The following is a 57,671-nucleotide window of genomic DNA, read 5'->3' as shown; positions in this document are numbered from 1 at the left end:
GTCGTGGTTCACCCGACCCACGGGCATTACAGCGATACCCTGCTCAATGCGGCCGCGGGGTACTATGCCCGGCAGGGGAGGGATGCGGTGTGCCGCGTCGTGGGGAGGCTTGACCGCGAGACCTCGGGAGTTCTGGTGCTTGCCGTGAACCGGGCGGCCTCCGGCAGGCTCGCGGCACAGCGACTTGCGGGGAGCTTCCGGAGAACCTACCTTGCGCTGGCGGAGGGAGCGGTCGGTGAAGAGGGGACGGAGGGAACCATAGACCGGCCGCTCGAAGCCGATCCGTCCTCACTGTTCCGTCAGCAGACGGCCCCGCCGGGAGGAGGCAGGAGGGCGGTCACACACTATCATGTCGAGAAAGTGCTTCTGCCGCCGGACAACAGATGCTCGAGGCCGGTGCTGTCGCTTCTGCGGCTCCACATCGATACCGGGAGGACGCATCAGATCCGGGTTCATATGATGTCGGAGGGTCATCCGCTCTATGGGGACACACTTTACGGAGGAACAGGGCCGAAACAGGGCGGGCCCGGCCGGGCGCTGCTCCATGCGTCGGAGGCGGAGTTCATTCAGCCCTTTACGGGAGAGAGGCTGCGGTTTTCGGCGCCGCTTCCGGAGGATTTCCGGCGGGCAATGCAAAATTAATGCATATCAGAAATATTTTTGTTACGCAAAGATTCCTGATGTAGCAGATCATTTCGGTGTTAAAACTATTAACCTGTATGATATGATGCGTGAAATAGGCATACAAATCAAATAGATATCCTAAACCTTGTCAGTGAAGGATGTTGGCAATCGGCCTCCGCTTAAATCCGGGCATCATCCCAGTGATTAGGAAATCGGCCAACCTGAGAATGAGGTTGGCTTTTTAATGTGAGGCAGGAGGAGACGCATGAAAGGAACAGAAGAGAGCCGCTATGTGCATCTTACGCACGATGATTTCGGGCCGCTGTTTGACCGGGATTCCCGGACGCTGATTCTCGGGAGCTTTCCCTCGGTAAAATCCCGTGAGCAGAGGTTTTATTACGGACATCCGCAGAACCGCTTCTGGAGAATCCTCAGTGCGCTGTTTCAGGAGGAGATGCCGGAGCCGGACGATATTCCGGCAAAACGCTCGCTCGCCCTGCGGCATGGCATCGCTCTCTGGGATGTCATCGAGGAGTGCGATATCGTCGGCTCGGCAGACAGCACAATCCGCAATGTAAAAACGACCGACCTCGCGGTGATACTGGATCACAGCAGGGTCGATCGTATTTTTGTCAATGGGGGAACGGCATTCCGCGTCTATGAGAGATATACTCTGCCGCGGATCGGCCGCCCCGCGGAGAAGCTCCCCTCCTCCAGCCCGGCCAACGCGGCGTGGAGTCTGGGAAAGCTCATTGAGGCATGGTCGGTAATTCGACCGTCGTGCTGACAGGGCGTCTGCCGGTGAGCGCGGCGCTCCTTTCATCCGGCTGTGAGAAGCCCGCATAGACGGTAAAGCGCTGTCCCCGGATCGCTCTCTCGCCATTTTCGTTCACGCTGGTAAAGGAGCGGGCGGGAATGTGCAGAGTGACGGTCCGGGTTTCATTTTTTCCGAGCGGCAGCCGGCGGAAGCCGCACAGACAGGGGTGAGGCACGGCGCAGGGCGAGGTCTCGTCCCGGATATAGAGCTGCAGAACGTCTTCGGTTGCCGTCCCCTCGTTGTGCACCTGCACCGTGACATCCGCGCCGTCAAAGCGCCCGTCTGCTCCGGCGGTGGCCGCCTCGTTCCCGCCTGCGGCGTCTGTGCTTTCGTCTGCGGGAGCGGTGCAGAGCGCCGCGGAAACCGCATCCGCACGGCAGTCGCCGTAGGTCAGCCCGTAGCCGAAAGGATAGAGCGGCGTGCCGCCGTAGTAGCGGTAGGTTCTCCCTTTCATCGAGTAGTCCTCAAAGTCCGGAAGATCCTCCGCACTGCGATAGAATGTCACGGGGAGCTTTCCGGAGGGCGAGACGCTTCCGAGGAGAATATCCGCGAGAACTCTGCCTCCCCGCGCGCCGGGATACCATGCCTGCAGAACGGCGTCGGCCTGCTCCTCCGGGAGAGAGAGATCGAGCGCGGAGCCAGACATGTTGACAAGAACGGTCTTTTTGCCGAGGGCATGTGCCTCGCGCAGAACCGCTTTCATCATCTCAAGCTGGAACGGCGGAATGCTGAGATCCTTTTTATCGCCGGAAAAATACGCGTTGCCGTCGTCTCCCTCTTCGCCCTCAAGGGTTTCATCGAGGCCGATGACGAGAATGACAACGTCTGATTCGGCGGTGACGGTGAGCGCCTCCGCCAGCCGGTCGGCGGATTCCGGACGCGAGAGCGGCTCGACGTTATCATTTTCCAGATCGCAGCCCTGCGAGTACAGAACGCGGATATCTCCCGGATCGCCGCGGTGATAGCCGAGAGCGTCCTGCAGTCCCTCCAGCACGGTGATATAGCGGGAGGCGGTTCCGTGGTAATTGCCGATGAGCGCCGTGCGGGAATCGGCGTTGGGGCCGATCACGCCGACGGTGCGGAGCTCCCTGATATCCAGAGGAAGAACGCCGTTGTTCCGGAGCAGTACGATGCCCTCTGCCGCGGCGCGGTCCGAGAGCTGCAGATGCTCGGGACATTCGACGCGTGAATACGGGATCGCGTCGTACTCGGTGTGATCAAAGAGACCGAGCAGGAAGCGTGTGGTAAAGAGCCGGACGCAGGAGCGGGTGATCTCCTCCTCGGAGACGAGACCCTGCTTCACGGCGCCGAGGAGCTTCTGATAGACGCAGCCGCAGTTCACGTCCGTGCCGTTTCGTATTGCCAGCGCAGCGGATTCCTCCGGTGTGGAGGTGACGTGATGATGCTCGTGAAAATCGCGGATCGCCCAGCAGTCGGAAACGAAATGCCCCTCAAAGCCCCATTTGCCGCGCAGGATCTCCTGCAGGGCGGGGCTCCCGCAGCATACCTCGCCGTTGGTGCGGTTGTAGGCCCCCATGACGGCCTCGACGCCGCCCTCCCGGACGCAGGCTTCGAATGCGGGAAGATAAGTTTCTTCCATATCTTTTTTGGATGCGACGGCATTGAACTCATGGCGCACCGCCTCCGGACCGGAGTGAACGGCAAAGTGCTTGGCGCAGGCGGCCGCTTTCATATATTCGCCGTCCCCCTGCAGACCCTTTACAAAAGCGACGCCGAGGGAGCCCGTGAGGAAAGGATCCTCGCCGTAGGTCTCATGTCCCCGTCCCCAGCGGGGATCGCGGAAAATATTGACGTTGGGGGACCAGAAAGTCAGTCCCTTGTAGATGTCCCGGTCGCCCCGGCGCGACTGGGCGTTGTACTTGGCCCGCCCCTCCTCGGCGACGGCGTCTCCGATTTTGTGCATCAGATCTTCGTCAAAGGCGGCGGCGAGGCCGATCGCCTGCGGGAAGACCGTGGCGGTGCCGGCTCTTGCCACGCCGTGCAGGCCCTCGTTCCACCAGTTATATTCCGGTATTCCCAGACGCTCGATCGCTGGGGAATCGTAGCGGAGCTGGGAGGCCTTTTCCTCCAGCGTCATTTCCGCGACGAGAGCCGCGGCTCTTTTTACCGCTTCTTTTCGATCCATATGTGCCATTTGATGCTCCGTTCTGCAGGACTGAACCTGCGGTGCAAGTGTCGTAGAATATAGTATAATACAGGAAACAGAAATGCGCGGGCGGCGTGGCTGCCCGGACGTCGCAGATCGCATCGGCGAATCTGAAATTCGTCTCGCGGAAAAGGGGAAAGTATGATAAAGGCAGAAAGAATCCGCGAATTTCACCGCAATATGACGGATAATACACCGGTTCAGTATCGGCAGTCGGACGTACAGGATTACGCGGGGAGAACCGTGCAGGGATCTCTGGAGCAGGTGGATTATCTCCCGGGATCCCATTTCCGGATCTGGTACAACTGCCAGATGGAGGGTTATGCGCAGCACCATCATGCGGCGATGGAAATGATACGCTGTTTGGAAAACGGTTATACTGTGACAGCCGGCGGCAGAACCTTTAATCTGTCTGTCGGCGATATCTTGCTGATTCCCTCGCATATGCTGCACCGTCTTCTCGGAAACCGGGAGGGGGCGCGCTTCGTTATGCTTTTCGATCCGGAACCGCTGGCTCTGTTTCTGGACTACGCGAGTATTCAGCCGAGGTTCACGCAGGCGCTGTTCATCACACAGACCGGGTGCCCGGAGCTGTATGCGAAAGTCAGCCGCTGCCTTGATAAAATCGTGGATTACTATTTCCAACAGGAAAACATGTGGGAAATGTTCGCCTACGCGGAGATCACCCGAATGTATGCTTCGATCGGGCGGGACTATTTCCTGCGGACGAATAATTTCTCTGTCGGAGGAGACGCGCACAACCTGAATAATTACAGCCGCTTTGCGCAGCTTCTGTCCTATATCGACGAGCATTATGCCGAGGATATCTCTCTCGATCAGGCGGCGGAGCGCGTCGGCCTCTCCCGCTTTCATTTTTCAAGGCTCTTCCGGGAGTATACGGGCACGACCTTTACCGATCATCTGATGAATAAGCGGATCCATGCGGCGCAGGAGCTGCTCTCGGAAAATCTCTCCGTCACGGAGGTGGCCTATAAGGCGGGTTTTCACAATCTGGCGACGTTCAGCCGCAGCTTCAAGAAATGCACCGGCCTCTCGCCAAGACGGTACCGCTCCTATGCAGAGCGGTACCGCGGAGGAGAGTTTCAGACATGAGCCTCAGCTGCGAGTTCAGTTACGTATTACGAATGCGCCCTGGCCCATGCGCTTCAGCCCTTGACGCTGCCCAGAGCGACGCCGGCGATGATGTACTTCGACAGGAGCAGGTAAACAATGATCAGCGGGAGGGCCGTCAGCGTCAGACCCAGATATACCGCGCCGTACTCCGTCTTGTAAATGTCGCCGCGCAGCAGTGAAATCATGATCGGCAGCGTGTAGCGCTTCTGATCCGTGAGCAGTACCAGCGGTGTGAACAGGTTGTTCCAGCTCGACACAAAGGTGAAGATGGCCTGCGTTGCGATGGCCGGCTTCATGATCGGCAGCGCGATGTGGTTAAAGGTGTAGAGCTCCTTTGCGCCGTCGATGCGGGCCGACTGCACGATCTCCATGGAGAGCGCCGGCTTCATATACTGACGCATGAAGAAGACCATGGCCGGCGAGGCGATTGCGGGCAGAATCAGCATCAGCAGCCGGTTGGTCATGTGAAGCTTGTAGACCATCTGGTAGAAGCCGATCATCGTGATCTGCGCCGGAATCATCATAACCGCGAGAATGAAGCGGAAGAACGAGTCGCGGAGCTTCCATTCATAGACCACCAGCGAATAGGCGGTCATGGTGGAGAAATAGGTGGCCAGCGCCGTGGTGAACACCGAGACGATCAGGGAGTTCATGAAGCCCACGGCGGGATGGAAGCTCTTGCCGAGCAGGATCTTCATATTTTTCAGCAGATAGACCGAGGGGATGACCGACACGGCGTGCTGCTGAATCTGCGTTGTGGAGCGCGTCGCGTTCACAATCATGATGATAAAGGGCATTACGCTGAGAATGGCGAGGAGGACGGAGATAATGAAAATAGCAGTCTTCGCGCCGTAATGATTTGCGTTTTTCATCTTGCCGTCTCCTTTCCGGCGGCTCTCCGCCTTTTCTTTTCTTCCCTGACCTGTCTCCGGATCTCCCGGTTCAGCTTCGCTTCATCCTTATCCCGCAGCACAAAGAACAGAACTGCCGAGAGCACGACGATGATCGCGAACATGATCATGGAGGTGGCGGCGGCCCGGTTGTACATGTATGCGCCGCTGAACGCCTGATTGTAAATGAACACGCCGGTTGTGATTGTAGCGTTGTCCGGCCCTCCCATGAGGAACAGCTTGGGGATATCGAACATATTCAGTCCGCCGATCAGACTTGTGACAAGCGTAAAGAGGAGGATGGTCCGGATATTCGGCAGTGTGACAAGCCAGAATGTCTGCCAGCCGTTTGCGCCGTCCACCTCGGCGGCCTCGAAGATCTCCGGGCTGATGCCGAGCACGCCGGAAATCAGAATAATCATGGTATAGCCGTACCACATCCACGTCTGAATGAAGATGACGACGCCCCGTGCAATATCCTTTTTGATGAGGAAATTATACGGCTCGCTGAGAATGTGGAAGCGGGTCAGGAGGTCGTTGACAGGCCCCATCGGGTAGCCGAACAGTGCGTTGAAAAGGATCGCAATGGTGGCTGCCGTGATGATATTGGGCATGTAGAACAGAACCTTGAAAGCGCCCTCGCCGGGAATCTTGAAGCGCCGGTCCGTGAACCATGCGGTGAGAAGCAGGGCGAGAGCAAGCTGCGGAATGAAGTTGCACACCCACATGAGGACCGTGTTCTTAAAGGAAAGTTGAAAGGTGGGACTGGTGAGTATCGTCCGGAAATTCAGGAACAGATCCTCCGTGAGAAAACGGAACGAGGTCTTCCCGATGCCCTTGAGATCCGTGAAGCCGATGACGGCGGTGTAGAGTGTCGGATACAGGGAGAAAATGCAGTAGGCGATGACGAAAGGCAGGCTGAACAGATAGCCGTATTTCGCATAGCTGTTGTGCTTTTTTTTCTTTTTCATGTATTTCTCCAGCGCAGAGCGGTTTCTGCAGGCCGCTGCCATACCGAACTGCGAAAACGTCTGCCGTTCAGATACAGCGAACGGTGTTGTCAGGAACAAAGGAGGCGGCAGGGCAGCCTGAAAGACTGTCCTGCCGGGTATGAAACAAGATTTTATCAGCAGCGGAGCAGATGTCCCTTGCCGTAAAACCCGATCTTACTGTGCGGCCTCAATGCCGAGGTTGTCGGCAACGGCCTGCCTGAAGTCTGCAATCGCCGCGTCGCGATCCTTTTCACCGGCCGCATATGCGCGGACCTGATCTCTCCATGCGGTGTTGATGGACTCGTCGTACTGCGTGAGGTTCTTGCCGTTTGCATACTGGTTCGCAGGGACGAAGTAATCGAACATATTCTCTCCGCCGAGGAAATCCAGAGAACCGTCGGACATCGCCATGACGGTGCCGGAGCCGACGGAATCCTTGGTGCCGCCCTCGCCGTTCAGCGTGCCGTTGGCCCACTTGTACTGCAGGCCGTCCTCGGTGCAGTCAAGCGTGATCCACTCGATGATCTGACGAACCGCATCGATTTTGGCCGTATCCATGTTCTTGTTGGCGACGATCCATGTGCCGCCCCAGAAGAAGCCGATCGGGGAATCGCAGACTGCCCAGTCGCCGTAGGTTCCCTCGCCGACAGCCTCGCCGCCGCAGTTGGGAGCCAGCGTGTAGTTGATCAGCCATGCCGGTCCGAAGAAGCCGAATACCGGCTTGCTGCCCTCGCCCTTCATATCGGCGAACCACGCATCCTGCCAGTCCTGCGTCTGGTTGGACCAGCCGTTGTCGGTGAGATCCTTGGAGATGTCGAGGAATGCCTCGCGCTTGGGATCGATCTGGAGCTGACCCGCATCGTTCAGCCAGCCGGTATCGGAGCTGTTCTCCACCGCATGCCAGATGTCGCCGTCGCCGGAAACGATGGCAGCGCCGGAATCCGCAAGCGTCTTTGCAGCCTCCCAGAACTTGTTCCATGAGCCGGAGCCACCGCCGATGATCTTGGAGATCTCTGCGGGATCGTCGGTTCCGAACACATCCTTGGCGATAGAGCGGCGATAGATGAATGCGCCGCCGGTCGCCTGATAGCCGAGAGCGTCGATCTCTCCGTCGGTATTGGAGCCGATGTCGACGGTGTACTGCGCGATGTCGGCCTCTTTGACCCTGGCGTCGATGTCGATGCCGAGATCCTTATAAGGCATCGCAAAATCCTGCATGTCGCCCTTGGTGTATTTCAGAACAAATGCGGACTCGGCGCAGTAAATATCGGGCTGCTCTGCGCCGCCGGCCTGCAGGGCCTGATCCAGAGCGGGCTGATATGCGCCGTCCGTTGTCGCGATGATCGTCGAATTGACCTTGTAAGGGAAGTCCGGATGATCCTTGAGGAAATGATCGACCATGCCCGGAACTTCATCCGTGAAAGTCCAGAGATTGATCGTGCCGGCGCCGCCGCCTGATGCAGGAGCCGCTTCTGCGGTCTCTTCCTCTGCGGAAGTCTCCGCGTCAGCCTCCTCAGCGGCAGTCCCGGTTTCCGAAGCGACGTTATCAGCCGCCGGTGCGGGAGCTGTTCCGCCGCAGGCGCTCAGGACAGAGGCTGCCATCGCACCGGTCAGTAATACAGCGAATGCTTTCTTTTTCATGTTATCCTCCATAATGATACAGAAATCGCGGCCACGTTTCTTTTGTTTCTGCGACACTCTCATTAAAGCACCTTAAACGTTTTAAGTTTTGACATATATTGCTTTCAATTTGACATATGTTGCCTTAATGCACATAAAATAAAACATAATCAAATAAATATTGTACAAAATATACAAAAAGACAAGGCGAAAATTGGAAGCAAAACGGAAAGAAACGAATGCAGATGACAAAAAAGTCTGTATCCGCGGGCATCGGCACTGCGGCCGCCGGGGAATACAGACGGAATGAGAGCGCACCGCAGAAGCCTGCGGCTACATGGTGTAGCAGACAAGGCTGGCGATGATGATGCCCAGAACCGCGCCGCACAGAACCTGCAGAGGCGAGTGGCCGACAAATTCCTTGAGCTCATCGGCGTCGGTGAAAACCTTGTACATGTTGGAGAACTGGCGGCGCATTTCATTGATGATTTTGGCCTGTTCGCCGGTTTCGCGCCGGACGCCCATGGCGTCGTACATGACAATGAATGCGAGAAAGAACGTGATGGCAAATTCAAAACTGCCGAAGCCGCGGGTAAAGGCGGAGGCGGTGCAGAGCGCACACACCGTCGCGGAGTGCGAGCTCGGCATACCGCCGCTGCCGAAAATGCGGTCGGTACGGAATTCCCGGTTGATGGCGGTGTAGATGGCGACCTTGAGGAGCTGGGCCATGCACCAGCCGGCGGCCGGAGCGACAAAAAAGGGATTATGGAGCAAAGTGGTCAGAGTGTAGCCGGGCATGATGTCTCCTGTCCGAAAGGATGAAAGAAAGACGGCGTTACCTTGCGCAGCCGGATTCTTTCATATAAAGATCCAGCGCCTCGTGCCAGTCGGCGAATACGTGATCCGTCGTCAGGCGGAGCATATAGTTGTCGAGTATGGAATACGCGGGGCGGGGCGCGGCGCCGGGATTGAGCGCCATGTATTCTTCGGTGGTGACCGGGACGATCCGGGTGGTCTTCCCGGCTTTTTTCATGATTTCGGCGGCAAAATCAGACCAGCAGGTCATTCCCTCGCAGGTTCCGTGAAAGAGCCCGTAATTGTCAGTGGGGAGCAGAACGCGGATGGCCTCTGCCAGCTCGCGGGCGCTGGTCGGAGAGCCGAACTGATCGTTCACGACAGTGAGCGTGTCATGCGTTTCCGCAAGCTTCAGCATGGTCCGGACAAAATTTTTCCCTTCTCCGTAGAGCCACGCCGTGCGGATGATGAAATAGCGGCGGCAGAACTCGCGCACGAAGTTTTCCCCCGCGAGCTTCGTGGATCCGTAAATGCTCACGGGACCGGTCGGGGCAAATTCATTCAGCGGCTCCTTAGAGGTTCCGGGAAAGACGTAATCGGTGGAAATGTGAATGAGCCGCGCTCCGGTGTCGGAGGCGGCGATGGCGAGATTGCGGGGGCCAATGGCATTGATGCGGCAGCAGAGATCCACGTTTTTTTCCGCGGCATCGACGGCCGTGTAGGCGGCGCAGTTGATGATGGCAAAGGGACGGATCTCCCGGACAAAGGCCAGCACCTCGCCGACATTTGTGATATCGAGCGTGCGGTCGACGCAGACGAAAGGAGAAGCCGCGATATCGGTATTGATGAGATGATAGGAGGGGTCATTTCCCAGCAGGCGGTTGATGGCGATTCCGAGCTGTCCGCCGCAGCCTGTCACAATGATATTTTTCATGAATGTCCAGCCTCACGGAATTTTTATCAGTTCTTATATCAAAGGTCAGAAAACAACAGTGTTCTCAAAACTGCCTCTTATCATACATCGCGGAGATGATTTTCTCAACCGCCGCAGGGAGGAGAGGCACCCGCGGCAGGGAACTGCCCTCCCTGCCGAACCGGCACAGTACGGAGCGGCCGGAACGCGAGGGAGCTACCATCTTCTCCGGTATTCCAGCGGCGTCATTCCCTCCGCTTCCCGGAAGACCCGGATGAAATAACCGGCCTCCTGAAAGCCGCAGTCCGCCGCAATGGCCGAGACGGAGCGGTCGGAAAAGCGCAGAAGCGATTTCGCGTGGGAGAGGCGAATGGCGGAGAGCTCGCGGAACAGCGGCGTGCCGTAATGCTTGCGAAATTCCCGCGAAAGATAATATTTGCTGAGGTAAAACCGCCCGGCGAGACGGTCGAGATCGAGCCTTTCGGCGTAGTGCTCCTCGAGGTAGGCGTGAACGGCGCGGAGCTTTTCCGAAACCGTCGTGTCGCCGGAGGCGCCGTCCTGCGTTTCCACGCAGCAGGCCGTGACGATGTCCGTAATATATTTATGAGAAAGAAGCTCCATCATGGCCGGCTTTTCCTTGTGGAGGCGGAAGAGGCGGTCCAGCGTATCGGTGAACGGCAGGAGGTTTCCGGGGTGAAATATCGGCGAGCGCCCCTGCTCGAGAAAATTTGCGTAGGCGGCCGCGGCGTCCGGACCGTTGTAATGGATCCAGAAGAGACTCCACGGATCGTCGGCGCTGCTCTCGTGGGAATATTCTCCCGAGCAGTCGATCCAGACGCAGTCCCCCGCAGCGATGGCATGTGCAGTCTGCCCGATGGAAACCCGGCCGCGGCCTGAGAGAACAATGAAAAACAGGAAAGACCGGAGATTCTGTCTGCGGCTGACGTGCGGCTCAAGGCTTTGAAGCGTCCCGATCTCCTGCACATGATAGTAGTGCGCTCTGGCGTAGGGGGACGGGGTCTCGAGGATGCGGTCGGAGGAGGACTTCATGGGGAAAACCTTTCTGCAATATTATCCTATTATCACGCAATATAGTTTCTTGAAACCCGATATATTGAGGGGTATACTTTGGCAGAAACCTGCAAAATAATATTACTATCTTTTATATAAGGAGACAACATGGGAGACATGAAGCGGGCGCTTATCACCGGGGTTACGGGGCAGGACGGCTCCTATCTCGCGGAGTTTCTGCTGGAGAAAGGATATGACGTTCACGGCACGATCCGCCGTTCCTCCACGGATTTCAGGGAGAGGATCGCGCACCTCGAGGGGCGGCCTCACTTTCATCTTCATTATGCCGATCTGTCGGATACCTCGAGCCTTGTCGGTGTGGTCGGGAGAGTGCGCCCGGACGAGATATACAATCTGGCGGCCCAGAGCCATGTGCAGGTGAGCTTCGATGTGCCGGAGTACACGGCGGGCATCGACGCGGTGGGCGTTCTCCGTATTCTTGAGGCGGTGCAGAGCTGCGGACTGGCGGAGAGCTGCCGCATCTATCAGGCGTCCACGTCCGAGCTTTACGGCAAGGTGGAGGAGGTTCCGCAGAGCGAGACAACGCCGTTTCACCCGTACAGCCCGTATGCCGTCGCCAAGCTTTATGGCTACTGGATTATCCGGGAATACCGCGAGGCCTACCATATGTTCTGCTGCTCGGGCATCCTCTTCAACCACGAGTCCGAGCGCCGGGGGGAGACCTTTGTGACCCGGAAGATCACGCTGGCGGCGGCCCGCATCGCGCAGGGCAAGCAGGACAGGCTGTATCTGGGGAATCTTTCAAGTCTCCGGGACTGGGGTTATGCGAAAGACTATGTCGAGTGCATGTGGCTGATTCTTCAGCATGAAACGCCGGAGGATTTTGTCATCGCGACCGGTGTGCAGCACAGCGTCCGGGAATTTGCGGAGCTGGCATTCCGCTGCGCCGGGATTGAGCTCGAATTCCGCGGAGAGGGAATGGAGGAAAAGGGCTATGACAGGGCGACGGGCCGGGTTCTTATTGAGGTGAGTCCTGATTTCTACCGTCCGACCGACGTGGTGAATCTCCTCGGCGATCCCACGAGGGCGCGCACCGAGCTTGGCTGGAATCCGCAGAAGACGAGCTTTGAGGAGCTGGTCAGGCTCATGGTGGAGTCCGATATGCAAAAGGTGGCGCTGGAACGAGCCAGCGAGCGGGTCCGCTCCAATCTGGAGGAGTATCTGGAGAAAGGATTGATTAAATAATGGAAAAAGATGCAAAAATTTATGTCGCGGGGCACCGGGGAATGGTGGGCTCCGCCATCGTCCGGGAGCTCGGCAGGCAGGGCTACGGCAATATCGTCACGCGGACGCACGCGGAGCTCGATCTGACGCGGCAGGAGGCCGTCGAGGCGTTTTTTGCGGCAGAGAAGCCGGAGTATGTGTTTCTTGCGGCGGCAAGGGTGGGAGGAATTGCCGCCAACGAGTCGGCGCTGGCAGACTTCATGTATGACAACATGATCCTTGAAATGAACGTGATCCATGCGGCGTGGAAGAACGGCGTGAAGAAGCTGGAGTTTCTCGGGTCGTCGTGCATCTATCCGAGGATGGCGCCGCAGCCGATGAAAGAGAGTGCGCTCCTTACCGGAGAGCTGGAAAAAACGAACGAAGCCTATGCGCTGGCAAAAATTTCCGGGCTCAAATACTGTGAGTTTCTGAACCGCCAGTACGGCACGGACTATATCAGTGTCATGCCGACCAATCTGTACGGGCCGAACGACAATTATCATCCGGAGCACAGTCATGTGCTGCCGGCGTTGATCCGGCGCTTCCACGAGGCGAAAGAGCAGGGAGCGGAGAGTGTGGTCTGCTGGGGGGACGGCAGCCCGCTGCGCGAATTTCTGTATGTCGACGATCTCGCAGAGCTGTGCGTGTTTCTGATGAACCATTACAGCGGGAACGAGACGGTGAACGCGGGGACGGGGAAAGAGCTGACGATCCGCGAGCTGACGGAGCTGACGGCGGGGATCGTGGGCTATACGGGGAAAATTCTCTGGGACAGCACGCGGCCGAACGGAACGCCGCGCAAGCTTCTTGATGTTTCCAAGGCGGCGGCGCTCGGATGGACGTATCACACGGAGCTGGAGGACGGAATACGTCTGACTTATGAGGATTTTCTGCGAAATCCGGCAAGGGCGGAACGGTAAGTGCGTGTAAGGCCTGCGGCCTTACACGCTGCAGCGCCCCCGCGGAGCGCAAAGCTGACTTGGGATTCGGAGGAGGGAGAGGATGCACATTATTTTACTGTCCGGCGGTTCGGGGAAACGGCTCTGGCCGCTCTCCAATGATATCCGCAGCAAGCAGTTCATCAAGATATTCCGGCGGGAGGACGGCAGCTATGAATCCATGGTGCAGCAGATGTACCGTGAGATTCTGGCGGCGGATCCGGAGGCGTCGGTGTCGATCGCAACCTCGAAGTCGCAGGTTTCCGTCATCCATAATCAGCTCGGGGAGAACGTCGGGATCTCCGTCGAGCCCTGCCGGAGGGACACGTTTCCGGCTATCGCGCTGGCGACCCTGTATCTGCGTGATGTACGGGGCGTCGGCGGGGACGAGGCGGTGGTGGTCTGCCCCTGTGACCCGTATGTGGACAGGGAGTATTTCCGCGCGCTGAAGCGTCTGGGGAGCCTCGCGGAGCAGGGCGCGGCGAACCTGTGTCTTCTGGGAATGGAGCCGACCTATCCCAGCGAGAAGTACGGCTACATCGTTCCGGAAACGGGGGAGGCGGTCAGCCGGGTGTCGTCGTTCAAGGAAAAGCCGGACCGCGAGACGGCGGAGCGGTATATTGCGAGAGGCGGCCTCTGGAACGGCGGCGTCTTTGCGTACAAGCTGGACTATATGGTCAAAAAGGCGCATGAGCTCCTTGATTTTACGGACTATCAGGATCTGTTCCGGCGCTATGAGACGCTGGAGCGCATCAGCTTTGACTACGCGGTCGCGGAGAAAGAGCCGGATATTGCGGTGATGCGTTTTTCCGGACAGTGGAAAGATCTGGGAACATGGAATACGCTGACGGAGGCCATGGAGGAGCCGGTGCTGGGGAACGCGGTGCTCGGCGACGGCTGTGAAAACGTGCATGTGATCAACGAGCTCAGCATACCGATTCTGTGCATGGGACTGAAAAACGCAGTGGTTTCGGCAAGCCCGCAGGGCATACTGGTTTCAGATAAGGGACAGTCCAGCTATATCAGAAAATATGTCGAGAACATCGATGACCGCGTGATGTTCGCGGAGAAAAGCTGGGGGACATACCGCGTCGTGAATGTGGAGAGCGACAGCGTGATGGTCATGAACACGCTGAATGCGGGCGCTCACATGAGCTATCACAGCCACGAAAAGCGCACCGAAATACTCACTGTCATTTCCGGTACGGGGCGGATCGTCGTTGAGGATGCGGAGCGCTGTGTCGGCGCGGGCGACGTCGTCACGGTGCATCCGGGAGAACGGCATACGATTGCGGCGGATACGGAGCTCAAGCTCTTCGAGCTGCAGCTCGGGGAGGAAATTGCGGCGAACGATAAGATGAAATATCCGTATTCGTTCTGCGCGGCCGCGGGAGAAAATCCGCCGGAGAGGACATAAGTGTGAAAAATCACGCTGATGCGCTGATTTGCTCTGTGAGCGAAAAGTGCTGTTATGTAGTGGGACGGCACGAGACGCGAAGCGGCTCGACACACTACGCGCCTGCGCGGATTTTACGGCGCGTGCCTTGCCGGGGAACGCTCGGCGTATAACTGGACGGACATTACGCGGCTCGTGGATCGCGCGGGAGGGCGCAGTCGGAGGATGAGTACAGACTGGCGCGTTATGCGCAGATCATCATCACCGTTACCGTATAAGTTCCTGTCCCCCGCTCCGCCGTCAGTCCCCCGCGCTTCCTGCCGGGCTGTAACTGATTCGCACATCGATGTCCTGACTGTAATTTCCGAACGATCTGCCGAAGATCGTGAGCCCTCCGACGTGCGCGGCGCAGTCGGGAACCGCCATGCGGAATTTGATGGGACTGTGATGGTTCAGCTCCAGATCGTCGATGCAGACATCGGAGATCCTGAGTCCGTCGATGAAGCTGCCGTTCCGGTTGACGACGAGGAGCTTCAGCAGTCCGTACTGATTCCAGTTCGGATACCACCAGTCCGGCGTAAAGAGCCCGTGTACGTCGCCGAAATCGCCGGGGGAGGTCCATATGCCGATGAATTTACCGTTCAGGTAGAAATGGATATCGGAGGGCCAGACGTTGTTGACGCCGGGAGCCTCGCTCCCCAGCTCGGCAGAGAGCATGATCTGGTCGATTTTCTGCGAGGCCGGTATGAAATTCGGGATGACGTATTCGATATAGCCCTTGGTGAACCAGACGATATCCGCGTTGTAGCGGTCGGGATGCGCAAAATAGCGGGCATCGTCGACCTCGCCGATGAGGGAGACGCCGGAGGCCAGGCCGCAGGTGGGGTAAACCTCGTAATCGGTGTAGTGTCCGACGCGGATCTGGGTGCGGTAGACGTTTTTGTCGCCGCTGCGCTCTCCCTTGAGGTCGACCAGGATGGAATCGAGGTGGACGGAGCACATTTTCTGATTGCCGTGCCTCCCGTTTTCCATCGATACTGTGACGATGCCGCAGTCCTCCAGCTTTTTGATATGGCCGGTCAGTGCGCCGCTTGTGATGTGCAGATGCCCTGCGAGCTCATTCATATTCATGCTGTCGTTTTCCAGCAGTATCTTGATGATTTCGAGCCGGACCTCGGAGCCGAGAGCCTTGAATACGTCGAGACCGTCGTCCAGAGTGGTGATGTGCATCATAGCGGGTTCCCCCGAAGGATATTTTATCGGTTTTTAATCAATCATACACATCGAAAATTATCACGCATATCTGCGGTCAAGTCAAACAGAACCCGACAGTGCATCGTTATTCCCGCGGGCGGCGGGCAGAGTAAGGACGAGTCAGGCCATTTAACTTTAGAATAAATTAAAATAAAACAATATTATCTAAAATAAATGATTGACAGTGCATCGAGGCAATTGTATATTATTCTCATAAAGCGCTAAGAAAAATAAGTGCGTTTTGCATAAAGTTATTCAAAATATACAAAAAGCCGCGACAATATTTTTACAGTATCAACAAATAATTTAGCAAAAACAAAATATTACATAGCGATGCGGATTCCGCAGAGCGACAGCAAACAAAAAGGAGGGCAGAGAGATCATGAAAAAGAGAGTTCTCGGCGCGGTTCTCAGTGCGGCGGTGGCGGCAGCGATGCTGGCCGGCTGCGGCGAGACCAATGCGCCGGTAGGCTCGACCGGTGCCGCGGAGGGAGAAACCGTGGCTGCGGAGGAAGCGGAGGAAACGGCAGAGGAGGAGCCCGCCGAGGCGGAGCCGACGGCGGTCACGACCGTGGGGCCCGATTCCGGAACGAAGATGGAGATGTGGTCCTTCGTCGAAGCTCACAATACATTCTATGCGGGGATGCTCGAAAAATGGAACGAGGAGAATCCGGACAGACAGATCCAGATCACGTTCACGACCTATCCCTACGGCGATATGCACCAAAAGCTGATCATGTCCCTGCAGACGGGGACCGGGGCGCCGGATCTGTGCGATGTCGAGATGGGACAGGTTCCGAATGTCTATGAGGGGATTGACACATGGCTGTATCCGCTGGACGGTGCCATGGCTCCCTATGCGGCGGACATGCTGACTTCCCGGCTGGATGCCTACAAGGGCTCGGACGGCAAACAGTACGGCGCTCCGTTCCATGTCGGCGCGACGGTCATGTATTGGAATATGGAAAGGCTGGAGGCGGCCGGCATCACAAAAGAGGAAGTCGACGCGGTTGAGACATGGGATGACTACACGGCGCTCGGCGAAAAATATATGGAAGCGATCGGCAGCCCGGACGACCGGTTTTTTACCAGCGTGGATACGGGCGGAACGGACTGGCTGTGGATCGCCATGGCGGAATACGGAGAGGACTGGACCGGAGGTTATGACGCGAAGGCCAATGTGCAGCTTGAATCGGTCAGGAATATGCTGACCATGCAGCAGAACTGGCTCAAGAGCGGTATCGCGGAGGTTTCTCCGGACGGTCATGTCGATCTGGAGGCGGGCTACCAGAATATCCTTGACGGGAACATTGTCTCTTTCCCGAAAGCGATGTGGTTCATGAGCCGCTTTATCAATTATATGGCGGATGAAAAGGGAAAGTGGTATATCACGAAGTGCCCGGTGTTTGAGGCCGGACAGAAGTGCTCTGTCGGCATCGGCGGAACCGGCACGGTCGTGACGCAGCAGTCGGAGGATCCGGCGCTCGCGGCGGATTTCCTCTGCTACGCGAAGATGTCGCCGGAGGGCGAGACCATGATCTGGAAGGATCTCGGCTTTGATGTCTGCAATACTTCGCTCTGGAGCGACGCCTCGTTTGCTCACGACGATACCAATCAGTACAATCAGTTTTTCCGGAATTATCCGTACGATGTGCTGGAGGAGATCAAGGATCAGATTGGCATGATTATGACGGTGAAGATCAGCCCGACCATCAACGAGTATGTCTGCACCACGACGCTCAATGAGGTTCTTGAGGACGGCATGGACGTCGACGAGGCTCTGCAGGAGCTGCAGGATGCGGTCGATATGGAGCAGTAGGCAGCAGGCTTTGAAAGGGACAGCAGCGCAGGGAGCTGTGGCCTGCGGGGGAGCGCCGCGCGGCAGCCGCAATGCCGGCGGCGCTCTTTTCTCTTTAACGGCGGATGCGGAGAGGAATGGGGGATATGAAATTCAAGAAATTTCTTTATTCTCAGAAAACGGCGCCTTATGTTTTTGCGCTGCCATTTATTCTGAGCTTTGTTATTTTCTGGATCTATCCGCTGATCAGCGCGATCGTCATGAGTTTTCAGGATATCGGAGCTGTGACTGCGGACTGGGTCGGACTGAAAAACTACGCCAAGCTCCTGAAGGACAATGTATTTCATACGGCGGTCATCAACAGCTTTGAATACATGCTGTTCACCTGCGCACTGCTGATTCCTTTCCCGATGCTGTTTGCGGTTCTGATGGACAGTAACATCGTCAAAGCCAAGGGCGTGTGGAAGGCCATGCTCTATGTCCCGGCGCTGACCTCGGTCGTCATCTCGGGTACGCTCTTCCGTCTGATGTTCTCCGAGTACCGGACAGGGCAGATGAATGTGGTGCTGAGCATCCTCGGCATGGCTCCGGTCAAGTGGCTCAAGATCAAGTGGACCTCCGAAATCGCGCTGCTTCTGCTCTGCTGCTGGCGCTGGACGGGCGTCAACATGCTCTATTTTCTCTCCGGGCTTAAATCCATTGACAAGGAGCTCTATGAATCGGCGGAGATCGACGGCGCGAGCTTTGGAGCAAAGCTTCGATACATCACACTGCCGCTCCTGCGGCCCACAACGATCTATGTGCTGACCATCAGCATCTATGCGGGGCTTGCGATGTTTCTCGAGAGCTTTATGCTGTGGGCGGGCAACAGCTCGCCGCACAACATTGGCCTTACCATCGTCGGCTACCTATATAAGCGGGGCATTGAGAAAAACGATATGGGATATGCCTGCGCCGTCGGCGTGGTCCTCATGGTGCTCGGCCTGGCGATCAATTTCGTTCAGCTTGGCTTAAACGGAAGCTTTCAGAAGGAGGACAGGTGAGATGGCGGTCAGGGCTTCTTCTAAGGACAGACGCGGAATGAGGGCGAGGCGGCTCGTCGGCTCCGTCCTTGCCACGGGCTGGTTTGTGTTTCTTTCACTGGTGGTGTTCTTTCCGATTTTTGCCGGAGCGGTCGCGTCATTTCGCCCCGGCGTGGAGCTGATCCGGCGCGGACTGTCTGTTAATCTGGATGTCTCCACGATGAACCTCAACAATTACAATTATCTGTTCAGCGGAAACGCCGATTCCCGAAAGTACTGGATGTGGTTTCGGAACAGCATGTATCTGACGATCGTCACCGTGGTGCTGACGCTCCTGATCTGCTATTTTGTGGCCTACGGGATCACGATGTATGAATTCCGCCTGAAAAGGGTGCTGTTTTTCCTTGTCATTGCAACGATGATGGTTCCCTTTGAAATTTTGATGCTCCCTCTCTATCGGGAGATCATCAGCATGAGGCTGATCAATACGACGGCGGGAGTGATTCTGCCGGGGCTCTGCGGCGCTTCCACCATTTTTTTCTTCCATCAGTATATGTCTTCGCTTCCCAGGGAGCTTCTGGATGCGGGACGGATCGACGGAGCGAACGAGTACCGTATCTGCGTGGGGATCATGTTGCCGATCACGAAGCCGGCATTCTCGGCGATGGCGATCCTCTGTGCGATGGGAGCATGGAACAATATGCTGTGGCCGCTTCTGATTTACCGCAGTGCGGACCGGTTTACACTGACCATCGGACTGAACACGCTGCTTACGCCCTACGGGAATAATTATGATATGCTCATAGCCGGTTCCATGCTGGCGATCCTGCCGATTCTGGCGGTGTTTCTGCTGTTCCAGCGGTATATCATTGACGGGATGACGGCGGGAGCGGTCAAGGGCTGACGGCGCGGTGCTTACAAATTCAGAAGCGGATAGAGAAAAAACAAGGAGAAAATCAATATGGCTGACAAGGCAAAAATGATCGTCGATCCCTCTTTCCGGATCGCGGAGATCGACAGGCGCATGTACGGCTCGTTCATCGAGCATCTGGGGCGGGCGGTCTACACCGGCATCTATCAGCCCGGGCATCCCGCGGCGGACGAGGACGGCTTCCGGAGAGACGTCATGGAGCTTGTCCGGGAGCTCGGCGTTCCGATTGTGCGCTATCCCGGCGGGAATTTTGTCTCGAATTTCTTCTGGGAGGATTCTGTAGGTCCGAAGGAAAGCCGCAGACCCCGTCTCGACCTTGCGTGGAGAACGCTGGAGAGCAATCAGTTCGGCATCGATGAATTTCAGAAGTGGTGCCGCAGGACGGATTCCGAGGTCATGATGGCGGTCAACCTCGGGACGCGCGGCACGGCGGACGCGCTGAATCTGCTGGAGTACTGCAATCTGGATACGGGAACCGCCTACGCGAGAATGCGCCGCGAAAACGGGCATCCGGAGCCTTACAGGATCCGGACGTGGTGCATGGGAAATGAGATGGACGGCCCGTGGCAGGTGGGGCACAAGCCAGCGGCGGAGTACGGACGGCTTGCGGCGGAGACGGCCAAGGCGATGAAGCTGATGGACGATTCGCTGGAATTCGTGATCTGCGGCTCCTCCAACATCATGATGCCGACATTCCCGGAGTGGGAGCGCATCACGCTGGAGGAGGCCTATGATTACATCGACTATGTGTCTCTTCACCAGTATTACGGCAATGATGAGGGCGACACGGCCGACTTTCTTGCCAATACGCTTGACCTCGAGACCTTTATCCACACGATCGAGTGTACGATCGACTATGTCAGGGCGAAGCGCCGCTCGAAGAAGCAGGTGAATCTGAGCTTTGACGAATGGAACGTCTGGTATCATTCCATGCAGAAAGACAATGAGAAGATGACCAGAGAGCCCTGGGATCTGCATCCGCCGCTTCTCGAGGATCATTATACCTTTGAGGACGCGCTGCTGGTCGGTCTGATCCTTATTACGTTCCTCCGCCATGCGGATCGGATCCGCATTGCCTGCCTTGCGCAGCTTGTGAACGTGATTGCGCCGATCATGACCGAGGAAAACGGGAACGCGTGGAGACAGACGATTTTCTATCCGTTCCTGCAGGTCTCGAAATATGGCCGCGGCTACGCGCTGGAGTGTCCTCTCACGAGCGGGAAGCACGATACGTCGAAACACACGGATGTCACGGACATTGACGCGACGGCGGTCTATAACGAGGAAAAGGGCGAGGTCACGATTTTTGCCGTGAACCGCAGCATGACGGAAACGGTGGACTTTTCGGCGGATCTGCGCGCATTCGGGGACGGGCTTGTGCTGGATGAACACACGGAGATGGCCGGCTTCCCGGTGGATGCGGTCAACAGTGCCGAAAATGACAGGGCGGTCGCGCCGAAGAAAACGGCGGAGCACAGCTTTGAAAACGGCGAGCTCACGGCGCAGCTCCGTCCGCTTTCATGGAATGTGATCCATTTCAGCGGTTATTCGGCGGATGTCGCGAGGGCTTCCCACCTTCCGTGCGGGCAGTCCTGATGATTCCGCGCGGCGCGGAGCTCCACATAACAGCCGCAGGCGCGGCACATGCCGTCCATGAGAAGATCGCATTCCCGGCAGAGGGACAAGCGGCTCTGATACTGCGCGTCGCCGGCTCTTTGCTGCTCCGGAATGCGTTCGATCAGGGCTAGGAGGCGGGTGTGGAGCGAACCGTTTCCGTTTTCTGCCGCGTCGGCCAGTTCATAGGTCAGACACCGGTAGCAGATGCGGTTGCTGTCAGCAGTGTTCATGAAAATAAAATCCTCCGCGCCGAAGCGCTCCGGCGGGACACGCCGTAAAACGTTCAAGGCGGTTTGGCGGCCGCGCTTTCTTTGTCAGTCGGATATTGCGAAAATCGGTGATTTCGGTTGCAATTCGGGGCAGTTATGATATGTTGGAGCCACAGAGATTATAAACTATTTCAGGGTGAATAGTGTGAAAAATCACGCTGATGCGCTGATTTTTACACGGCGATATGTGCCGAAGTCCAAATGGCTCCTGATCGCAGCCGCAAAACTGCCTGCGCGGATTTTGCGGCGCGTGCCTCTCCGGGGGCACTTCGGCATAGAGGATAAAATGATTTGCACGGGGTCGCGCAGGGGATAAACTCTCTTGCTTTGCCCAAAGGGGGCTGCATTGAAACGTCTTGTCATCAACACGCTGGAGAAAAAATCCAAAATTCACAAGGAGCTTCAGGGGCATTTCTCGGAGCATCTGGGCCGCTGCATTTATGAGGGGCTGTATGTCGGAGAGAACAATACGGAGATCCCGAATGTCAACGGAATGCGATCGGATGTCGTGGAGGCGCTGAAAGCGATCCGCATCCCGGTTCTACGCTGGCCGGGCGGCTGCTTTGCCGACGAGTATCACTGGCAGGACGGGATCGGTCCGAAAGAAAGCCGCAAGCGGATGATCAACACGCACTGGGGCGGCGTGGTCGAGGACAACAGCTTCGGAACACATGAGTTTATGGAGCTCTGCGATCAGCTTGGCTGCGAGGCCTATATCAATGCCAATGTCGGCAGCGGCTCTGTCCGGGAGATGAGCGAATGGGTGGAGTATATGACCTTTGAGGGGCTCTCTCCGATGTCTCAGCTCCGGGAAAAAAACGGCCGGAAAGAGGCATGGCATCCGGCCTTTCTCGGTGTCGGCAATGAGAACTGGGGCTGCGGCGGCAACATGACGCCGGAGTATTACGCGAACGAGTTCCGCCAGTATTCGACCTACTGCCGAACCTATGATCCGGGCTTTCCTCTCTATAAGATCGCCTGCGGCCCGAACGCCGGCGATTATCAATGGATGGAGCGGCTCTGCCGGGTACTGTCCCCGCTGGAGGCCAGTCTCCGCTCCGGACTGCTGCGCGGCATTTCTCTGCATTATTACACCGTCCCCGGAGACTTTGAACACAAGAAGTCAGCCACGGATTTTGATGTGGAGACCTATTATGAGACGCTCCATAAGGCCTATTACATGGAGGAGCTGATCCGTCGTCACGGGACGATCATGGATCAGTTTGACCCCGAAAAGAAGATCGGGCTCATCATCGATGAGTGGGGGAGCTGGTATGAGGTGGAGCCCGGTACAAATCCCGGCTTCCTCTATCAGCAGAACACCATGCGCGATGCGATGATTGCGGGCATTACGCTCAATATTTTCAATCAGTACAGCGACCGCGTCCGCATGGCGAATATCGCGCAGCTCGTCAATGTGCTGCAGTCGGTGATTCTGACGGACGGCCGCCGCATGATCAAGACACCGACTTACCATGTGTTTGATCTGTTCAAGGAGCATCAGGAAAATACGCTGCTCGGCAGCTATCTCGAGAACGAAATGATCGGCGCCGGGGAGTGGCGCATACCCGAGCTGTCCCAGTCGGCGTCGCAGTCGGCGGACGGTTCGCTGGTGATCACGCTGGTCAACGTCTCGGACAGCCGCGATGAGGAGATCAGAATTCTGCCGGTGGAATATCGGGCATCCTCCGCGTCGGGGCGCATCGTGAGCGGTGAGATTCACGAGAAGAACAGCTTTGAGGACACGGACGCGGTCTGCGTCCGGGCGATGGATGAAACGCAGCTTGTCCTGTATCCGGACGGCGCCGCGGCGGTGAAGCTCCCGGCGTGCTCGGCGGCGGAGATTATTCTTCGGAAATAAGCTCGGGGAGAAAGCCATGCGCGTACTTGCCATAGAATCAAGTACATCTTCGGCCAAGGCGCTGATTTTTGATTCGGACAAAGGGATCGTTTCCGCCTGCGAGGAGCCCTATCCTACATCTGTCTCGGAAAATGGCAGAAGCGATCCCCGGGGAGTTCTGGAATACAGCTGCAGAGCGGCGGCGCAGGCGCTCGGAGCGCTCTGTGCCGGAGGGAAAAAGCCGGAAATCGACGCCGTTTCGCTCTGCGGGGTCTGGCAGGGCCTCTGTGTGCTGTCCGGGGATATGGAGCCCTGTTCGCCGGTGTACTCATGGAATTTTACCGGGGCGGCGCCTCTGTGTGCGCGGCTCCGGCGGGATCGTGAGCGAACGGAATGGCTTTACCGGCGCACCGGCTGCATGCCGCATTCCGGCTATCCCCGCCATGTCATCCAGTATCTGAGGCAGGAGGGGGCGGAGCTCTCGGATAAGCGGTTTATCACGCAGGGAGCCTACAATTTTTATCGTCTTACGGGCTGCTATGAGGAGACCGCTTGCATGCAGTCCGGCGGAGGCCTCGTGTCGCTCACATCCGGGGACTATGATGCGGAGATTCTCGATTGGCTGGGGATCCGTAGAGAACAGCTGGGGCAGCTTACGGGGTATCGCAGTCCCCGTCCGCTGAGCGCTGCGGGGGCGGGGCTGCTGGGGCTTCCGGCGGGAACTCCCGTCGTGCCGGCCCATGCGGACGGCGCGCTCAATCAAATCGGAAATTATGCGGCGGGCGGGGGCGTGATGACGCTCTCCGTCGGAACCAGCGGCGCGCTTCGCCTCGCGGCGGATCAGCCGGCGCTTTCGGACAATCATGCGCTCTGGTGCTACCGCGGCGCCGACGCGTATCTCACCGGTGCGGCGACGTCGGGGGCGGGCAACTGCATCGGCTGGTTCCGGGATAAAATGGCGGCGGGCTGTTCCTACGGGGAGCTGGAGGATGCGGCGGACGAGCTCACGGAGCTCCCTGTCTTTCTTCCGTTTCTTTACGGGGAGAGAAGCCCCGGCTGGCGGGATGACCGGCGCGGCGCGTTCCGGGAGCTTCTGCCGCAGCACGGGCTTCGGGAAATGTATAAAGCGGTGCAGATGGGCGTTCTGTTCCATCTGAAGCAGTGCTTCGACGTGCTAAGAGAGAGCTGCGGTACTCCGTCGGAGATCATCGTCTCCGGCGGCATCACCAAATCGGAGGTCTGGCTCCGGATGCTGGCAGACATCTTCGAGCAGGACATTCTCGTGTCCGATTTTCCTCATGCTTCGATGCTCGGCGCCGCGGCGCTGGGGCTTGCGGCGGGCGGGGTGATCGGCGATCCCGCGGATTTTGCGTGGGGAAAGGACCGGCTGATTCTGATCCGGAGCCGGGAGGAAAAACAGCCGTTTTACTGCAGCCATTATCGAAAATACATGGATGCCTATGGGGAGAGCGCGGGAGGCTGACCGGTTTGTAATGCAGTGACAGGACAGTCTTTTGACGAAAATAGTTTGTTAAAAACCGGAATCCGTCCGTGGCGGCGGGCTCCGGTTTTTATTTTCTGATGCCTTGATTAATCGGCTTCAATCAACTATTATCCGGAATGCTGTAACCTTGCGAAATCGTTCTGCGTCTATTGTTACAGAGGCGAATGGCAGGAGATAACGGAAATGGCAGAGGAAATGCCGGACGAAGCTTTTCCTGAGCTGCTTTCCGTTCTTTTCGATATCTCACAGGTGTAGTGTGATACGTTTTTTTGAATACCTGGGTGAGAACCGGATCATGAAAGCGAACGATGACCGCCGGCTCACTGTAACAGTCGAGGGACCGGCAACACTCCAGGGCTTTGGCTCCACCGCTTGTCGATGACTGAAGCTGATTACCCGCTTTGTCTCTCAGAGACCGGAACAGCTTCTGCAATTCTTAACAATTTATAAAATGTGGAAGAAAGGCTTGCACATTTGTTATATATGATATATAACAGACAATGAAGAGAGGGAATGAAGAAAGAAATCAGGGAACCTGCTCTTCGGAAATATAAGAAGCAGATGTTGTCCGGGCAAACGGCCCGGGACAGGAAAGGAGAGATCAATATGTTGATGCCGATGCTTTGGAATGGAAATAATGGAGTGATGGACTGGACCGATCCTTTTGATGCGATGGATCGTGCGCTGAGCAGCTTCTGGGGTGATTCTCTCGAGACGACCAAATCCATGAAGACCGATGTGATCGAGGAGAACGGGAATTACCGTCTGGAGGCCGAGCTTCCGGGCTTTCAGAAAGAAGACATTCATGTTGACATGAAGAACGGGAATCTTACGATCTCGGCGGCGCATGAGGAGAACAATGACGAAAAAGACGGGAACGGCAGATACATCCGCCGCGAGCGCCGCTATGCTTCGTATCAGCGGAGCTTCCGTGTGGGAGAGAATCTCCAGCCGGAGGATATCGAGGCGAAGTACGAGAACGGCGTTCTGACACTGGTGATTCCGAAAAAGGAGAGTCTCCCGCAGCAGGAGGAGGTAAAGCGGATCGAAGTGAAGTGAGGCGGCAGAGCCGCAGCTGTCCGCGTGCAGAACAAATGCGGAAAGGGGTGTCCCCGGACGCCCCGGATATGATATATTTTCATAAGGAATGATACAGAGCCCCGCGGGAGTGCGCCGCTGCGGAAAAGTCCGCAGCGCAAGGGCATGGCGCTTCCGCGGGGTATTTGTGTTATTCTGCAAAGGCCATCTTGCAGAGTGAGCGCTCCGGCGGGCACCCTGTCGCCTATTACGGCGAGATTCTGAAAGCATATATTATGGAGGACTGAGAAACCATGGCGACAGGAAGAATACGGTTTTACGCACAGACACAGGGCGGACAGACAGAGATCAGCTACGTGATACCCAACGATATTCCGGCGATGGTGACGGAGGGGAACCGGAGCTTTGACCGCCCGATGAAGGCGCTTTATCTCCTGCACGGATATTCCGGGAACGATGCGGACTGGGAGTACAACGGCATCGCAGAGGAGCTGGCTCTCCGCTATAATCTGGCCGTGTTTATGCTGACGGCGGGCAATAATTTCTATCTGGACAGGGAGGCCACGGGCCGTCAGTACAGCAGCTTTGCCGGAAAAGAGGCCGTTGAATACACAAGAAGACTGTTCGGCCTTTCCGGGAGGAGAGAGGATACGCTGATCGGCGGACTTTCCATGGGTGGGTTCGGCGCGCTCCATACGGCGCTTGCCTTTCCGGAGACGTTCGGGGGAGCGGTGGCCCTGTCCTCGGCGCTGATTATCCATGCCATTGCGGGGATGAAGCCCGGCACGGCGGATGCTGTGGCAAACTATGCCTATTACCGCGAGGTGTTCGGGGATCTCGGCGCGGTCGGGACATCGGATGCGAACCCGGAAGTGCTGTACCGGCGCTGCGCGGCGGAAAACCGGCCGATCCCGCCAATTTACATGGCGGTGGGGACGGAGGACTTTCTTTATGAAAACAATCAGGAGTTCCGCCGGTTTCTGGAGGAGGCCGGTGCGGACTTCTGCTATGAGGAGGGGCCGGGAATCCACGACTGGAAATTCTGGAATCAATATATTCTGAACGGTGTGGAGTGGATCCTGAAGCGCACGGAGGAGGCATAAAATTGGTCAAGACGGGAAAAGAGCCGGTTCTGGAGCTGGATGTGCGTCTGGACGGCTTCCATGAGGTGCACGGAAAACGGGGAGAGGCCTGCATGATTCCGTTCCACGGGACCGCGGACGGCCCTCTGTTTCAAGGAAGCATTCTGCCGGGCGGCGTGGATACGCAGACGCAAAGGAAAGGAGAGGCGCGCTTTCTCTCTGCCCGTTACATTCTGGAGGGGGTGGATGCGGACGGCGGGAGCTGCCGCATATTCATTGAGAATAACGGTGCGATAGGACCGGACGGCATCACGACGCGTCCGAGGATCTTTACGGACAGCGCCGTGCTGTCATGGCTGGAGGACGCGGCGCTTTGCGGGACCGTAGAGTCGAACGGCGAAAAAAGAGTGCGGATCTGTTTTTACCGGACGGAGGAAGCCTGACCGGGGCTCCGCAAAGAAAGTGCCCGGCGCCGGAGTCGAAAGCGGCATCCTGACGTAAGGCTCACATTAGCAGCCGCAGACGGGTGTCCAGCGTGCGCAGAACGAGGCGGGTGGCCCTGCCGCTCACCTCGCCGTCCGTGTGAACCCACAGGGAACAGGGGGAGGAAAGCTCAATGCGCCTCCCCCTGTCTGCGTGGACGACATCGTAGCGAAGATGATTCCCCTTGTAAGCGGTGGGAAAAATTCGGAAAAAGGCCATGTTGTTCTTCGGGTCGGCGAAGCAGGTATCGAGGATGCCATCCTGCGCGTCGGCCTGCGGACAGAACTGAAAACCGCCGCCCTCAAAGCGGTGATTCATCACCGCGGCCAGAAGCAGCCGGTTGTAATGGATCGGCTCCCTGTCATCGTAGAGAGCGTCCAGCCCGGCGTTCCGATAGGTAAAGATCAGCTTTATGGCGCCCATGATATAGCTGAGCTTTCCCAGATGCAGAATATTGAGAAATTTTTTCAGCGGGGAATGCGTCACATAGGCGCAGATCGCCGCGTCAAATCCCATGCCGCAGCTGATGAGAAAACGGCGGCGGATATAATCCCCGTGCTGTACTGTGCCGCGGGGGAGCGGCTGCATGTCGCAGACGCCGAAGAGCTCGGCTTCGCCGATATCGGAGCGGCGGCAGACCTTGCCCTCAAGAATGCGGCGGGCAACGGCGACAGGGTCTTTCGGGAGCTCCAGATCCCGTGCGAGGTCGTTGCCGGAGCCTGCCGGGATGAGTCCGACCTTTACCCTCGACAGATCGGCGATGCCGTTCAGCGCCTCATTTAAGGAACCGTCGCCTCCCACAAGGACAAGCTCCGGCTCGTCGGCTTCGTTTTCCGGAGCGCTGGCTGTCAGTTCATGGCAGATTTCGGAGATGCCGCGTTCCGGCGTGGACAGGTGCACCTCATAGCGCCGGCCGCTCGATGCGAAGACGGGCTCGAGCCTTGCCCACAGCTTGCGGGTTCTGCCGGATGCGCCGTTCGGATTGATGATGATATGCAGCATAGGGACCTCAATGTCTCGGGATTTTTGCGGGGTGGATGCGGCAAGGGAGCGAAAGTGACGCTCTCTGATGGAATTATAGCATGCCGCTTCCGTGCAGGGCGTGTTTGTGCCGGATTATTCCGGACGGACGGATCGTGTGAGAAATCACGCGGATGCGCTGATTTTGGTTTTCTATCATATTCTGCATCCGCTGTTCAATAAATCTGGAAGCTATCCTTATTTTTCCCGCTCAGCAGTTTTATCCACTTTCTCTGCCTATGGGCATAAAAGCAATTCGCCCACATCCATATGAAGATTGTTTTCCATCCGGCATCTACATCAACCATATCCGTATATCTGCACTTGTTCCCCGGTAATTCTTCGAGAATAATCTCATGATTCCACACAGGAACATGTTCATTTCTTTCATGAGTATAGATTCCCTCATCCGGTCCGAATCGGATCACATGGATCGTATGAGTTCCAAATGGGATAATGCCAAACAGCCTGAACGTAAAACGTGAAGTACTTCCAACCTCCCATGACATACTGTCGACGCCATCCACCGGCGTAAATGTTGCATACGGATATGCAATATATTGAAGTGTTTTTAGCTTCAACAGCCTTGCAAACACTCTCTTTTTGCTCGCTGGGAATATGCTTGTCTTTTTAACCGTTTTCATAAAGTGCTCTTTCTTTACAACCGTTTCCACATGGAGGATTAACGCGAAGATCCCGCCTGCTCGAGCGGAGCGATGGAACGGCGGATTTTGAGATAACCGTTGATCTGAATGGAGACGGGGTAGTTATCCGGATCCCGTATCAACTTAAGCAGACGCTCCGTGGCCAGCTACCCCATATAATGACGGGGAATGTGAATGGTTGTGAGCGGAGGTTCCATGTAGCCTGCCATCGGAATATCATCAAAGCCGATGATGGAAATATCCTCGGGTATGTGGTAGCCTTTCTGCCGGAAGGCCCCGATGGCAATCATATCGTTGTCGGCAAAGTAACTGGGGGCAATTTCTTCTCTGCTGTCCAAGATTTCCAGCATGTCTCTTTCCGCGGCCTCAATTGTGTTGGCAGAGAGGTCGTGCACTATGGATTTTGTCTTTGACATCAGATTGTAGCGCAGGGCGGTATAGAAGCCCTGTGCGCGACGCTCAAAGTCCCATGTGCGGATGCTGGAGCGGAGATAGCCGGGTTGCACCGCTCTTTTGTTGATGAGATAATTTGTGGCCTGAAAGGCAGCGTCCTCATTATTGATCTGAATAAAGTCGATTTTGGAGCTGGGAAAGTAATTGTCCAGCACGACGGTTGGAATTCCACAGAAAGTGCTGACCATGGTGATCCGGTATCCCGCGTTTGCACCGGCGAACTCGATGCCGTTGAAAGTGGAGCGGAAAAAACCGGTGTCGAAATTGAGATGAGAGGAATAATAGATGACGTAGATCGTGCCGTCGCCCTTGCGGCGGCACGCCATAGAGGACAGATTCATTCCGTGATCGAGAGCGGTCTTTTTTACAAGACTCCGGGTTTTGGCACTGACACCGGGGCGGTCATTGAGAGTGAAAGAGACGGCGGCCTCGGAGAGGCCGAGCAGCTTTGCAAGTTCTTTGGAGGTCATAGGCAAAAGGCTTTCCGGCAGACGCGCCGGGCGGCAGAGGGCGTGTGTCTCCCGATTTGTGCTGCGCCTTGAACAAAAGTAATAATATACAGAATAATTATAGCATGAATTTTGTGCAAAATGGAATGAATTAAGCAGGATTAAGTAAATAGAGGAAAAATTAGGCGTGTAAATTAAGTGAATGGATGATATAGTCAGCTTACAGTGGACTGTTGCATTTCATAATAATTCCGCCGATATGCGGGAACGGAGGAAAAATGGCAGATATCAAAGCGCTGATAGCACAGATGACATTGGAGGAAAAGGCCGGGCTCTGCTCCGGAGCGGACTTCTGGCACACCAAGGCGGTGGAGCGTCTGGAGATTCCGTCGGTTATGGTAAGCGACGGGCCGCACGGCCTGCGCAAGCAGGCGGAGGGCGGCGACCATCTGGGGATCAATGACAGTATTGTCTCCGTGTGCTTCCCGGCGGGCTGTGCGACGGCGGCCTCCTTTGACCGGGCGCTTGTAAGGGAGATGGGCGGCACCATCGGCAATGAATGTCAGGCGGAAAAGGTTTCCGTCGTTCTGGGACCGGCGGTGAATATCAAGCGCTCCCCCCTCTGCGGACGGAATTTTGAGTATCTGTCCGAGGACCCGTATCTTGCGGGCGAGATGGCGGCGAGCTATATCAGCGGCGTGCAGGAGAAGCATGTCGGAACCTCGATCAAGCATTTTGCGCTGAACAATCAGGAGCATGAGCGCATGAGCGGCTCCTCCGAGGCCGATGAGAGAACCATCCGGGAAATCTATCTTCCCGCGTTTGAGACGGCGGTGAAGAAGTCCCAGCCCAAAACCATCATGAATTCCTATAATCGGATCAACGGGGTGTTCGCGGCGGAGAACCACCGTCTTCTGACGGAGATTCTGCGGGACGAATGGGGCTTTGAGGGCTATGTGGTCTCGGACTGGGGCGCGACGAATGACCGCGTGAAAGGGATGGAGGCCGGAGAGGATCTGGAAATGCCCGGCGGAAACTTTGCGAACGACGCGCTGATCGTGCGCGCGGTCCGCGAGGGACGGCTCCCGGAGAGCACGCTGGACGAGGCGGTCCGCAGGATACTGACGGTCGTGTATGATTATGCGGAGAATGTCTCCCCGGACGCGGTATTTGACAGAGAGAGGGACCACGCGAAAGCGGTGGATATCGCGGCGCAGTGCATGGTTCTGCTGAAAAATGAGAACGGGGTTCTTCCGCTCTCCGCGCATGCGGCAGGTTGCGGGAACCCGGACGGGCCGATCCTCTTTGTCGGCGAGTTTGCGGAGAAACCCCGCTTCCAAGGTGGCGGAAGCTCCCATATCAACTGCTATCAGATCACGGACGCTCTGCGCGAGGCAAGAAAGCGGACGGATGTTCAGTACGCAAAGGGCTTCCCCGCAGACGGCGACGTCAGCCGCGAGGAGGATTTTGCGGAGGCGGAGGCGCTTGCGAAAGGGGCGTCGCGGGTCGTGGTCTTTGCGGGACTTCCGGATTCGTTTGAATCGGAGGGCTACGACCGCAGCAGCATGAAGCTGCCGGCCTGTCAGGATGCGCTGATCGAAAGGCTGGCCGCGGTGAATCCGAATCTTATCGTCGTGCTTCATAACGGATCGCCGGTGGAGATGCCGTGGGCGGACAGGGTGAGCGCGATTCTCGAGGCATATCTTGGCGGCGAGGGGAGCGGCGAGGCTGTCGTGCGCATCCTGTTTGGCGAGGAGAATCCCTCCGGCAAGCTCGCGGAAACGTTCCCTCTCCGTCTTGAGGATACACCCTGCTATCTGAATTTCCCCGGAAAGGGAGGCAAAGTGTTTTACCGCGAGGGCGTCTTTGTGGGCTACCGCTACTACGACAGCCGGCGGATGGAGGTACTGTTCCCGTTCGGACACGGGCTGTCCTACACCAGTTTCCGGATCGGCGCGCCGGTGCTGTCCGCCTCGGATATACGGGATACGGACACGGTGCGCGTGACGGTCGAGGTGACAAATACGGGAACGGTCTTCGGACGCGAGGTTGTGCAGCTCTATGTGCGCGATCTCACGGGGACGGAAATTCGCCCGGACAAGGAGCTCAAGGGCTTTGCGAAAATCGCGCTTGCGCCGGGCGAGACCGGGACGGTGAGCATGGAGCTCGACAAGCGCTCATTCGCGTTTTACAGTGAGGAAATCGGAGACTGGTATGCGCCGACCGGAGAATATGAAATTCTTGTCGGAAATTCGTCGAGAAATATTGCGGGAACGGCAAAGCTCCATGTGACGAGCACCAATGCGCCCCGTTTTGCGGTGCATGCGAACACCATGCTGGGCGAGCTGATGCAGCATCCGGAGACGGCGGAGATCCTGAAAACGACGCTTCTTTCGCACATGGCGCTCCTCGCCCCGCAGGAAAAGGACGAGAACGGCAGGGATCAGGCGGTTTCCGAGGATATGGGAATGGCGATGATGCGCTATATGCCGATCCGCGCGCTTCGGAGCTTCGGCTCTCTGACGGATGAGAACGTGGAGGAAATTGTCGCGGCGCTGAACCGGGCGCTGGGGAACTGAGCACGGACGGGCGGCGGATCGTTCCGCGGCATCTGTCCTGAATGGGAATGAGGAAACAAATACTGCCTCCCCCGGCTGTGTCATGCCGGAGGGAGGCAGTGTCCGTTCCGAGGATATCGTACCGCCCTCGCGGTATCTGCTTCCGCCAGACCGTCGTGTCATCCGGCCGTGCCAGCTCCCGTTACAAAGCGCCGCTGAGGCTACCGTTGAAGTGCCTTCGGCGTGCTTCGGTCTTTCACAGCTTCAGGAACCATGTAAGCGGCGCCTGCGGGCTGGTATGCGGCGCAATGATTTTTTCCATCCAGACCATATTGTACCAGCGGCCGAATTTATAACCGCAGCGCAGGTGCTCGCCGATCAGGCGGTAGCCGAGGTGACTGTGAAATTCGATGCTGTTTCGTGTAAGATATTTATCGGGCGCTTCGGGGCTGGCGATGCAGGCGTACAGGTTGGTGATCCCCATGCGTGCGAGCGCGTCCTCGAGAGCGGTGTAGAGCGCTCTGCCGGCTCCGGTCCGGCGGGCCACCGGGTCCACATAGATGGAGGTCTCCACGGCATAGTCGTAGGCCGGCCGGTTTTTGAATACACCGGCGCAGCAGTAGCCGATCACGCGCCCGTTTTCTTCCGCGACAAGAAAGGGGTAACGGAGGAGCGTGCTCTCGATCCGACGCCGGAATTCTTCCGGCGAGGGAACCTCGTATTCAAAGGAAACGGCGGTGTCTCTCACATACGGAGCATAGATTTCCAGAAGCCGCGGCGCGTCGCCGGGGACAGCGGTCCGGACGGACAGCAGGGAGGCGCGGGCATCCGGCGGGGCGGGAGCCTCTGCCTGCGCCCCGCCGGCGGGCGAAGACAGCTCCAGACGCATGGCGACATGGGGGATGCCGGCTTCGGAAAATTCCCCGGAGCATCGGATAAAGCCGAGCTTTTCATAAAAACCGGCCGTATGAAGCTGTGCGCCGAGGCGAAGCTCGTGGATTCCGGGCTGTGTTCCGGCGGTCCGGATGGCCGTCTGCATGAGTGCGGTGCCGAGTCCCTCGCCCTTTCGGACGGCGAGCACGCGGCCGATCCGAAGCGCCGAGGAGACTTCCGGGTCGGGGAACATACGGAGATAGCAGGCCACGGTTCCGTTTTCCTGCATGCGGAATATGTGGAGGCTGCTGTAATCGAGCCCGTCGGCATCCGGATACAGTATTTTTTCTTCTCCGACAAAGATCTGCGCCCGGGCCCGGAAGATTTCATACAGCTCGGCGGCGGTCAGCTCCTGAAACGCTTTGATACGGAACGGGAACATGGCATAATTCTCCTTGGGGTATACGGGAAGACAATGACAATATAGATAATATCGGAAATATCTTACCGCGGGGTGCAGGAGCGGTCAAACGGGACAGAATGCAACCGCCGGTTGACAGATTGCAAGGCCTGCATGGTAGCGCGCAACCGCCGTATTTCTTATGCTGATATCGCAAACGAGGACAGCGGGCGGCGGCGCAGAGAGACTGACGGAGGCGCCGTCCGGAAACGGCGGGATGGAAAAGCAGAGATGGAAAACAGGGATCCCGGGAAAGGACGACGTATGATTCTGGCAGATAAAATTATGGAGCTTCGCAAAAAGGAGGGCTGGTCGCAGGAACAGCTCGCGGAGAAGCTGGGCGTGAGCCGCCAGTCGGTTTCCAAATGGGAGAGCGTGCAGGCGATGCCCGACATGAATAAGCTGCTGCAGCTTTCGGATCTGTTTGCGGTATCGACGGATTATCTTCTGCGGGAGGATATGGGGGAGGAGCTGAAAGCGCTCCCTGCGGTGAATGAAACGGTTGTAAATGAACAGGGAGAAAAGCTGACCTATGTTTCGCTGGAGGAGGCCAACGAGTATCTTGCGCTGAACGGGCGGAATGCCGGCTGGATTGCGGTTGGCGTGGCGATGTGCATCGTGTCTCCGATTCTTCTTATCTTTCTGTCCGCGGCCGGAGAGGCGGGATATCTCCCGATCACGGAGGATCAAGGCGGAATATTGGGACTGATTCCTCTGATTCTTCTCATTGCGGGAGCGGTCGCGATTTTTGTGGCGGTGTCGCTTCGGAGCAGACGCTTTGAATATCTGGGCAAGGAGCAGCTGGATACCGCCTACGGTGTGAAAGGAATGACGAAAGAGGCGCGGAGCAGCTATGAATCCGAGCATACCCGCGATATGGTCGCAGGGATCGTGCTGTGCATTTTTGCGGTGGTTCCGGCACTGATCGGCGGCTTTTTCGAGGAGGGAGCCATCGGGAAAGAAAATAATTTCGCCATGGCGCTGGGCGTGTGTCTGCTCCTTGCGATGGTGGCGGCAGGCGTTTTCCTGATTGTCCGCACCAGCGTGATATGGGACGGTTTCCAGACGCTCCTTGAGGAGGGAGACTATACCCGCAGGCATAAGCTGGCGCAGGAAAAGATCGGCAGAATATACTGGCCGATCGTCACCGCTGTGTATCTGCTGGTCAGCTTTCTGACTATGCGCTGGGATATCACGTGGGTCATATGGCCGGTCGCCGGGGTTCTGTCCGGAATTTTCGGATGAGTCTCTGCCTTATTTCAGATTGATGAGAACCAGCCCGATGAGGCAGACGGCGATGCCGGCGATTTTATTCCAGTTGAGTGCCTCGTGGTAGAGGAGGCGCCCCACAAGGATGAGGGCCGCGGCAACAAAGGCGCTCTGGACAATATTGAGCATACTGACCTGCCACCCGTTCCGGTAGGCGAAGAGCATGCCGACATCCAGTCCCACGACGATGCCGAGCAGAAACGGAGCCCAGTTCAGCTTTGCGTATTCGTGCAGGAGATCCGCATCCCGGTGCAGAGCAAAGTAGAGAGTCGCGGAGACGACGGCTCCCACAAGATACGTGATCGTCATGGAGGCCAGAGGATCCATCCCGGAGGGGAGGGCCTTGGCGCAGATCTGGTAAATGACATTGGAGAGAATAACGAGAGCAACGGGCCAGAGATAAGCAAGCATGAAAGCGGTCCTCATAAATGTGTCAGCACAGTGTCAGTCGGAGCTGGGGATCAATCCAGCTTTCCTGCGCGGCGTGGTGTATGATGTCGTCCGGCCCGATAGACCCAATCAGCAGCGGCGATTCCGGGTCGTGCAGAGCCATGTTTCTTCGGACCACGTCCCGGTCGGCGTTCGCATAGCAGTACCGGCACAGGTGGCCGCAGCTGTTGTACTGCCCGATGTCTCCGGTGAGATAGCAGGCGCATTCCTTTCGGTTCTTCGGATTCGGCGGAACATTCAGATTCCGGCCGATGGCCTGCTCAAAGATGCGGACGGTCATGCAGCCGCCGCAGTCCGCGCCCCGCGCGGCGAGCTCCGGGCTCTCCCCGCAGGGGCGGACCGTCATGCCGTATGCCGCGGCGATACGGACAAATTCTGCGGTCAGCCGGTGCTGCTCGGCAGGCGGAATCGCCGTCGCCTCGGGATAATTGTTCTTCACTTTCCGGAAAAGATCGATGAAGCTGATGACGCAGGTCTTCGTGCTGCCGGCAAGTGCGCGGGCCATCTCGCCAAAATCCCGAATGTGATGCTCGGGAGTGTAGGTTTTATCGAGCAGAATGGGATCATAGCGCCATGCGACAGAATCCGCGCCGACGAGCTGTGACAGACGCAGAAAGCTGTCGATCACTTCCTCTTTCGGAGGAACGTTCGGCTCGATTTCGCGCCCGTAGGGAGTGATGGTGACGAACCAGTACTGACCGTAGGGCGAAAGGAGCTCCATGCGGCCCCGGCGCAGCATGGGCGCAGGATTTTTTGTGCAGAAGCCGATCAGATCCACAACGGAGGGGTTCAGCTCGTAGCGGGTGACGGAGAGCGGATTATACGGATTGCGCACGAGAACAAAGCCCTCCCGCAGGCGGTTCGCGAACCAATCCGCGTAAAAGGCGGGAATATCTGTTCTCATTCCGGTCTGAATGATCATATCCGTCTCCATGCCGAAGCGCTTCTTTTTGCGCGGGGGCGCGCCGCTGCCCGGCTCCCATTATCTTACCATCGGACGGCGCGGTTTTCATGCTATAATTATTTCGTCTGCAGCCGGTGCTGCAGGCGATTTTTATCGTTGACAGGTAAGAAAGGAAGCTCCGGGCGGCGCCCGGCGCAGAGTACGGAATCCGGGGAGCACGGCAATGACTGTTCCGGGATCGAGAACATCATTGAATAGCACCGGACTGGAATCCGGGGGGCGCCGGCGGCAGGGCCGCAGGAGGAAAGGCAGGGACATATGCGTTTTATTCAGGATCTTCGCGAGGGCGACAGCGTCCATGATATTTATCTGTGCAAAAAGAAGCAGGAGCTCAAAACCAAGGCGGGCAAGGCCTACGACAGCCTGACGCTGCAGGACAAAACTGGGACGCTTGACGCCAAGATCTGGGAGCCGGGCAACATGGGAATCGGTGAGTTCGACAATCTTGATTATATTGATGTCACGGGCAGCATCACCAGCTTTCAGGGCAATCTGCAGCTCAATGTCACCCGTGTGCGGCGCTGCCGCGAGGGGGAGTACGATCCGGCCAATTACCTCCCGGTTTCCAGCAAGTCGATCGATGAGATGTATGCGGAACTGACGCATTATATTGAAACCATCCATACGGAGCCGATGCAGAAGCTCCTCCGGGCGTTTTTTACCGAGGATCAGGCTTTTGCCGCGGCGTTCCGCAGCTCTTCGGCGGCCAAGATGATCCACCACGGCTTTGTGGGGGGACTCCTCGAGCACACCCTCGGAGTCACGAATCTCTGCCATTATTACTGCAAGGCCTATCCGATACTGAAGCGTGATCTGCTCGTTCCGGCGGCCATGCTTCATGATATCGGAAAGATTCGCGAGCTCTCGGCCTTTCCGAAGAATGATTATACCGACGAGGGGCAGTTCATCGGCCACCTTGTGATCGGGGTGGAGATGGTGGATGAAAAGCTGCGGGATATTCCGGATTTTCCGTCGCTGCTTGCCATGGAGCTGCGCCACTGCATTCTGGCCCATCATGGGGAGCTCGAGTACGGCTCTCCGAAAAAGCCTGCTCTGGCGGAGGCATCGGCCCTGCATTTTGCGGATAATACCGACGCGCGGATGGAGATGTTCAAGGAAATTCTGAGTGGCAGCAGTGTGAACGGCTGGCTCGGGTATCAGAACTCGCTGGAAAGCAATATCCGCAGGACGGAGCTGTGAGGATATGTCTGGAAAAAGAAAAAATACGCCGGTGCAGAAAGACGATATTCTCCATTTGACGATTGAAGACATCGGAAATGACGGCGAGGGAATCGGCCACGTTGTGCTGCCAGCGCAGTCTGGCAATGCGCAGCCCGGCGGGATGCAGTCTGGCGGCGCGCGGTTCGCTTCGGCAGAAAGTGAAAGCGCGGGTGCGGAACAGGGGAAACGCTACACTGTTTTTGTAAAGGATGCGGTGGTCGGGGATACGGTTACCGCTGCCGTTATGAAAGCTGCGCCGGGCTATGCGTATGCAAGGCTTCTGTCCGTCGACTGCCCCTCTCCGGATCGCGTCGAGGCAAGCTGCCCGATTGCCAGACAGTGCGGCGGATGTCAGCTCCAGACGCTTCGCTATGAAAAACAGCTTGCATTCAAGCAGAAAAAGGTGCGCGGGAATCTGCTCCGGCTCGGAAGTTTTGCACCCGCGCTTCTCGACCGTGTGATGCGGCCGATTGTGGGAATGGAGGAGCCGTTCCGTTATCGCAATAAGGCGCAGGTGCCGCTGGGGACGGACCGCAGCGGAAAGCCTGTCGCAGGCTTCTACGCAGGCCGGACGCACAGCATTGTCCCGATGACGGACTGCCTGCTCGGGGATGTGGGGAACGACAGAATTTTGCGGGCGGTGCTCGATTATATGCAGGAGGAACAGGTTCCGGCCTATGACGAAAAATCCGGCAGAGGCCTGTTGCGCCACGTTCTGATCCGAACCGGCCTGTACAGCCGTGAGATCATGGTCTGCCTTGTCGTCAACGGGAAAACGCTGCCCGCCGAGGAGCGTCTGGTGGAGCGGCTCCGCACCTTGCCCGGCGTTGCGGGAATATCCCTGAACTGCAATGAAGCCCGCGGCAACGTGATTCTCGGGAAAACGCTGCGCGTCATCTGGGGGGCGGAGGCGATCCGCGATTCACTGCGGGTGTTTGCGGTGGAGGATATGGGCGCGGAAAGCCGTGAGGGCCTGACGGAGAGGGAAGAAGCGGGAGACGGCGCCGGTTCTGATATTGGTTCCGGCGCCGGTTTGGCTTCTGGAGTGCGCTTTGTTTCGACTGGGGAACGTGTGGATTTCAGAATCTCGCCGCTCTCCTTTTATCAGGTGAATCCGAAACAGACGGAGAAGCTGTACAGTCTTGTTCTGGATTTTGCCGGGCTCACCGGAAAGGAAACGGTCTGGGATCTTTATTGCGGGATCGGCACGATCTCGCTTTTTCTTGCGCGCAGAGCGGGGAAAGTCTACGGGGTGGAGGTGATTCCCGAGGCGATCCGCGATGCAAGAGAAAACGCGCGCCTTAACGGAATATGCAATGTGCAGTTTGAGGTGGGGCGCGCGGAGGAGGTTCTGCCGCGCTACGTGGAGCGTCACCGGGAGGAATACCGCGAGCATCCGGTGGATGTCATTGTGGTCGATCCGCCGCGAAGGGGACTGGACGATGTGACGATTGCGACCTGCCTTGCGATGGCCCCGAAGCGCATCGTATATGTGAGCTGCGACAGCGCGACGCTTGCCCGCGATCTGGCGAAGCTGACGAGGGGGCAGAGGAGCAGGGACGGGGAGGAGTACCGGTATGAGCTCGAGAGAGTGCAGGCGGTGGACCAGTTCGGGCAGACGGTGCATGTTGAGACGGTAGTACTGCTTTCCCACAAGGCTCCGGACAGTCATATCAACGTAAAAGTGGAGTTCGGCGAGGGAAAAGGAAAGGTACCGCTTGATAAAATAGCAGAGAGGGCAGAAAAGTACAAAGCAAAAGAAAAGGTTACATATAAGATGATATAGGAGTACATAGAAGAAAAATACGGATTCAAGGTGCATAGCACTTATATAATAAAGGTGAAAAGAGCCTGATTTTTGCACTGGAGATGCGCCGTCGCGTAAAGGAACAGCTGAAGAAGCTGGGTGACATGGAGTCCTTTCATGTGAACTTCTCATACATTAATAACACGACTTTTGAAGGACACTACATTTCAGTGCTTGAGTAGGGCGGTGGAAAGTTGATTCCTGAGGGCGTGTGCAATTCTAGACTGGTATATGCGACAGTCTGTGGAAATCAGGAATGATCGGCTAGTTCCTTTTATTGAGCCAGATGTTCCCCGGAAACGGCAAATTCGATCGTACTGGTTTCGATTCTGACCGTGAATACAGAGAAGCTCCCCATACTGCGTTCAGTTTCCTGAAGGCGAATGGTAATCGGATAGGCGGCACTATCATCAAGGTAGATGAACTGGCGAACACTTTGCAGGTGTACTTGGACTCTGGAGCGAAAAGAGTATTGTTGCCGATAACCTCCATCGGGCTCTTGGTACTGTCCCGAATGATCTGGTTGGAGGATTTAATTTGATTTTCAATAACAGCGCTGAAGATGCGGTGTATAAAGCACTGGGAGTGGAGTAAGGAGAATATACATGTGGAATGATATAGAAACGTCAACAGATTATCTGCATTTTTCTGTTGTTTCGCAGGCAGTCGCGGACATGATTGTTGAATCGGGAAAGAGCCCAATATCTATAGGAGTTTCAGGAAGTTGGGGCTCAGGAAAATCATCGATGGTAAAGATGATCGGCCAGGATTTGAAGAACCGCGATGAGACAGACGAAAACTATATTTTTTTAGAGTTCAATGCTTGGCTTTATCAAGGATATGATGATGCCAGAGCAGCTCTGTTACAATCAGTTTCCAAAAAGCTGTCTTCCGAAATGAAAAAGAGAAAGATCCCTGAAGGAGATGGAGCTTGGGATAAACTGAAAAAGTTCACCAAAAGGATAAGCTGGTTTCAGGTTTCTAAATTAGTGCTTCCTCTTATCGCCAGTTTTATTCCCGGAGTTAATGCGGTAGGTGCAATCGGAGGTCTTGTCTCCGCCATTTCCAACAGTATAGGTAATCCAGAGGAAGCTTCGGCAAACAGCGAGGCTGTCAACAATGCGTTTGAGAAATTTGCTCCTGAAATGAAGGAACTCTTAAAAGATGAAGCGGCAAAGCCAGCAACTGAGCAGATTGAAGGACTCCGCAAGGAATTCCAAGAGCTCTTAGAAAAGCTCAATGTAAAATTAGTAGTGCTGGTTGACGATCTGGACAGATGTCTGCCGGAAACTGCTGTTTCAACACTTGAGGCTATGAGACTTTTGCTGTTTGTCGATAGAACTGCTTTTATCATTGCAGCAGATGAACAGATGATACGGAACGGCGTCCGAGCGCATTTTGGAGACGTTGAATTATCCGAAGGCTTAATCACAAGCTATTTCGATAAGCTGATACAGGTGCCGATTACTGTGCCGCGTTTGGGTGTTGCTGAAATCAAAGTATACATTGTCCTTCTGTATATCGAGGCAGATATCAGAAAGCACAATCTGGATGAAAAGATGCTTACTGACGCCCAGAAGAAGTTGAATGACTTGCTTTCTGGCGCATGGCAAACTCCCGTAACTAAGGAGGCTATCGAAAAAGCTTTGGAAAAAATCACTTTAGAGGGGCTTTCAGGTTATGTTTCTTTGGCAGATCAGTTAGCTGGTATTCTTGCGACGGCAGACAACATTAAGGGAAATCCAAGGTTAATAAAGAGGTTCATGAACTCACTGGAAATCCGCAAGAAAGTAGCAACATTTAACGGTATTACAGTTGATCCAGGGCTTCTTATCAAGATGCTACTCTTTGAAAGATGTGCTTCAGCCGGGGCTTTTGATTACTTGTCTCAGCAAGTCTTACAAGATGAGGATGGAAAACCGAACTTCATAAAAGAATTGGAAGATAGTTTGGTAACCGGCAATGAATACAATGCTCCTGACACTAATTGGGAGACGGATTTCATCAAGAAATGGTTGTTGTTGTCACCTGCTTTAGGCGAAATGGATTTGCGTCCATTGATTTATTTGAGCAAAGACAGATCAATGCCTTTTGCTGCATATGATGAGTTGTCTCCTGAAGGAAAGAAAATCTTAGAAGCTTTAAAGGTGGTGAAGAATGGACCGCTAAACCAGGGGCTAATAGATAAGATCAAGGGAATCGGAGAGATGGAATCCACACTGCTACTGAATCAAATTGCGCGAATCGGCAGGGGTAATCAGTGGAAAGTGGACACAGTGTGTGCGGCAATCCATATTACGGAGGCTTATCCTTCTATAGGAGATAGGTTGGCGTTAGCATTAGGTGAAATTCCATCGAAATCTGTTAAACCTGCGATCGTGGGACGAATCAAAGATAAGGATTGGGCAAAAGGATTGCTTGAAAAATGGGTTAACGATTCAGAAACACCAGAATCGGTTAAGAATTCTATAACGCCTAAGAAATCGAGGAAATAAGCATGGGGACTTCCGCTTCAAGTAAAGGACCAGGAGCAGGCGTTTCTTTTGATCCGCCATGGCTAGATGATATTGATGTTCCTGGACAAGATAACCAGAATAACAATGTGAATCCAGCTATAGGAATTGCTCCGAAAGCGCGGTTTGGAAGTGCGCGAAAAAGCATGGGAGAATATGTCCGTTCCGGTAGTAAAGATTCTGCGAGGAGATCGCTAGGGCATTATTCAAAAACTGGAATGGGTGGGGCACAAAATGTTGCCCGCAGAATGCGCACATCAACAAAAACCGCATCAAACTTCTTCAACACTTTCCGTTCTCTCAGAGATGATACTACTTTTTCTTTAGGAAAAGAGATATCGGAGCTCAAGAATCGCGGAGCAGATGCATCTGAAATAATTGATGCCATAGTGGGTCATGTATGTCCAAAAGGCGGAAGTGTTGATGAGGTATCCTGCCGTGATTCAGGAACATCCGCATTAAGTGAGTTTATGGATCAAAATCCAGATGCTGATTTCAGCAATTTGAGCGACGATCAGATTTGGTCATTAACGGCAATATATCTTGGTAATGAGGCTTTTAACAGAATACAGATGGATATTGGGCAAGCCTTTGAAAAGCAGGATGTTCCTTATGTTGACCGTGTGAATAGGTTGAATGATATGCGAGATTATATTCAATCGGAAATTGCAACACAGATGGATGCATTGAGAAAAACGACGGATCAAAATGTGGACATGAATCAACTCTTTCAAGATACGATAAAAAATACATTCGAAGTATTCGAGGTTGAAGTATGAGTAAAGTCATTTGTTATCCGCGCTGTTGTAAACCCTCAGCTTACGATGATAGCGCATTATATTTTGAAATGTTCTCTACGCCCGAAGAAAATCGTACGAACGTAGGGCATGTTGGGTTGCAAATCCTTAAAGAGATGCGTAGATCCCAAATACATCCGTTAGTGCCCGCGTTTGATTTTCTAATGATAGCTTTGGGTGTAGTTTCTGCGGACAAGGCTGTATTAAGAAGCGAATGTGCTGATGGATGGACGCGGCAAATTGAGATGACAGTATATGTTCATGAGTTCGATAAATGGCTACAAGAGAAAAAACAACTTGAAGAGATGCTCCGCTTTCTAACGGGGGATTTCTGGACTATACATTTTGAAAAGCTTGATGCACCAATATGCCCCAAAAAGGATTATCCATTGAGAAGCAATGATTGCGTCTGTTTGCTCTCAGGAGGAATGGATAGCCTTGTAGGTGCCATTGATCTTCATGAGGAAGGACGAAATCCGCTATTCCTTTCCCAGATCGTTAGAGGAGATGCAGAGCACCAGCGCGCTTATGCTGCGGCTGTTGGGGAAGATAATCTATGTCAATGGAGCAATAGTGTAAAAAAGCATGGAAGGACAGAAAACTCCACAAGGGCGCGATCAATAATCTTTTTTGCTTATGCTCTTCTGGCATCATGTGGCATTGATTATAACGAAGATGGAAGAAAAGAAATATTTGTTCCGGAAAACGGTTATATAAGCCTTAATATCCCGCTTGATCATATACGGATTGGTAGTCTTAGCACAAAAACAACGCATCCCGTATACATGAGAATGCTTCAGAATATTTGGAATGATCTTGATCTTAAAGTGGATCTCGTTCTTCCATATAGATTCAAAACAAAAGGAGAAGTTCTCACCGGTTGTAAAAATCAGGATTTGATGAGAACCCTCATTTTCGGCTCAACAAGTTGCGGTAAATATCAGAGACATGGATTGCGACATTGTGGCGAGTGCGTTCCTTGTTTAGTAAGAAGAGCGGCATTCTTAAAGGCTGGCCTAAAGGATGACACGGAGAATGGTTATTGCGTTGAGTCCCTGAAAGGATCTACTTCTCAAGATGTTTCTGCGGCAGCAATGGCGTGTATAGAAGTTCAAAATCATGGGATTGAGAGATTCGTTAAGTCAGCTTTGTCATTTAGTGAGGCTCCTGAAAGAAAAGAGTATTTTGGCGTTGTAAGTCGTGGTTTAGACGAGATACGGACTCTTTTGATGGAGCATAATGTATTATGATCGATTTTCACTGTCATTTAGATTTGTATGAAGATCCTATGAAAGTATTTGACGAGGTTAAGGGAAGGAAAACGGAAGTACTTGCAGTCACTACCAGTCCCAGAGCGTTTGTCAAAACTTCACAGTACTTTAAGGGATCAAATAATGTAAGAGTAGCACTTGGATTTCATCCAGAACTAGTAAAACAGCGTTTCTCGGAAAAAGAATTATTTTTTGAACAGATGAAGTCAGCTCGATTCCTGGGGGAAATAGGCATAGACGGGTCCCAGAGAGCGAGACAATCAATTTCTGAGCAGATAGAGTTCTTTGATGAAGTGCTTCATACTGCTGCTGTTTATGGAGGGAAGGTCTTAAGCATCCATTCCAGGGGAGCCGTAAAAGAAGTGCTGCAAATTCTTGGAAAACATGAAGGAAAGTATGTTGCAGTACTTCATTGGTTTACTGGAAGCGCTAAAGATGCGGAAAAAGCAGTCGAACTTGGCTGTTGGTTCAGTGTTAATCCCAATATGTGTTTTACTGCTACGGGGAAAAAGGTGATCGGCTGCATACCACTTGATAGGATGCTTCCAGAAACGGATGCTCCATTCACACAAAAAGATGGTGTGCCATATATGCCGTGGGATACAACAGTTACTTCATATTTTGCAAAAGAGAATAGCATTGGGATTGATGACATGAATGAATTGTTTCATAGAAATCTACAAGCTTTAATCAATACAAAGTAAGAATGTATTGACATGCAAGGAAATTATAAGGGCATAACTCTCTTCGACAGCACCTGATTCAAGGAAGCCTTCATGGAATCACGGAAGCGTCTGACGCCTAAAGATAGCAGAAGTAAAGAGAGTTTAGGGGCTTCCTATGTAGGACGCCCCTAATGCAGTAGAAGAACTAAAACAACCGAGAAAGCATCCGACAGAGAAAAGCGTGGAAGCGAGATGCGTTTAAATACTTTGAGATAATATAATTGATACAACAAATCATCAGAAAGAGTAGGTTAGAGATATGGGAAATATATCACAACGATTTATATATAATTTGTCCGCTGCTGCACCCTTATGTTTTATCTTTGCCTTGGTTTGGTATTGGCAAAAAAAGACTAGGGATATTTCATGTATTGCAATATGTATAGGAATCGTTCTTGTTATACTGTTTATTGTATCCTTTGCTTATGGAAAAAGGCATTTTGCCCCCATAAAAATAAGAATAAATGATATAGCCCCTTATGATAGTTGGGTTATTGTGTATATAATCACATATATGTTTCCATTTGCAAGTCTGGCAATTAAGGATATTAATTTAATAATTTGCGTTATTATAGCTGGTATGTTGATTATGGCAGCACCATGTGTTAATACAGCAATTCCCAATCCGATATTATTTTTACGAGGATATCATTTTTATCAAGTGAGCGGTGAGCATGGGATATCGGGAAGCGTTTTAATTAGTAATAGAAAACTTAGAAAAGCGAAAGATGTGAAAACAGTTAATAGGATTTTTGACTATTTGCTTTTGGATGCAGAGAGGAGATAAATATAGCATGTTTGAGGATTGTTCAATAATAATTATTGCAAACGGAAGTCATTTAGATGAATTGTATAGACTTGAAGTTGATGCAGACACACAAAAGGAAGTTTGCTTATCACTTGATAGTGCAGTAAATGATTTGATTTCTGAAAAAACAAAAATTTCATTCGATGGCAGTTATAAACCAAATAATGACGAGTTTTTAGTTATTAAAAATTTTCATCTTTCAGATGAAATTAAAGATGCAATAAGAGATCCATTAGGCGTGCCTGCATATCAAAAAGAAAACGGTGAGTTTTATGAAATTAAAGCAATATTTGTTGGAAAGAGGACGGAAACGGAGGATACTGAAAGATTTCAAGTTGCCTTTCAGCGCTTTCGTAAAGAACAATATATCACTACAAATTGGGTAAATTTATTTTTCACTAGAGATACATTTAGAAGAGAAAAGAACTTTGGAATAAGTATTTCTGATACGGCGGATTGTTATTATACAGAAGGAGAATTGCAATTTTCCTCTTTCTATTTTGCAAGGCAGATTTTTGATTTGAGTGAATATTATAGATCTGCAACGGATCAAGAAGTTCAAGCATTTGCAACAAGTGACAAATTATCTTTCGAAGATACAGAGGCATTTAAGAATACGGCTAATACTTGGATAAGGAGAAAAATAGCTATGATTAATGATTCTGATGTGCTTGTAAATTATAAAGCATCAGAAATAAAAAAATTGGCTAAAGACGCCGGGATAAGGATTGCGGTTGAAAACAAGAAAGTTGTTATTCCAAATGATAAAGAACAGATAAAGGTTATTCTCGGCTTTTTGGATGAGGAGGCATATAAGGGACCGTTTTCGCAAAATACGTTCCTTGCTAATTCAAAAAGAAAGGTTAATAAATAATTTGTAAAAGAAGGGATAGTTTACAAGATGAATGTATTTTTTATAAAGAAATCAAAACTTCTAATTTCAGCAAGAAATAAAGTTTATTAAACTGCCAACTTTGCAATGGTTAAAGCTTATTGGAATATTGGAAAATCAATCATTGGAGAACAAAATGGTAACGAAAAGGCGGATCACGGAACAGGTTTATTGAAAGAATTTTCAAAACAAATGACTCAAGATTTTGGGAAAGGATTTACCGTTGCAAGCTTGAGAAATATGCGGCAGTTTTATTTAACGTTTCCAAACGGCTACGCACTGCGTAGCGAATTGAGTTGGATGTATTATCGACTTTTGATGTGATCTGAAAAGCAAATTACATGAGAATTTTATTTGGAGGAAACTGTAAAGTCTCAATGGAGTACCAGACAACTTGATCGTCAGATAAATTCTTTCTTTTTTGAAAGGTTATTGTCCAGTAAAATAAAGAACAAGTTGCAGAGGAAGTAAAGACATTATAGCTAGCGAAAAAACAGAAGATGTTATTCGTGAACCATATGTGTTGGAATTTCTTGAACTGACATAATGACGATTTTTATGAAAGTGATTTAGAGCAAGCGTTAATTACGTATTTGCAGAAGTTCCTTTTTGAACTTGGCAGAGGTTTTTCCTTTGTCGCAAGGCAGAAAAGAATAACGTTTGATGAACGTCACTAGTTATATTTTGTGGGAAAAGGGATGCACTAGCAGTATTAGTACTGTATAAATGTTGTCTGTTTTTCCGCCATTTTGTGGGGATATGTTTTAGTTCGATACTTATGTTGAGACGGTAGTAATGCTTTCCCACAAGGCTCCGGACAGTCATATCAACGTAAAAGTGAAGTTTGGCGAGGGAAAAGGAAAGGTGCCGCTTGATAAAATAGCGGAGAGGGCAGAAAAGTACAAACCAAAAGAAAAGGTTACATATAAGAAAATAAAGGAGTACATAGAAGAAAAATACGGATTCAAGGTACACACCGCTTACATAGCAGAAGTGAAAAGAGCGTTTGGCCTGCCCATGTATGATGCTCCCAATGCAGTTGAGAAATTAAAGAATCGTAAGGCACATCCGACAAAAGATAAGGTAAGGGCCATCACAGACGCATTAATTCATTTTGAACTTATCAGCAAGAAAGAAGCATCAGCAGTAAAAATCGCACATTTGTCTGGTGTCTGATGTTCACGGTACAATGGACCTGAAAAGGAGGTTGATGAGCATGTTGTGGAAGAAGAAAGAAAAACACTATCTTTATCTTACATACGAAGAGCTGCGCATCGTCATGGCCAGCCTGGTCCATTGTAAAAACAAGCTGATCCGTGAGGGCAGATACACAGACTGCATCGACGAAATGATCGTGAAGGTATCCCGTCTGATGTGAGTTACTACAATTACATATCGTTCCTTTGGGAGCCGCTTATTCTGACAAAGAGTAGGCGGCTTTTTCTATTTCCCTACATAGCCGTCTGCTGCCGCAGGCGGCTCAATCTTTGAAAGGAGGAAAAACCCCAATGGTAAAGACAAAGGTCATTTCCGTGGCGAATCAGAAAGGCGGTGTCGGCAAAAGTACGTCCGTGTACTGTATCGGGGCCGGTTTGGTCGCCGCCGGGCATAAAGCCCTGCTTGTCGATGTGGACCCGCAGGGCGATCTTACCAAAATGCTAGGCCAGCGTAAGCCCCATGAGCTGTCGCTGACCCTGGCAAACAAGATAAATGATATTGTCGCCGGAATGGATGCACCGGTACACCCGGAAGTCATGCACCATGCGGAGGGCTTTGATTTCGTCCCGGCCAACCGCACGCTCTCCGCCGTAGAGGTGGGACTGGTCAATGTGATGAGCCGGGAAACGGTGCTGCGGCAGTATCTGGACAGTGTCAAACAGGATTACGACTATGTTCTGCTGGATTGCCGTCCCTCTCTTGGCATGCTGGTCATCAACGCTCTGTCTGCTTCTGACTATGTTTTGATTCCCGTGCAGGCGGACTATCTTGCGGCGGAGGATATGACGGAACTGATCGGGACTGTGCAGAGCATTAATCGGCAGATCAACCCTAAATTGAAAGTGGGCGGCGTGTTCCTGACGATGGCGAATGAGACAAACTTCCGCAGAGACATCGTAAAGTCTGTCCGGGAGAACTTCGGGAGGCATCTGTCCGTGTTGCAGACTGTTATCCCCTCTACGGTGCGGCTTGCAGAGATCAGTACCGCGGACAAGAGCATCTTTTTGCATGAACCAAAGGGAAAAGCGGCAGATGCCTACCGCAGTCTGGTAAAGGAGGTGATGAGCATTGGAGAAAAAGAGCGCAGCCGATCTTCTGACCTCGGTCGATGAACTGTTTACCACGCAGGCGGAACGGGATGAGGCAAAACGGGAAACGGTAAAGAAGATTCCCATCTCCGAGATCAGCGACTTTCCAAACCACCCCTTTAAGGTGCGGATGGACGAAGCCATGCAGGAGATGACAGAGAGCGTGAAACAGTATGGGGTGCTGGTTCCCGCTATGGTACGTCCAAAGCCGGAGGGCGGCTATGAGATGGTTGCCGGGCACCGGCGCAAGCTGGCGGCAGAGCTGGCACAGCAAACGGAGCTTCCCTGTCTTGTGCGAGATCTTACCGGTGACGAAGCCATTCTTCTGATGATTGACAGCAACCTGCAGCGGGAAAAGATACTGCCATCGGAAAAAGCCTTTGCCTACAAAATGAAACTGGAGGCGATGAAACGGCAACAAGGAGAACGTACAGACTTAACTTCTGTCCCAGTGGGACAGAAGTCGGGATTAACATCAAGAGAGATACTTGCAGATAATTCGCCGGATAGCAATACACAAATTCAACGTTACATTCGTCTGACAAACCTTATCCCTCCGCTGTTGGACATGGTGGATGAGGGCAAGATTGCCATGCGCCCTGCCGTGGAGTTGTCCTACCTGTCCGAAAGCGAACAGATGGCTTTACAAGAAACAATGGAAATGGAGGACTGCACGCCCTCTTATGCTCAGGCGATCAAATTGCGGAGATTTTCGGAGGAGGGAAAGCTGAACGGAGATGTGATTCTGTCCATCATACAGGAAGAAAAACCAAACCAGAAAGAACAGGTAAAGATCCCAAAAGAGCGTATCAGCAAATTTTTTGCACCGGGGACGCCCGTACAAAAGATTGAAGATACCATCGTCAAGGCACTGGAACTTTATCGTAAGCGTCAGAGGGATATGGAACGGTAACTCTCCGCCAAGGGGGACGTATTCCCTGCTATGGGAGACCGTTTGTGTTTCATTCCCCCTCTCCACACCTCACCCCCTGTTACCAGCTGTACCAGCTGAAAAAAGAAATATGATCCATGCCTCCTGCCGGAGAGTTCCGGCACGGAGGATTTTCTTTTTCAGCAGGTAAGCGATATTGGCAGAGCCAAAGAAATCTCACGGAAAGGAGGCGATCAGGATGAATGCGAAAACCATAATCGGAATCGCGCTTGTTGCTGTGATTATCGGCGTGCTGGCATTTCTGAAAATCAAAGGCAGACGCAAGTAATCTTCCACAGGGCGGCATGTTTGGCTGCCCTGTACATAGAAAAATATGAGGAAGGAGATTTCCACAAATGAAACGGGAACGGTTTGAAGAGCGGCTTCTACGTATCTTTGCAGAAGCCGGATATCAGCCAAGTCAGCTTCTGGATATCACACCGGAGGAAATGGTGGAGATACCGGGGATCACGGTGCCCAATATCCGGACGGTTCTGGCTGTTCAGAACAAGGCACTGGATGAAGCTTATGGCGACCATAAAAAGGTGGTGGGTGCGCGTATTCTCTCAGAGATTTCGGAGGCAATGGCAAAAGAAGGAAAACGAGGGCAAAGAGGAAACGGGGTAAGATGCGATGAAGAAAGAAAAGCATATCATCTGGAGCAATTACTTTCTGGACTATGACGACTGGAAGGATGACCTGGAGGAGCAATATCCGGATTTGTCCGAGGATGAGCGCATCTCCCTGATGTATGAAATCAACAATGACTACCTGGAAGATGAGCGCATGAACCTCAACATCCAGTTGGACCGCCCGATTTTAGTGATCGGAGATCTGGGATTATGGGATGGCCGCCACAGCGGATACAAGGAGATCGAGAGTGGGAACATCCGGGACTGCCTGTACGCCGATACGGATTACAGCACCTGGTACGTAGATCAGCTGGGCGACCTGCGATGCGACGCCATTCATCACGACGGCACCAACCACTATCTCTACCGTGCCTATAAAGATGGCATAAGTGATTCCCAGATCGACCTGTTGAAAGAGAAACTGTATGACGGAACGGCGACCCGCGCCGATAACACAAGAGTGACCCGCAGGCTGGGCGATGACATTGCCAGAGTCTACGGGCTTTCTCTTCCCTGGCAGCGGCAGAGCACGGAATTGCAAAGGTAGAAGGAGGCGTAAGCGATGGCAAGAAGGTATGAGCTGATTACGGAGCTGTATCAGCGTATGCAGGAAGCAGTGACCGCTCCGCAGGAATGGCAAAGATTTCTTTCGACCGCCTGCCGGAACTATAAGCTTCCCTTTGATGAACAGCTCCTGCTTTTCGCCCAGCGTCCGGATGCCACTGCTGTACTGGAGATCGAGCGATGGAACAGGCAGTTTGGGCGCTGGGTCAACCGCGGCGCGACGGGAATCGCGGTCTTTGACCGGAACGCTCTCGGACGGTCGCGGCTGAAATACTACTTTGACATCTCTGACACCCATCCGGGACGGTTTGCCAGGCGGGTCCCGCTCTGGCAGATGCGTCCAGAACATGAAGCGGAGATCACGGAGGCACTGGAAAACAACTTTGGGGAGCTGACGGATAAGAGCGGCTTTGCCGAAGCCCTGCTATCCGCAGCCAGGAACGTCGTAGAGGACAATCTTCCGGATTATCTCTCAGAACTGAAATACTACAAGGAAAACAGCCTGCTGGAAGAACTGGACGATTTCAACCTGGAAGTGATTTACCGCGATCTTGTCCGAAACAGCGTAGGCTATATGCTCCTTTTCCGGTGCGATATTGATCCAGCTTTGTACTTTACCGATGATGATTTCCGGGGTGTGATTGATTTCAATACCTCACAAGTCTTAAATGCCCTGGGTGTAGCCACCGGCGACATCGGACAGATGTGTCTTTCGGAGATCGCCCGCACCGTTACGTCGCTGGAGCGGCAGACAAGTTTGAATCGCACAGTGGCGAAGCTTCCGGAGGACGCTTATCCTATAAGCGAAAGCAAGACCAATATACAGGAAAGGAGCGAGGCACATGAACGGGATCACATACAGAATGCAGGACGGCTACCGGATACCGAACCTGCTTCCCCCGCAGGAGATAGAGGTGACGATTGGGAAATACGGCCTGCTGCGCAGGAGGTTCCTGCAGGAACACCGCAGGGTGATGTTTACCAACCTGCTGACCAGCGGCAGGCTGACGGAGCACCTGCTGGAGATCGAGCAGACAGCCAGGAGCCGGGTGGAGCAGATCACGGAGCAGCTGGCGAAAGCCGAGGGCGTGACGGAGCAGCTGAAGGCCGCCAACCAGATGAAGTGGGTGGGGCTGATGAACAGCATCCGGCAGGCCGCGGAGGAGACCGTGCTGATGGAGCTGATCTACAGCTAAACGAAGAAACACCGGAGGAAAACGCGGGAACTGGGGCCCCCAAAAAGCAAATGCTTTTTGGGGAAAGGAGAAGCAAGGGAGCGGAGCGAGAAAGGGAATCCGATGTGGATTCCGTTGCGAGCGGTGCGGACTTTGCGACGACGCGGCTTCCCGCGTTTTTGGATGAGGAGCTGATCTTCGCCATCCTTGCCAACTCGGATGACGACCTGAAATACAAGAAGGCGCAGATCGAGATGTATTTTGCTGCACACCCCGATACCGAGGAACGGACAGAGTATCTGAAAAGCGCCTATCCGGACCGCTATACGGCGCTGCTTGTGGGAGCATCCCGCAGGCGTGTGGGCTATAAAGCACAGGAGAACGGCCTTCTTATTTGGGAGGGCTCTTATCTATCCCGCAGCAGGGAAAGCGTCTTTTCCTGGCAGATCGTGGCAGATTGGACCGCCCAGATCATCGACAAAGGCGACTATCACCTGAACAGGGACAGCAAGGGGCTGAAAACACAAGAGACCCGGCAGCTGTCCCTCTTTGATTTCGCAGAATTTACCGCACCGGAGCAGATGGCACCGGCAGAACCCGTAGCCTATGGGCTCCGCTATCCCCAGCAGGTGATCGATGAGGCTCTTTGTATCGGAGCCAACGACCGTAACAGCCGCCTGATCATCCGCGCCCACTTCATGAAGAACAAGCCCCTTGCGGAGAACGCCCGTTTTCTCATGGAGCATTACGGAGAGAACGGCGCTGGCTTTTACTTGAATGACCGTCCGTATGCCATCTGGTACAACACCGAGGGAATTCGCCTCTCCTCCGGGGACAGCACACAGGGAAATGCCTCCATGCTGATCTCCTGGGAAGACGCGGCTAAGCGTATCCGGGAACTGTTGGACGCCGGACGCTACATGCCTCAGGCAGAACTTGACCGGGTAACAGACTATGAATATCAGGAGGTGGCAAACAGCCTTTGGTATCTCCGTCAGGACTTTGCGGAGGAAGCACGGGAACAGGCCTTGCTTTCGCAAATCAACGGTATCTATACGTCAGGCGGCGGTTTTCTGGAGCAGACGGCACAGATCAAGGAGCTGCTGAAACAGCCGGAGACTTTGCAGGTGCTTGTGGAGGAGTTACAGGACTTCATCTCCGCTTACGAGGGAAACCGCGATCTTCTGCGTTTCCACTTTCACCGCCCGAAACGAATACTGGAACGGCTGACCGACCTGCAGCGTGAGCCAGTCCGCTTTACCGCCGCCGAGGATTACGATCCCCAGCGGCGCTTCTTTATCTCCTTGGACGAGATCGACGGGCTCTTACGGGGCGGCAATTCCCATTACAGGCTGGGCGTTTACTCCTTTTATCTGGAACACCCGGATATGAACGAGCGGGCAAAATATCTGGCGAACTATCACGGCGACAGCGGTCAGCATGGCGGCAACGACAACATCACCTATGGCAGCAAGGGCCTTTCCTTTAGCCACGGCAGCATCACAGCGCCCTATGCCAAGCTGGACTGGAGCTGGAACAAGGCCGCGCAGCGTATTGCAAGCTTGATTGAGAGCGGCAGTTTTCTGTCCGAGGAAGACCGGGCTGCCATGCCGGATTATGAGCGGCGGGTACTTTCGACCATTATCCTCCGCGCTTTTTATGATCTTCCGGAGGAGCACCCCCGTCCGTTCAGCGGCAACCCGATCAGCGATTATTGGGAAGCGGCCCGGGAAATCCAAGCACAGCTCACCGATCCGGTAAAGGTAGAAGCAATCTATCCGATGCTGGTCTCCGCAGCGGACAGTAGCACTCCAGACGACCGGTATTATCAGGACCGGCAGGACGCTTTATTCGCCTTTGTCTCCTACCGGGATGGCACCTATTCCCTGTTCGGGGAAAAGAATGAGTCGGCTCCGACCCCGCCACAGACGCGGGAGGTCCAGCAGGAAAAAACGAAGCAGACTGACTTGGAGAAGGCCATCTGGCTGATCAATGCCTACTGCCAGGAGACCTTTGAAAGTGATGCGGACTTTGCCGACCTTTCCCATGTGGACCTGGCCCTTTCCAGTACCAGCGACGGTGAACATCTAATTGAGGTTTACGCTGATCTTGTGAATTTCCGCCTGATCTATGCCGTGGACGGGGAACCGGTCTATACCAATGAGTGCCAAGGTTTTGCCGAGCTGAACGAGTACCTTGCCAGCCTGGATTTCGACGCTATGGTTGCAGATGCGGAGGAAGCATTTTCTAACAGGCAACCGGAACTATCTGGAATAGAGCAAAGTGCTCCGAAGCCGACACGAGAGGCAGCACCGGTGGCCACCCTTACGCCGCCGAAACCTCGCCGGGAGCGTGTGACCTTTGCCATGCTGCACCCGGAGATACCAGCCGAAGAAAGACACGACTTCCACATCACTGACCCGGAACTGGGCTACGGCACTCCCACGGAAAAATACAGTGCCAATGTCGCCGCCATCCGCACCTTACAGCAGATTGAAGCCGAGGAGCGGCTGGCCACACCAAAGGAACAGGAAATCTTATCCCGCTACGCGGGCTGGGGCGGTCTGTCCGATTGCTTTGATGAGCGCCACAGCAAATATCCGGAACTGAAACGCCTGCTGACCGAGGAAGAATACGCTGCCGCCAGAGCCAGCTCCCTGACCGCCTTTTATACCTCTCCGGTCATTATCAAAGCCATATACGACGCCCTCTCCCAGATGGGCTTTCAGGGCGGCAACATTTTAGAGCCCGCCTGCGGTGTCGGAAACTTCATCGGGATGCTGCCGGAAGGCATGTCGGCACGCCGTACCTAAGGCGTGGAGATCGACAGTATATCAGGGCGGATCGCCCAGCAGCTTTATCAGAACAGTCCGATCGCCGTGAACGGCTTTGAAAAGGTTCAGATGCCGGACAGCTTCTTTGATGTGGCCGTGGGCAACGTGCCTTTCGGTGACTTCAAGGTGCTGGACAAGAAATACGACAAGCACCACTGGCTGATCCATGATTACTTTTTCGGCAAGACCTTAGATAAGGTGCGTCCAGGCGGCATCATTGCTTTTATCACCAGCAAAGGGACAATGGACAAGGAAAACTCCGCCGTCCGCAAATACCTGGCCCAGCGTGCCGATCTGATCGGGGCCATCCGCCTGCCGGATAACGCCTTTAAGCAGAACGCCGGGACGGAAGTCACCAGTGACATCCTGTTTTTGCAGAAGCGGGACCGCATGACGGATATTGAGCCGGACTGGGTACATCTGGACACGGATGAAAACGGCATCCGGATGAACGCCTATTTCGTGCAGCACCCAGAAATGGTGTTGGGCAACATGGTCATGCAGACAGGCCGCTTTGGAGAAGAAAGCGCCTGCAAAGCCCATGAGGACGGCGACCTGGCCGAGCAGCTGCGGGACGCCATCACGGGCCTCCATGCGGAGATCACCGCCTATGAGGTGGAGGAGCTGGAGGAGGACGAGGAAGACCGTTCCATCCCAGCCGATCCCACAGTACGCAATTTCAGTTACAGCATTACGGACGGCGAGTTGTATTTCCGGGAAAACTCCCGCATGTACCCGGTATCCGTTTCTGTCACGGCGGAAAACCGCATCCGGGGCATGATCGCCATCCGGGACCGTGTGCGGCGGCTCATTGAGCTCCAGACCGAGGACTATCCGGAGGCGGACATCCGGGCCGAACAGGGGAAATTAAATCGTCTCTACGACGACTACACCGCCAAATACGACAGGATCACCAGCCGGGGTAACAGCCTTGCCTTCGGGGAGGACGCCAGCTACTGCCTGCTGTGTTCTCTGGAGGTGCTGGACGAGGAAGGAGGCTTCAAGCGCAAGGCGGACATGTTCACCAAGCGCACCATCCGGCCCCATGTGCCGGTGACGACGGTGGACACCGCCAGTGAAGCCCTTGCCGTTTCCATCTCGGAAAAGGCGCGGGTGGATATGGCATATATGGCGGAGCTCTCCGGCAAGACCGGGGCGGAGCTGGAAGCCGAGCTTTCCGGCGTGATCTTCCGGGACATCCGGTGCGCGGAGGAAGCGGCGGATATTTCCAGGGCATTTATAGACCTTGAACGCTTCTCCTTTGTGACGGCGGATGAGTATTTGTCCGGGAACGTGCGCAAAAAGCTCCGCATGGTAAAGGCGCTGGCCGAGGCAAGGCCGGATCTGACTGAACAGGTACAGGGAAATATCACGGCGCTGGAGGCCGTGCAGCCGGTGGACCTGACCGCAGGCGAGATTGGTGTGCGCATTGGCGTCAACTGGATACCCATAGAAGTCTACGAGCAGTTCATGTATGAGCTTCTGGGAACCGGCTATTATGGCAGGGATCGCATCCACGTACTCCACTCCAAAGCTACCGGCGAGTGGAACATCACCAACAAGAATGCCGACAGCAGCAACGTCAAGAGCTTTACCACCTACGGCACCAAACGGATCAGCGCCTATCACATCCTGGAGCAGACCTTAAATCAGAAGGATGTACGCGTCTTTGACCATCTTTATGATGAGAGCGGAAATAAGAAAGCGGTGCTGAATAAAAAGGAAACGGCCATCGCCAAGGACCGGCAGGAGCTGATCAAGACACAGTTTGCCGAGTGGATCTGGAAGGACATTGACCGGCGTGAGCAGCTGTGCTGCATTTACAACAAGACCTTTAACTCTATCCGTCCGCGGGAATACGACGGGCAGCACATCCGCTTCTCTGGGATGAACCCGGAGATCACGCTTCGAAAGCATCAGATCAACGCCATCGCCCACATCATGTACGGCGGGAATACCCTGCTGGCTCACGAAGTGGGAGCAGGGAAGACCTACGAGATGGTCGCGGCGGCGATGGAATCAAAGCGTCTGGGGCTGTGCACGAAATCCCTTATTGTGGCGCCCAACCACCTCACGGAGCAGTGGTCCGGCGAGTGGCTGCAACTCTATCCGTCGGCCAACATCCTCGTTGCCACCAAAAAGGACTTTGAGACCAAGAACCGTAAGAAATTTTGCGCGAGGATCGCGACCGGGGATTATGACGCAGTGATTATCGGCCACAGCCAGTTTGAAAAGATCCCTATGTCCGCCGCGCGCCAGGAGATCCTGATCCAGCGCCAGATCGATGAGATCCTGGACGGCATCGACGAAGCCAGGCGCGCCAAAGCGGAGCGCTACACCGTCAAGCAGCTGGAGCGAACCAAGAAACAACTGGAAGTGAAAATGGCAAAGCTCAACGACCAGAGCCGAAAAGACAGACTTGTGACCTTTGAAGAACTGGGCGTGGACCGGGTGTTTATCGACGAGAGCCATTATTTTAAAAACAGTGCGAAACGTTGTGCATAAGTTATCGTTGACAGCGATAGCGAACAGCACCATGTGAATGCACTTAGTAATAAGAAAAGTTCACAGAGAACTTGAATCTCAAATCAGGGGTGAAAGCCCCCTGCCAT

General features: G+C 54.2%; 48 protein-coding genes and 4 pseudogenes (1 of these 52 running past the window's edge). 37 read left to right on the top strand and 15 right to left on the bottom strand.

Going from position 1 to position 57,671, the window contains the following annotated elements; translation table 11 throughout:
* Positions 1-642 carry the 3' portion of an RluA family pseudouridine synthase gene (locus E0E20_RS08280; RefSeq protein ID WP_130837739.1) on the top strand. The gene continues 306 nt to the left of window position 1, outside the view, so the window shows 642 of its 948 coding nt (coding positions 307-948); its start codon lies beyond the left edge, outside the window; the stop codon is at positions 640-642.
* Between the two features lie 247 nt (positions 643-889).
* Positions 890-1,411, top strand: coding sequence for a DNA-deoxyinosine glycosylase (locus E0E20_RS08270; RefSeq protein WP_130837737.1), 522 nt, complete (start codon positions 890-892; stop codon positions 1,409-1,411).
* Here E0E20_RS08270 and E0E20_RS08265 read toward each other — a convergent pair.
* Positions 1,374-3,587 (bottom strand): glycoside hydrolase family 3 C-terminal domain-containing protein, encoded by a 2,214-nt coding sequence (locus tag E0E20_RS08265; protein ID WP_130837736.1) that lies wholly within the window; start codon positions 3,585-3,587, stop codon positions 1,374-1,376. The genes E0E20_RS08270 and E0E20_RS08265 overlap by 38 nt on opposite strands.
* A 162-nt stretch (positions 3,588-3,749) precedes the next feature.
* On the opposite strand from E0E20_RS08265, the gene E0E20_RS08260 reads away from it, so the two are divergent.
* Entirely contained in the window at positions 3,750-4,721 is a 972-nt protein-coding gene (locus E0E20_RS08260) for a helix-turn-helix domain-containing protein (protein WP_130837735.1), read from the top strand.
* A 53-nt stretch (positions 4,722-4,774) separates the two neighbouring features.
* Here the strand turns inward: E0E20_RS08260 and E0E20_RS08255 are convergent, their stop codons facing one another.
* The 6 genes from E0E20_RS08255 to E0E20_RS08230 all read right to left on the bottom strand — a co-directional run bounded on the left by E0E20_RS08255 (position 4,775) and on the right by E0E20_RS08230 (position 11,002).
* The gene (locus E0E20_RS08255) at positions 4,775-5,614 is read right to left on the bottom strand and encodes a carbohydrate ABC transporter permease (RefSeq protein WP_130837734.1); all 840 of its coding nucleotides are present in this window, start codon (positions 5,612-5,614) and stop codon (positions 4,775-4,777) included.
* On the bottom strand, positions 5,611-6,603 hold the full coding sequence (locus E0E20_RS08250) for a carbohydrate ABC transporter permease (protein WP_130837733.1): 993 nt from the start codon (positions 6,601-6,603) through the stop codon (positions 5,611-5,613). The genes E0E20_RS08255 and E0E20_RS08250 overlap by 4 nt, the downstream gene beginning before the upstream one ends.
* 195 nt (positions 6,604-6,798) lie before the next feature.
* Positions 6,799-8,265, bottom strand: a complete 1,467-nt coding sequence (locus E0E20_RS08245) for a carbohydrate ABC transporter substrate-binding protein (protein WP_130837732.1) — start codon at positions 8,263-8,265, stop codon at positions 6,799-6,801.
* Positions 8,266-8,577: 312 nt separating this feature from the next.
* A complete protein-coding gene (locus E0E20_RS08240) occupies positions 8,578-9,042 on the bottom strand; it encodes a divergent PAP2 family protein (RefSeq protein WP_130837731.1) in 465 nt (154 codons plus the stop codon).
* A gap of 37 nt (positions 9,043-9,079) precedes the next feature.
* Positions 9,080-9,973, bottom strand: coding sequence for a dTDP-4-dehydrorhamnose reductase (gene rfbD / locus E0E20_RS08235; RefSeq protein WP_130837730.1), 894 nt, complete (start codon positions 9,971-9,973; stop codon positions 9,080-9,082).
* Between the two features lie 195 nt (positions 9,974-10,168).
* Positions 10,169-11,002: a helix-turn-helix transcriptional regulator gene (locus tag E0E20_RS08230; RefSeq protein ID WP_130837729.1), complete on the bottom strand. Its 834-nt coding sequence runs from the start codon at positions 11,000-11,002 to the stop codon at positions 10,169-10,171.
* Between the two features lie 138 nt (positions 11,003-11,140).
* On the opposite strand from E0E20_RS08230, the gene gmd reads away from it, so the two are divergent.
* The 3 genes from gmd (at position 11,141) to E0E20_RS08215 (ending at position 14,605) form a co-directional block, all read left to right on the top strand.
* Positions 11,141-12,229, top strand: coding sequence for a GDP-mannose 4,6-dehydratase (gene gmd / locus E0E20_RS08225; protein ID WP_130837831.1), 1,089 nt, complete (start codon positions 11,141-11,143; stop codon positions 12,227-12,229).
* Positions 12,229-13,170 carry a GDP-L-fucose synthase family protein gene (locus tag E0E20_RS08220; protein WP_130837728.1) on the top strand — a complete coding sequence of 314 codons (942 nt, stop codon included), beginning with the start codon at positions 12,229-12,231 and terminating at the stop codon, positions 13,168-13,170. The genes gmd and E0E20_RS08220 overlap by 1 nt, the downstream gene beginning before the upstream one ends.
* 82 nt (positions 13,171-13,252) lie before the next feature.
* On the top strand, positions 13,253-14,605 hold the full coding sequence (locus E0E20_RS08215) for a sugar phosphate nucleotidyltransferase (protein WP_130837727.1): 1,353 nt from the start codon (positions 13,253-13,255) through the stop codon (positions 14,603-14,605).
* A 279-nt stretch (positions 14,606-14,884) separates the two neighbouring features.
* Here the strand turns inward: E0E20_RS08215 and E0E20_RS08210 are convergent, their stop codons facing one another.
* The gene (locus E0E20_RS08210; RefSeq protein ID WP_130837726.1) at positions 14,885-15,817 is read right to left on the bottom strand and encodes an ArsR/SmtB family transcription factor; all 933 of its coding nucleotides are present in this window, start codon (positions 15,815-15,817) and stop codon (positions 14,885-14,887) included.
* Positions 15,818-16,220: 403 nt separating this feature from the next.
* Here E0E20_RS08210 and E0E20_RS08205 point away from each other — a divergent pair, with 403 nt between their 5' ends.
* The 4 genes from E0E20_RS08205 (at position 16,221) to arfA (ending at position 21,185) form a co-directional block, all read left to right on the top strand.
* Complete coding sequence (locus E0E20_RS08205) at positions 16,221-17,657, top strand: ABC transporter substrate-binding protein (RefSeq protein WP_130837725.1); 1,437 nt, start codon at positions 16,221-16,223, stop codon at positions 17,655-17,657.
* A 125-nt stretch (positions 17,658-17,782) separates the two neighbouring features.
* Entirely contained in the window at positions 17,783-18,679 is an 897-nt protein-coding gene (locus tag E0E20_RS08200; protein WP_130837724.1) for a carbohydrate ABC transporter permease, read from the top strand.
* A 1-nt stretch (position 18,680) separates the two neighbouring features.
* The gene (locus tag E0E20_RS08195; protein WP_130837723.1) at positions 18,681-19,562 is read left to right on the top strand and encodes a carbohydrate ABC transporter permease; all 882 of its coding nucleotides are present in this window, start codon (positions 18,681-18,683) and stop codon (positions 19,560-19,562) included.
* A 57-nt stretch (positions 19,563-19,619) separates the two neighbouring features.
* Entirely contained in the window at positions 19,620-21,185 is a 1,566-nt protein-coding gene (gene arfA / locus E0E20_RS08190; RefSeq protein WP_130837722.1) for an arabinosylfuranosidase ArfA, read from the top strand.
* Here the strand turns inward: arfA and E0E20_RS08185 are convergent.
* On the bottom strand, positions 21,134-21,436 hold the full coding sequence (locus E0E20_RS08185) for a DUF6171 family protein (protein WP_242622727.1): 303 nt from the start codon (positions 21,434-21,436) through the stop codon (positions 21,134-21,136). The two genes, arfA and E0E20_RS08185, sit on opposite strands and share 52 nt — an antisense overlap.
* A gap of 385 nt (positions 21,437-21,821) precedes the next feature.
* On the opposite strand from E0E20_RS08185, the gene E0E20_RS08180 reads away from it, so the two are divergent.
* From E0E20_RS08180 to E0E20_RS08160, 5 genes are all read left to right on the top strand, one after another.
* Positions 21,822-23,336 carry an alpha-N-arabinofuranosidase gene (locus tag E0E20_RS08180; protein WP_130837721.1) on the top strand — a complete coding sequence of 505 codons (1,515 nt, stop codon included), beginning with the start codon at positions 21,822-21,824 and terminating at the stop codon, positions 23,334-23,336.
* Between the two features lie 16 nt (positions 23,337-23,352).
* On the top strand, positions 23,353-24,798 hold the full coding sequence (locus E0E20_RS08175) for a gluconokinase (RefSeq protein WP_130837720.1): 1,446 nt from the start codon (positions 23,353-23,355) through the stop codon (positions 24,796-24,798).
* A gap of 534 nt (positions 24,799-25,332) precedes the next feature.
* Positions 25,333-25,878 carry an Hsp20/alpha crystallin family protein gene (locus E0E20_RS08170; protein WP_242622726.1) on the top strand — a complete coding sequence of 182 codons (546 nt, stop codon included), beginning with the start codon at positions 25,333-25,335 and terminating at the stop codon, positions 25,876-25,878.
* A gap of 272 nt (positions 25,879-26,150) precedes the next feature.
* Positions 26,151-26,960 (top strand): alpha/beta hydrolase, encoded by an 810-nt coding sequence (locus E0E20_RS08165; protein WP_130837719.1) that lies wholly within the window; start codon positions 26,151-26,153, stop codon positions 26,958-26,960.
* Between the two features lie 2 nt (positions 26,961-26,962).
* Positions 26,963-27,382, top strand: a complete 420-nt coding sequence (locus E0E20_RS08160) for a DUF3237 family protein (protein ID WP_165444036.1) — start codon at positions 26,963-26,965, stop codon at positions 27,380-27,382.
* Between the two features lie 61 nt (positions 27,383-27,443).
* Here E0E20_RS08160 and E0E20_RS08155 read toward each other — a convergent pair whose 3' ends face one another.
* The 3 genes from E0E20_RS08155 to E0E20_RS08145 all read right to left on the bottom strand — a co-directional run bounded on the left by E0E20_RS08155 (position 27,444) and on the right by E0E20_RS08145 (position 30,030).
* Positions 27,444-28,424: a diacylglycerol/lipid kinase family protein gene (locus tag E0E20_RS08155; protein WP_130837717.1), complete on the bottom strand. Its 981-nt coding sequence runs from the start codon at positions 28,422-28,424 to the stop codon at positions 27,444-27,446.
* Between the two features lie 194 nt (positions 28,425-28,618).
* Complete coding sequence (locus E0E20_RS08150) at positions 28,619-29,086, bottom strand: hypothetical protein (protein ID WP_130837716.1); 468 nt, start codon at positions 29,084-29,086, stop codon at positions 28,619-28,621.
* Between the two features lie 167 nt (positions 29,087-29,253).
* Complete coding sequence (locus E0E20_RS08145) at positions 29,254-30,030, bottom strand: LacI family DNA-binding transcriptional regulator (protein WP_130837828.1); 777 nt, start codon at positions 30,028-30,030, stop codon at positions 29,254-29,256.
* Between the two features lie 257 nt (positions 30,031-30,287).
* On the opposite strand from E0E20_RS08145, the gene E0E20_RS08140 reads away from it, so the two are divergent.
* Entirely contained in the window at positions 30,288-32,588 is a 2,301-nt protein-coding gene (locus E0E20_RS08140; protein WP_130837715.1) for a glycoside hydrolase family 3 C-terminal domain-containing protein, read from the top strand.
* A gap of 235 nt (positions 32,589-32,823) precedes the next feature.
* On the opposite strand, the gene E0E20_RS08135 is transcribed toward E0E20_RS08140, so the two are convergent.
* Positions 32,824-33,882 (bottom strand): GNAT family N-acetyltransferase, encoded by a 1,059-nt coding sequence (locus tag E0E20_RS08135; protein ID WP_130837714.1) that lies wholly within the window; start codon positions 33,880-33,882, stop codon positions 32,824-32,826.
* A 282-nt stretch (positions 33,883-34,164) separates the two neighbouring features.
* Between E0E20_RS08135 and E0E20_RS08130 the strand changes: the two genes are divergently transcribed.
* A complete protein-coding gene (locus tag E0E20_RS08130; RefSeq protein ID WP_130837713.1) occupies positions 34,165-35,145 on the top strand; it encodes a helix-turn-helix domain-containing protein in 981 nt (326 codons plus the stop codon).
* A 9-nt stretch (positions 35,146-35,154) separates the two neighbouring features.
* Here the strand turns inward: E0E20_RS08130 and E0E20_RS08125 are convergent, their stop codons facing one another.
* Together E0E20_RS08125 and E0E20_RS08120 are read right to left on the bottom strand one after the other, a co-directional pair.
* Positions 35,155-35,580 carry an EamA family transporter gene (locus E0E20_RS08125; RefSeq protein ID WP_130837712.1) on the bottom strand — a complete coding sequence of 142 codons (426 nt, stop codon included), beginning with the start codon at positions 35,578-35,580 and terminating at the stop codon, positions 35,155-35,157.
* Positions 35,581-35,602: 22 nt separating this feature from the next.
* Positions 35,603-36,541 carry a DUF1848 domain-containing protein gene (locus E0E20_RS08120; protein WP_130837711.1) on the bottom strand — a complete coding sequence of 313 codons (939 nt, stop codon included), beginning with the start codon at positions 36,539-36,541 and terminating at the stop codon, positions 35,603-35,605.
* 300 nt (positions 36,542-36,841) lie between these two features.
* On the opposite strand from E0E20_RS08120, the gene E0E20_RS08115 reads away from it, so the two are divergent.
* The 20 genes and pseudogenes from E0E20_RS08115 to E0E20_RS14750 all read left to right on the top strand — a co-directional run.
* Positions 36,842-37,783, top strand: a complete 942-nt coding sequence (locus E0E20_RS08115; RefSeq protein ID WP_130837710.1) for a 3'-5' exoribonuclease YhaM family protein — start codon at positions 36,842-36,844, stop codon at positions 37,781-37,783.
* A gap of 4 nt (positions 37,784-37,787) precedes the next feature.
* Positions 37,788-39,590: a 23S rRNA (uracil(1939)-C(5))-methyltransferase RlmD gene (rlmD, locus tag E0E20_RS14465; RefSeq protein ID WP_330508873.1), complete on the top strand. Its 1,803-nt coding sequence runs from the start codon at positions 37,788-37,790 to the stop codon at positions 39,588-39,590.
* 56 nt (positions 39,591-39,646) lie between these two features.
* A pseudogene (locus E0E20_RS14585) lies at positions 39,647-40,205 on the top strand (protease Lon-related BREX system protein BrxL); the annotation flags it as partial.
* An 11-nt stretch (positions 40,206-40,216) separates the two neighbouring features.
* A complete protein-coding gene (locus E0E20_RS08100) occupies positions 40,217-42,106 on the top strand; it encodes a KAP family P-loop NTPase fold protein (RefSeq protein WP_130837709.1) in 1,890 nt (629 codons plus the stop codon).
* A 2-nt stretch (positions 42,107-42,108) separates the two neighbouring features.
* Positions 42,109-42,903, top strand: a complete 795-nt coding sequence (gene qatB / locus E0E20_RS08095) for a Qat anti-phage system associated protein QatB (RefSeq protein ID WP_130837708.1) — start codon at positions 42,109-42,111, stop codon at positions 42,901-42,903.
* Complete coding sequence (gene qatC / locus E0E20_RS08090; RefSeq protein WP_130837707.1) at positions 42,900-44,171, top strand: Qat anti-phage system QueC-like protein QatC; 1,272 nt, start codon at positions 42,900-42,902, stop codon at positions 44,169-44,171. Before qatB ends, qatC begins: the two co-directional genes overlap by 4 nt.
* Positions 44,168-44,896, top strand: a complete 729-nt coding sequence (gene qatD, locus E0E20_RS08085) for a Qat anti-phage system TatD family nuclease QatD (RefSeq protein WP_130837706.1) — start codon at positions 44,168-44,170, stop codon at positions 44,894-44,896. Before qatC ends, qatD begins: the two co-directional genes overlap by 4 nt.
* 142 nt (positions 44,897-45,038) lie before the next feature.
* Positions 45,039-45,138, top strand: a pseudogene (locus E0E20_RS14765) (RNA methyltransferase); the annotation flags it as partial.
* 38 nt (positions 45,139-45,176) lie between these two features.
* Complete coding sequence (locus E0E20_RS08075) at positions 45,177-45,704, top strand: hypothetical protein (protein WP_130837705.1); 528 nt, start codon at positions 45,177-45,179, stop codon at positions 45,702-45,704.
* 7 nt (positions 45,705-45,711) lie between these two features.
* A complete protein-coding gene (locus E0E20_RS08070) occupies positions 45,712-46,599 on the top strand; it encodes a Kiwa anti-phage protein KwaB-like domain-containing protein (RefSeq protein ID WP_165444035.1) in 888 nt (295 codons plus the stop codon).
* 105 nt (positions 46,600-46,704) lie between these two features.
* Positions 46,705-46,941, top strand: coding sequence for a DUF1016 N-terminal domain-containing protein (locus E0E20_RS14205; RefSeq protein ID WP_242622725.1), 237 nt, complete (start codon positions 46,705-46,707; stop codon positions 46,939-46,941).
* 269 nt (positions 46,942-47,210) lie between these two features.
* Complete coding sequence (locus tag E0E20_RS14760; RefSeq protein ID WP_442911477.1) at positions 47,211-47,294, top strand: hypothetical protein; 84 nt, start codon at positions 47,211-47,213, stop codon at positions 47,292-47,294.
* A 100-nt stretch (positions 47,295-47,394) separates the two neighbouring features.
* Positions 47,395-47,793, top strand: a pseudogene (locus E0E20_RS08060) (23S rRNA (uracil-5-)-methyltransferase RumA); the annotation flags it as partial.
* 40 nt (positions 47,794-47,833) lie between these two features.
* A complete protein-coding gene (locus E0E20_RS13925) occupies positions 47,834-47,995 on the top strand; it encodes a hypothetical protein (protein ID WP_165444034.1) in 162 nt (53 codons plus the stop codon).
* Positions 47,996-48,125: 130 nt separating this feature from the next.
* Positions 48,126-48,947, top strand: a complete 822-nt coding sequence (locus tag E0E20_RS08055) for a ParA family protein (RefSeq protein WP_130837702.1) — start codon at positions 48,126-48,128, stop codon at positions 48,945-48,947.
* Entirely contained in the window at positions 48,904-49,836 is a 933-nt protein-coding gene (locus tag E0E20_RS08050) for a ParB/RepB/Spo0J family partition protein (protein ID WP_130837701.1), read from the top strand. The genes E0E20_RS08055 and E0E20_RS08050 overlap by 44 nt, the downstream gene beginning before the upstream one ends.
* A gap of 374 nt (positions 49,837-50,210) precedes the next feature.
* Positions 50,211-50,537 carry a hypothetical protein gene (locus E0E20_RS08045; protein ID WP_130837700.1) on the top strand — a complete coding sequence of 109 codons (327 nt, stop codon included), beginning with the start codon at positions 50,211-50,213 and terminating at the stop codon, positions 50,535-50,537.
* Positions 50,488-51,033: a hypothetical protein gene (locus tag E0E20_RS08040; RefSeq protein ID WP_130837699.1), complete on the top strand. Its 546-nt coding sequence runs from the start codon at positions 50,488-50,490 to the stop codon at positions 51,031-51,033. Before E0E20_RS08045 ends, E0E20_RS08040 begins: the two co-directional genes overlap by 50 nt.
* Positions 51,034-51,048: 15 nt before the next feature.
* Positions 51,049-55,038, top strand: a complete 3,990-nt coding sequence (locus E0E20_RS14755; protein WP_442911475.1) for a hypothetical protein — start codon at positions 51,049-51,051, stop codon at positions 55,036-55,038.
* A 930-nt stretch (positions 55,039-55,968) separates the two neighbouring features.
* Positions 55,969-57,564, top strand: a pseudogene (locus E0E20_RS14750) (SNF2-related protein); the annotation flags it as partial.
* Positions 57,565-57,671: the final 107 nt, after the last annotated feature.

The sequence above is a fragment of the Lachnoclostridium sp. Marseille-P6806 genome (genome assembly GCF_900625025.1).
Lineage (GTDB): Bacteria > Bacillota > Clostridia > Lachnospirales > Lachnospiraceae > CAG-791.
The sequence above is the reverse complement of the archived record's forward strand: the minus strand, read 5'-3'. Positions and strand labels throughout refer to the sequence as shown.

What these genes read in the sequence shown, in the direction of transcription:
- E0E20_RS08270 (WP_130837737.1), top strand. Translation starts at nt 890, where the DNA reads ATGAAAGGAACAGAAGAGAGCCGCTATGTGCATCTTACGCACGATGAT.
- E0E20_RS08265 (WP_130837736.1), bottom strand. Translation starts at nt 3,587, where the DNA reads ATGGATCGAAAAGAAGCGGTAAAAAGAGCCGCGGCTCTCGTCGCGGAA.
- E0E20_RS08260 (WP_130837735.1), top strand. Translation starts at nt 3,750, where the DNA reads ATGATAAAGGCAGAAAGAATCCGCGAATTTCACCGCAATATGACGGAT.
- E0E20_RS08255 (WP_130837734.1), bottom strand. Translation starts at nt 5,614, where the DNA reads ATGAAAAACGCAAATCATTACGGCGCGAAGACTGCTATTTTCATTATC.
- E0E20_RS08250 (WP_130837733.1), bottom strand. Translation starts at nt 6,603, where the DNA reads ATGAAAAAGAAAAAAAAGCACAACAGCTATGCGAAATACGGCTATCTG.
- E0E20_RS08245 (WP_130837732.1), bottom strand. Translation starts at nt 8,265, where the DNA reads ATGAAAAAGAAAGCATTCGCTGTATTACTGACCGGTGCGATGGCAGCC.
- E0E20_RS08240 (WP_130837731.1), bottom strand. Translation starts at nt 9,042, where the DNA reads ATGCCCGGCTACACTCTGACCACTTTGCTCCATAATCCCTTTTTTGTC.
- rfbD (WP_130837730.1), bottom strand. Translation starts at nt 9,973, where the DNA reads ATGAAAAATATCATTGTGACAGGCTGCGGCGGACAGCTCGGAATCGCC.
- E0E20_RS08230 (WP_130837729.1), bottom strand. Translation starts at nt 11,002, where the DNA reads ATGAAGTCCTCCTCCGACCGCATCCTCGAGACCCCGTCCCCCTACGCC.
- gmd (WP_130837831.1), top strand. Translation starts at nt 11,141, where the DNA reads ATGAAGCGGGCGCTTATCACCGGGGTTACGGGGCAGGACGGCTCCTAT.
- E0E20_RS08220 (WP_130837728.1), top strand. Translation starts at nt 12,229, where the DNA reads ATGGAAAAAGATGCAAAAATTTATGTCGCGGGGCACCGGGGAATGGTG.
- E0E20_RS08215 (WP_130837727.1), top strand. Translation starts at nt 13,253, where the DNA reads ATGCACATTATTTTACTGTCCGGCGGTTCGGGGAAACGGCTCTGGCCG.
- E0E20_RS08210 (WP_130837726.1), bottom strand. Translation starts at nt 15,817, where the DNA reads ATGATGCACATCACCACTCTGGACGACGGTCTCGACGTATTCAAGGCT.
- E0E20_RS08205 (WP_130837725.1), top strand. Translation starts at nt 16,221, where the DNA reads ATGAAAAAGAGAGTTCTCGGCGCGGTTCTCAGTGCGGCGGTGGCGGCA.
- E0E20_RS08200 (WP_130837724.1), top strand. Translation starts at nt 17,783, where the DNA reads ATGAAATTCAAGAAATTTCTTTATTCTCAGAAAACGGCGCCTTATGTT.
- E0E20_RS08195 (WP_130837723.1), top strand. Translation starts at nt 18,681, where the DNA reads ATGGCGGTCAGGGCTTCTTCTAAGGACAGACGCGGAATGAGGGCGAGG.
- arfA (WP_130837722.1), top strand. Translation starts at nt 19,620, where the DNA reads ATGGCTGACAAGGCAAAAATGATCGTCGATCCCTCTTTCCGGATCGCG.
- E0E20_RS08185 (WP_242622727.1), bottom strand. Translation starts at nt 21,436, where the DNA reads ATGAACACTGCTGACAGCAACCGCATCTGCTACCGGTGTCTGACCTAT.
- E0E20_RS08175 (WP_130837720.1), top strand. Translation starts at nt 23,353, where the DNA reads ATGCGCGTACTTGCCATAGAATCAAGTACATCTTCGGCCAAGGCGCTG.
- E0E20_RS08170 (WP_242622726.1), top strand. Translation starts at nt 25,333, where the DNA reads ATGAAGAAAGAAATCAGGGAACCTGCTCTTCGGAAATATAAGAAGCAG.
- E0E20_RS08165 (WP_130837719.1), top strand. Translation starts at nt 26,151, where the DNA reads ATGGCGACAGGAAGAATACGGTTTTACGCACAGACACAGGGCGGACAG.
- E0E20_RS08155 (WP_130837717.1), bottom strand. Translation starts at nt 28,424, where the DNA reads ATGCTGCATATCATCATCAATCCGAACGGCGCATCCGGCAGAACCCGC.
- E0E20_RS08150 (WP_130837716.1), bottom strand. Translation starts at nt 29,086, where the DNA reads ATGAAAACGGTTAAAAAGACAAGCATATTCCCAGCGAGCAAAAAGAGA.
- E0E20_RS08145 (WP_130837828.1), bottom strand. Translation starts at nt 30,030, where the DNA reads ATGACCTCCAAAGAACTTGCAAAGCTGCTCGGCCTCTCCGAGGCCGCC.
- E0E20_RS08140 (WP_130837715.1), top strand. Translation starts at nt 30,288, where the DNA reads ATGGCAGATATCAAAGCGCTGATAGCACAGATGACATTGGAGGAAAAG.
- E0E20_RS08135 (WP_130837714.1), bottom strand. Translation starts at nt 33,882, where the DNA reads ATGTTCCCGTTCCGTATCAAAGCGTTTCAGGAGCTGACCGCCGCCGAG.
- E0E20_RS08130 (WP_130837713.1), top strand. Translation starts at nt 34,165, where the DNA reads ATGATTCTGGCAGATAAAATTATGGAGCTTCGCAAAAAGGAGGGCTGG.
- E0E20_RS08125 (WP_130837712.1), bottom strand. Translation starts at nt 35,580, where the DNA reads ATGCTTGCTTATCTCTGGCCCGTTGCTCTCGTTATTCTCTCCAATGTC.
- E0E20_RS08120 (WP_130837711.1), bottom strand. Translation starts at nt 36,541, where the DNA reads ATGATCATTCAGACCGGAATGAGAACAGATATTCCCGCCTTTTACGCG.
- E0E20_RS08115 (WP_130837710.1), top strand. Translation starts at nt 36,842, where the DNA reads ATGCGTTTTATTCAGGATCTTCGCGAGGGCGACAGCGTCCATGATATT.
- rlmD (WP_330508873.1), top strand. Translation starts at nt 37,788, where the DNA reads ATGTCTGGAAAAAGAAAAAATACGCCGGTGCAGAAAGACGATATTCTC.
- E0E20_RS08100 (WP_130837709.1), top strand. Translation starts at nt 40,217, where the DNA reads ATGTGGAATGATATAGAAACGTCAACAGATTATCTGCATTTTTCTGTT.
- qatB (WP_130837708.1), top strand. Translation starts at nt 42,109, where the DNA reads ATGGGGACTTCCGCTTCAAGTAAAGGACCAGGAGCAGGCGTTTCTTTT.
- qatC (WP_130837707.1), top strand. Translation starts at nt 42,900, where the DNA reads ATGAGTAAAGTCATTTGTTATCCGCGCTGTTGTAAACCCTCAGCTTAC.
- qatD (WP_130837706.1), top strand. Translation starts at nt 44,168, where the DNA reads ATGATCGATTTTCACTGTCATTTAGATTTGTATGAAGATCCTATGAAA.
- E0E20_RS08075 (WP_130837705.1), top strand. Translation starts at nt 45,177, where the DNA reads ATGGGAAATATATCACAACGATTTATATATAATTTGTCCGCTGCTGCA.
- E0E20_RS08070 (WP_165444035.1), top strand. Translation starts at nt 45,712, where the DNA reads ATGTTTGAGGATTGTTCAATAATAATTATTGCAAACGGAAGTCATTTA.
- E0E20_RS14205 (WP_242622725.1), top strand. Translation starts at nt 46,705, where the DNA reads ATGGTTAAAGCTTATTGGAATATTGGAAAATCAATCATTGGAGAACAA.
- E0E20_RS13925 (WP_165444034.1), top strand. Translation starts at nt 47,834, where the DNA reads ATGTTGTGGAAGAAGAAAGAAAAACACTATCTTTATCTTACATACGAA.
- E0E20_RS08055 (WP_130837702.1), top strand. Translation starts at nt 48,126, where the DNA reads ATGGTAAAGACAAAGGTCATTTCCGTGGCGAATCAGAAAGGCGGTGTC.
- E0E20_RS08045 (WP_130837700.1), top strand. Translation starts at nt 50,211, where the DNA reads ATGAAACGGGAACGGTTTGAAGAGCGGCTTCTACGTATCTTTGCAGAA.
- E0E20_RS08040 (WP_130837699.1), top strand. Translation starts at nt 50,488, where the DNA reads ATGAAGAAAGAAAAGCATATCATCTGGAGCAATTACTTTCTGGACTAT.
- E0E20_RS14755 (WP_442911475.1), top strand. Translation starts at nt 51,049, where the DNA reads ATGGCAAGAAGGTATGAGCTGATTACGGAGCTGTATCAGCGTATGCAG.